This is a genomic window from Leyella stercorea (genome assembly GCF_019052365.1).
Taxonomy (GTDB): Bacteria; Bacteroidota; Bacteroidia; order Bacteroidales; family Bacteroidaceae; genus Prevotella.
Map to the genome: position 1 here is coordinate 1 of NZ_JAHQUY010000025.1, position 41,680 is coordinate 41,680.

Here is a 41,680-nt window from a genome sequence, read left to right on the forward strand (position 1 = left end):
TAACATATGAAATAAATATACGAATAATATTAATGTAGTAAATGTTGTCGGATTGATGTGATGAATGTTGGTAGAAGTATAAAAAAAAGAGTCAAACTTCAAAAGAAGTCTGACTCTTTGTTGGGTGGCAGGTGGGACTCGAACCCACGACATTCAGAACCACAATCTGACGCTCTAACCAACTGAACTACGGCCACCATGTTATGTGCTTTACTTAGCAGTATTGCTTAGTTCTTTAAAGCGAGTGCAAAGGTAGCGGTTTATTTCTAATCCTCCAAATGTTTTTCAAACTTTTTTCAATAAAAATCAACTTTTTCTTGATTTTTCCTTGTTTTTGCTGGTTTTTCTGCTGTCTTTGGGGTGTTTCGAACCGTTTTTATGGTTTTGAACCCTTGTTTTGCTTTATCGGTTGGTGTGTCTTAACAATAGTGGTTTTTCGTGAATTGTCTGCCAAGAATTCTCTTTATCATAAAAATGGCTGTTAAAACTCCATCGTTCCATAAAATTATTGAATCGAGATTTCAAGTTTTAGTTGCGCATACCTACAGTTATACATACTTATATACAAAAAAAAACGTCCAAAGCGTATTGCTCTGGACGTTTTATGCTTTAAAACGGGGCGTAATTTCCTTTACTCTTATTGGTGCAGTAGTCTCTCTTTGCAAATTACTTTGCCGGAGCCTGCTGTACTGGAGCCTGCTGAGCCGGAGCCTGCTGTGCGCCTGCTGCTGGTGCAGCCTGCTGCTGGCTTGCTCCGAAACCAGGAGTAGTGTTCGGGTTTGTTGTCTGTGTTTCAGTTGCAGTCTTCTCCATAACGCTTGTACCCTCTGAAGAAACAGGAGCAACGTGAGCGCATACGATGCTGAGGACAACCATTGTGATTGCGAGACCCCATGTAGCTTTCTCTACGAAGTCGGTGGTCTTGCGTACACCTAAGATAGCGTTAGATGACGAGAAGTTTGATGCCAAACCGCCCCCCTTTGACTCCTGAATAAGCACAATGCCAATCATGAGCAGGGATGCTATCACGATGAAAATTACGAATAATGTGTAAATCATTTTTCTATTTGTTATTTTTGTTATTTATTATAAGTTTCTTTAAAAATCTGATTTGGTCTGCAAAGTAAGCATTTTTTTTTGGATAATTCAAATTTAAACGCTGAATAATTTCAAGAGCCTTTGAATATCTGCCTTGTTTTATATAAATCTTGGCCAAAGTCTCTGTGAAATAGCCGTCTTCGCCTTCGTTTTCTTCTTTTTTCTCTTCTTCGAGTTCTGGCTTGTAGGTAGGTTTCTCCTGCAGCTGTATTTTGCCTCCGTCTTTGTTGATGAAGTCGTCGATAAGCTTCTGGCCTTTCAGTTGCGGACTCTGTTCCTGCGCATTCTCTTCTTCGCTTTCCGTCTTCAGCAAATATGCAACATAATCTACCGCAGCGTCTGCCGGTGTGGGCTTGTGCTTAGGTTCGTCAGGTTGGTCTTGCTGTGGGGCGGAATCGAGGAAGTTGTTGATAATGGAGATAGTGCGGTTGTCGTCGTCCGCACTTGTCTCCATATTGTCTGCAGCAACTTCGTTCGGGTTCTTGAATTCGTAGTGTGCACTCTCCACCAACTTGAATAGCATGCTTCTGTCTGTCACGTATAAAGCGGTTCGGCGAAGCTCGTCGTCGAACGCGCTATCGTGCAGCAGATACATGTTCCTCAACATCAATATTCGTGCCGTCTGATAGTATGGATATAGCGCGACTAAGTTACGGAGCTCGTACAGAGTCTCCTTGTTCATTAGTTCCGGATGATTTATGAGGCGTACTAAATCCACTTTTTTACGTTTTGTTTATTAATGTTTAATGTTACCAGTTGGCTACCGTTGCGTTGAATATCTGCTCGGTGATGTCCTTGATCATCTGCGTTACGAGTTCCTCCTGCACCGTTGCGAGGCTTTGTGTTGTCTCGTATGACTTGGATGACGAGAATTGACGCTCGAAGTCCTCGCTGTGATTCACGTTGTTAGTGAATCTCACGTTCACGGTTATCGAAAGCTCGGTCTGTGCTGACTGTCCGCTTGCAGATACCGACTTGTTGCGCTGCGAGTATTGTGTAATCTCGCCTTCAATCTTCAAGTCGCCGTTGTTTCTAACCTGACTCAGCTTGGTATGACTTGCGAACATGTCCTTCAGCTGATTGTTGAACATCGGTCCCATCGGTCCCCATACATAGCTTGAACGGATTGGGAAATCGGCTATCTGTATTGTCTTTGTCTTTGTATAGTCGATGCTCGCTCCGTTGAACTTGTAGCTTACCTTGCACGCCGAAATTGTTATAGATGCAATCAGTACAAGTGCTATATATATATAATGTGTACGGATTCGTTTCATGTCTTTTTTATTTGTCGAGTCCATATTGCTTTATGCGTCTGTAGAGCGTGCGGTCGGAGATGCCCAGCTCTTGCGCAGCCTTCTTGCGGTTGCCACCATTGCGTTCGAGCGCTTTCTCTACCACCTGACGACCGATGTCGCTAAGGTTCAGACTCTCGTTCTGTTCGTTTTGAGAGGTTGTTACGCCATCTCTTATCTCCTCGGCCTCCACGTCTTGATACGGACTGAATGTGGCTGGCTGCAGAGCGTGTACCTGCTGGGCAGCTGCGAAGTTGTCGAGTGTGCGGTTGTCGTCAATCTGTTTGCGCAGATTGGTCATCTCGCGGCGCAGATCGCTCACGTTGCCTCTCAACTCGTAGAGAATCTTATATAGAATCTCGCGTTCGCTCTCGTACGAGTGCGATCCGGTTGGCGTTGTGGTGGCAAGCTGTGTGCTTTCCTTGTCCTGCGGTATGAACTTGCTCAGCGTTTCGGCGTCTATCACGCGTGTTGTGCTGAGTACGGACATCTGCTCAGTGATGTTCTTCAGCTGGCGCACGTTGCCCGGCCACTTGTATTTCAGCATTATTGCCTTCGCTTCGTCGGTTAGCGTGATGCGGCTCATGCCATACTTCTCCGCAATCTGCATTGTGAACAGACTGAATAGTAGGAGAATGTCGTTGCCACGGTCGCGCAATGGCGGCATTTGGATAGGGATGGTGTTCAGACGATAGTAGAGATCTTCGCGGAAACGTCCCTCGCTTATTGCCTTGTGCATGTTGACGTTGGTTGCGGCAACGATGCGCACATTGGTTTTCATTATCTTCTGACCACCCACACGTATGTATTCGCCAGTTTCGAGCACACGCAGCAGGCGTGCTTGTGTTGCCATTGGCAACTCGCCGACCTCATCGAGGAAGATAGTGCCTTTGTTTGCCGTACCGAAATAGCCTTCGCTCTCGCCGATTGCACCCGTGAACGATCCCTTCTCATGTCCAAAGAGTTCGCTGTCTATAGTGCCTTCCGGTATAGAGCCGCAGTTGATGGCGAAGTATTTCTCGTGTTTGCGTGGAGAATTGTCGTGTATCAGTCGCGGTATTATCTCTTTTCCCACACCGCTCTCGCCCACAATGAGCACACTGAGGTCTGTCGACGCCACCTGCTTAGCGACGTCGAGAGCACGGTTCAACGCATCGCAGTTGCCTACGATGTTGTACCGTTGTTTTAATCTTTGCAGTTCAGATGTATCCATTTGGTAACAAAATTACATATTTCTATTAAAATAGATGCAGCTTTATGCTACTTTTTTAGCAGACAGAGGTTTTATCTGTTGCCTTGCTGGTTGTTGTCGCGCTTCTTCGGAATAGAGAATCTCACCTTCTCGCTTTCGTCACGCTTCTCATGATAGAGCTTCGGCAGCGGATTGGTAAGTGGCAATTCGTATTCTTCGCGGTTGCGCACGATGTCGATAGCTGCATAGATAGCGTGGCGCAATGCGTTCTCGTCGGCAACGCCATGTCCGGCATTCGTGAAGTCGGGAGTAAGTGCTGGCGCCGTGCATACGAGGGGGAGTGATGATATGTAATAGATGCCGTTGTTCTGCATTGTGGTGGTGAACGGAATGTTAGCCTGGTCGTCGTACATGGCGAGTGTGCAGTCGAATGCGTCGCACGCATTCTTGCCGAAGTAGTCCTCGGCAGCGTACGGTCCGTAAGCTGTTATGCCTTCCTCCTCAGCCTTTTTGATAGCAGGCAGCAGAATTTCCTTCTCCTCAACGCCGTCTGCTTTAGGGTTCAAAGCGAGCACGCCGATGCGTGGGTTCGACAGACGGAAGTCGCGTTTCAGACAGGTGTTCAGAGTACGAATCTTGTTGAGGATGTTCTCCTCTGTGATGTTTGCTGGAACGTCCTTTATCGCCAGACCGTTTGTGGCAAGAGCGATGCGGAGCGATTCGTTCACCATAATCTTCATGCCCTTAGCTCCGTCGCCTATGCAAGTCTCGGCATATTCCTTCAGTCCGTTGTATGTGTAGCCAACTTCGTTGGCAGTCATGTTGGAGAGTGAAACCGGACAAGCTACGAGCACATCGTAAAGTTGGCTGCGGAAGTCGGTCATAGCCTTGTCGAGAGCCTTAAGCGCCGATTCGCCCGACTCCTTTGTGGGCTGTCCGAGCTCAACCTTCACCTCTTCGTCGAAGCAAGCGAGCAGGTTGACGCGTCCGTCAACAGCGTCTTCTGCCTTGTTGATGATACTGAAGCTTGCCTGAATGTCGAGTGCTTTGCGGTGATATGCCGCAATCTTTGGCGATCCGTAGATGATCGGCGTGCATAGCTCGAGCATTTCAGGCTCTGCAAAGGTTTTAAAAATAAGCTCATATCCGATACCATTGGTATCGCCGTGGGTTATTGCCACGCGGATTTTTCTGTTTTCCATTTGTTGTTTTGTTTGGGTTGTATTGTGTATAGTGCTGCTTCGGTGTTGAGCAGCAAGTTACGTTTCTTGGTTCCGGGTGCGAAGACGAAAACTTCAGCCACTATCGTGCGTTGCTTGTCGCTGCGCTTTATTATGTGCTGCACGAACGGACCGCCCATTGCGTCGCCGTACATCTCCCATAGCCCGCGGCACACGGTTCGCACGCTTCCGTCTATGGTGAGTTCTGTTCTGGCGACACTGCCTTCTACGGTTGTCATGTACATGTCGTCGGTTTCGCCCTTTATGTTAGTCTGCATCACGCTGTCGCGGTTCTCCGATGTGTAGATGCAGATGTTTGTCGTCGCTGTAGGCGAGTCGTTGGATATCCAGATGAAGTTCTTGCCCTTGCGACTTGCCTGCATGTCTGCCGGAATGCGCATGTCTATGCCGAACATCTGCAGCACTTCCGCCTCCAGCTTTGTGTTGTGCTTGTGTTCAAGTCGCATTATGGCGTTCTTCATTTCGTTACGCTTTATCAGATTGCGCATATTGTCTGCCGCATCCTGAAACCGCATTGCCTGGCGCAGAACTTTCATCGAAGGTGTACTTATGCGCACTATCATCTGTGGTTCGGCATATACGTTGCGCTCGTATTTTACCTTTATTTGATTCAATTTCGCGTCAATTTCTACAACAACGATGTTGCGTGCGAGTCGCAGCGTGGCGTTCATCGCGGCGCCCATGCTTACGTCGAATGTCGGTTCTGGCTGTGGCAGAGAGCCGACGGGCGCTGACAATACCTTATACAATATGCTGTCGCTGTCGCCGATGACCACCACTTCGTATGGTCTGCCGCCGCTGTCGGGCAGCATTGTCTGCTTGCCGCGGTTGCATGCGGCGAGTGTGACGGCGGCGAACAGCAGTATCAGATAACGCATAGGCTTACTGTTGTTGTTCGCGGCGCTTGCGCTCCTCTTCTATCTTCTTCGCTGTGCTAAGCAGTCCGCATGCTGCAAAGATGTCCTGACCGCGGCTTGCACGAATCGTCGTGAACACGCCGTGGTTTGTGAGGTAGTCGCGGAAGTTCTCTATGTGGCGGTCGTCTGTGCCTTCCAGATTCACGTTGGGGATAGGGTGGAATCGTATGAGGTTGAAGCGGCAGTCGAGTCCTTCTACGAGCTTTACAATCTCGCGAGCATGAGTCGTAGTGTCGTTCACGCCCTTGAACATTATATACTCGAAAGAAAGTCGGCGCTGGTGGGTGAAGTCGTAGTTGCGCATGAGGTCTACCACCTCAACGATAGACATGCCGCGCTCTGCTGGCATTAGTTGTGCGCGCTGTTCGGGTATCGGCGAGTGCATACTGATAGCCACATGGCAATCGCTCTCGTCGAGGAAGCGCTGCAGCTTCTTGCGCAGACCGGCGCTGCTCACCGTGATGCGCTTAGGGCTCCATGCGTAGCCATAGTCGGCAGTCATTACCTGCGTCACCTTTAGCACGTTGTCGAGATTGTCCATCGGCTCGCCCTGACCCATGAACACGATGTTCGTGAGTTTCTCACGTTCGGGCAGCGAGTATATCTGGTTGAGGATGTCGGTCGCGGTGAGGCTTTCCTCGAAACCCTGCTTGCCGGTCTGGCAGAACAGACAGTTCATCTTGCATCCCACCTGCGACGATACGCACAGTGTGGCGCGGTCGTGATCGGGTATGTACACAGTCTCCACATGCTTGCCCGTAGCGGTGGGGAAGAGGTACTTTATGGTTCCGTCCTTCGATACCTGGCTGTCTATCGGGTCCATGCATCCGATGGTGTATTCGGCAGCCAAGCGCTCACGGTTAGTCTTCGAGATGTTTGTCATCTCGTCAATCGATTTTACGTGTTGTGTATATAGCCATTTCGCCATCTGTCCGCCGGTGAAGGCTGGCATACCGAGCGATTTTGCCACTTCCTTGAGCTCGTAGAGTGACATACCCATGAGCGGTTTCTTCATATCTGTCATATCTGTGTACACTATTTGTTTTGCTGTAGTTGCGTCTTAAGCTACAAAGTTACGCATTTTTTTTGAAAATAATAAGGTGTATAACGAAAAAAGCGTGTAAAACATATTGTTTTACACGCTTGGTTTGGTAGTGGATAGGGGAATCGAACCCCTATGCCAAGATTGAGAATCTTGTATCCTAACCATTAGATGAATCCACCAACAGTAAAATTTTGCTCAAGAGAACAGCGGAAGCTGGGGGATTCGAACCCCCGGTACGGTTACCCGTACGGCAGTTTAGCAAACTACTGGTTTCAGCCACTCACCCAAACTTCCATACTGGTTGAAGTTAACCGGAGCACTGTTTCTCAATTGCGAGTGCAAAGGTATACGTTTTTCTCGTAACCGCCAAATGTTTCTTTGACTTTTTGTCGAAAAATGTGCATTTTCTTGAATTTTTAGGGTTGAAAGCCCGTTTTGGGGCTTGTCTTCGCCGTTTTTCTACTCAGATATGCGCTTGTAGTAGCGCAGGGTGCTGTTCGGTGAGTAAAGAATGTGTGTCAGTTCTTTGAGCAAAAAATCGGGTCGGAACGAAATTTCTTCGAAATAAGTTGAAGTTTTTCCGTTGCATTCGTAGATGTTGCCATCCTTGAAAGCCTTTATGGTCTTGTATCCGCTGTATTCGGCTGTCAGTTCGTTGCGCGTTAGTGGTCGGTTTCCATAATAAATGAAGAGCCAAACGTCGGCGTCGGTTGATTTGCTGATAACCGTTTCGGGTGAAAGGTTTAGTGATCCGCTCTGATTATTGTCGGCGAAAACATATTTCCCGCCTGCATCCTTTATCAGTTTTGCCATCGAACTGTTGCCGCCGGGGCAGTACCATACACCATTTGTGACGCGTTCGGTGAGCACTTTCGGGTGTTTCTTTTGCTTATTGTTCTCGCTGACGATGGTTTTGTAGTTGTGTTCTATGGCTGCGAACAGCGAGTCGGCTGTGTTTTCTTTTCCGGTGAGCATGCCATAGAAGCGCATCCATTCGGCGCGTCCCAGGGCGGATGTCTCCATGTAGTCGGCGCATTCTATGATTGCGGCGCCGATATTCTCGAGCTGGGCGTAGCTGCCTCCTTCGTATGGCGACATGAATATGGCGTCGGGTGAGAGTGTGATGATGCGTTCGATTGTTGGCGACATGCTGTTGCCGCAGTCGGCTATGATGCCTTTTGCCGCACGTCGCTGTATGTCGGATTGTGTGATGTACTGCAAGTCGCACACTCCCTTTATTGTCTCGGCCGCGCCGAGGTCGAAAAGTAGTCGGCAGTGGGGTGATGTCGAGACAACGGCGCTATGTATCGGTGTGTATATAGCGGTGGCGTCTGTCGGTGGCGTCACTTTTCCTGAGTCCTTGCGGTTGATAAGGGCATAGCGGTGTAGGGTAGTGCCGGCTTTCCAAGGATTGCTCAGTTTTACGTCGATATATCCGTCGTGGCGTACGGCTGTTATGTGCTCGGCGTATTTGAACGCGATTGTGTCGCCGTCGCCGTTGTCGCTGTTGGTTGCCGTGTGATTGTTGCACGAGGCGAGAAGAAGTATTGCGCTATATATATAATAAGGTAAGATGTTATATATATAATAATGTATAGGCTTGTGCGTGCTTGTTAGCTTTGTCATTCTTTCAGGTGTTTTTAGAATGTTATACATGTTGATGTTTGTGTAAATGAAAAAAGTGAAATGTTCAAACGAACATTTCACTTTTCTTGAGGTACCTAGCAGAGTCGAACTGCTCTACACGGTTTTGCAGACCGTTACCTAACCGATCGGCCAAGGTACCAAATAGGCTTGTTGCTTAATTGCGAGTGCAAAGGTAGCCATTCTTTTCGTAACAGCCAAATGTTTTTGCAACTTTTTTCAAGAATATTTCACTTTTCAGTGTTTTTTCTTAAAATCTTCATGTTTACGAGTCGATTTTCCTAAAATTACTGCATTTCTCAGCGTGAACAGCCGCACTCGTGTGTTTGTTTTGCTTGCTGTTTTTTATCATCTGCTCCTTCAGAGCGCAGCCTTTACAGCCGTAGCATCCGCTTTTTGCTTCATGTATAGCCATGTATGTGCGGTAGGCGATGTAGCAGATGGAGATGATTATTATGAATATTACAGAGACAAGTTGTAGCATGGGGCGTAAATATTAGTTGTCCGCGGCGACCGCTAAGTACATCAGCGCCGTTCGTTGCGCAAGTACGTGCCGACCAAAGCAGATATGCGTATCGGTCGGCGCGGACAAGAATGTTTAAAAAAAATTAGTATGCAAAGAGGGGATAATCCTTCATCGTCTCGTTCACCTTAGCACGAACGCGAGCGATTACTTCCTCGTTCTCCGGGTCGTTGAGCACTTCTTCGATGAGTTCAGCAATGAGCACCATGAGGTCTTCCTTAGCGCCACGTGTTGTGATGGCAGGAGTACCGAGGCGGATGCCTGATGTCTGGAAAGCGCTGCGTGTGTCGTACGGCACCATGTTCTTGTTAACGGTGATGTCGGCAGCAACGAGAGCGTTCTCAGCCACCTTGCCGGTGAGATCAGGATACTTCGAACGGAGGTCGACGAGCATAGAGTGGTTGTCTGTGCCGCCGCTCACGATAGTGAAGCCGCGCTTGATGAGTTCGTCTGCAAGCACGCTTGCGTTCTTCTTCACCTGCTTTGCCCACTCCTTGAACTCAGGCTGCAGAGCCTCGCCGAAAGCTACAGCCTTGGCAGCGATGACATGCTCCAACGGACCACCCTGCTGTCCTGGGAACACTGCAGAGTTGAGCAGCTGGCTCATCATCTTTGTTACGCCCTTAGGAGTCTTCAAGCCCCACGGATTCTCGAAGTCCTTGCCCATAAGGATGATGCCGCCGCGCGGACCGCGCAGGGTCTTATGAGTAGTAGAAGTAACGATGTGAGCGTACTTCACCGGGTTGTCGAGCAAGCCGGCTGCGATGAGACCTGCAGGGTGAGCCATATCAATCATAAGCAGAGCGCCTACCTTGTCGGCAATCTCGCGCATGCGCTTGTAGTCCCACTCGCGGCTGTATGCCGAACCGCCACCGATGATAAGTTTCGGTTTGTGCTCAAGTGCGAGCTGCTCCATCTGGTCGTAGTTCACGCGACCTGTCTCCTTGTCGAGGTCGTAGCCTATGGCGTGGTAGAGAATACCCGATGTGTTCACAGCCGAACCGTGTGAGAGGTGTCCGCCGTGAGCGAGGTTAAGTCCGAGGAATGTATCGCCAGGCTTCAGTACGGCAAGCAGCACAGCGGCGTTAGCCTGCGCACCAGAGTGCGGCTGTACGTTTGCATACTCAGCACCGAAGAGTTTTTTCACGCGCTCGATAGCCAGTGTCTCCACTTCGTCCACTACCTGGCAGCCACCATAGTAGCGCTTGCCTGGATAGCCCTCGGCATACTTGTTTGTGAGGTAAGAGCCCATTGCCTCCATCACCTCGTCGCTGACGAAGTTCTCAGACGCAATAAGTTCTATACCCTTCAGCTGGCGCTGATGTTCTTTCTCAATCAGGTCGAAAATCACTTGATCTCTTTTCATAGTTAAAAGGATTTTAGTTATAGTTTATTAAACGAGTTCTACTTTCTCGATGAACTGTTCCTTGTCGCAGTAGTGGCATTTGAGGATGCCCTTCTCCTTGTTCACGACGTGGAAGACGGTGTGCATCGGCTCGTTGTTGGTGATGCACTTCGGGTTGTTGCACTTCACGATGCCGCGCAGCTCGTCGGGAGTCTTCACGGTCTTCTTTTCCACTACCTCGTAGTCGTGAATAATGTTGAGCACAACGTTCTGTGCTACGACCGAGAGGCGCGAAATCTCCTCGTCGGTGAAGAATTTGTCAGACACCTTGATGATGCCTTTGCGTCCTATCTTGTTCGACGGATAGTTGTAGCCGATGGTTACTGGTGTGTCGAGTGTTTCCAGTTGCAGCAGGTTTACAACCTGATATGTCTTCTCTGCCGGTATATGGTCGATGACAGTGCCGTTCTTGATGGCAGCCACTTGTCTTTCTGTCTTGTTGCTCATTGTATTATGTTTATTAATTGCTAAATAATTGTCTTGTCGTTGCGCACTTCGTCAAGAGAGATGCCGAGCACGTAGCAGAATATAGCCTCGCGGGCGAACAGACCGTTGCCAGCCTGCTGTATGTAGTAAGCGTGCGAACTCTCGTCTACGTCGTACGCAATCTCGTTAACACGTGGCAGCGGGTGCAGAATCTTCATGTTCTCCTTCGCCTTGCAGAGCATCTGGCGTTTCAAGATATACACGTTCTTCACGCGTTCGTACTCCATAAGGTCTGAGAAGCGCTCCTTCTGTACGCGTGTCATGTAGAGGATGTCGGCGTCGGCGATAACGTCTTCGTTGAAGTCGGTATGCTCTTCGAAGCGTATGCCGTGCTCGCGGCAGTATATTTTGTATTCCTCAGGCATTGCCAGCTCCTTCGGCGCTACGAAGTGGAATGTAGGATTGAAGTGGCGCATGGCGGTGATGAGCGAGTGTACGGTGCGTCCGTACTTCAAGTCACCCACAAGATAGATATTAAGGTTTTCGAGAGTGCCTTGTGTTTTGTAGATTGAATAAAGATCGAGGAGACACTGTGACGGGTGCATGTGTGCGCCGTCGCCAGCGTTCACGATAGGAACGGGAGCCACTTCGCTGGCGTATTGCGCAGCGCCTTCAACGTAGTGGCGCATTACTATTACGTCTGCATAGTTTGAAACCATAAGGATTGTGTCCTTGAGGGTTTCACCTTTAGTTACGCTTGACGCCTTGGCGTCAGAGAAACCGATGACGCGCGCACCGAGACGGTTTGCTGCGGTTTCAAAACTCAATCGCGTACGAGTCGAAGGCTCGAAGAAAAGCGTAGCCACCACTTTACCTTTCAGCAATTCGCGGTTTGGGTGGTTCTCGAACTCCTTTGCCATTTCGAGCAAATACATTAGCTTCTCCTTGGGCAGGTCGGCTATTGTTACAAAATCGTGTCTCATTATTATTTAGAATTAATGGTTGTCTACAATTTGTCTGCTAAGGTAGTTATAATTTTTCAGATATGGCGTAAATGAAAACTATTATTTATGCTTTTCTCACTTTTTTGCCTTACCTTTGCAAAATATAAGAGATATTACTAATATAATTCAGTCCTATTACTAATATAATAAGGAATACATTACTAAAAATATGAGAAAAGTATTCGTACGCTCACTATGGACGTTGCTTGCCATCGTCATTCTCGGTTCGGCTGTTGCGTTCACGGCTATATGGAACGGTTTTATCGGATATATGCCGCCAGTTGAGGACTTGCAGAACCCTATCAACCGCTTCGCAACACAGATCTATAGTGCCGACGGAAAGCTCATCGGCACGTGGAACTTCAATCGCGAGAACCGTGTCTGCGTTTCATACAACGACATCTCGCCATACCTGGTGCAGGCGCTTGTGGCTACAGAGGATGTGCGTTTCTACGACCATTCGGGCGTAGACTTCATCGCTTTGGGCAGAGCCATCGTCAAGCGCGGTCTGTTTGGCCAGGCTTCTGCCGGTGGCGGTTCTACCATCACGCAGCAGCTTGCCAAGCAGCTCTATTCCGAAACCGCCAAGAGCACCATGCAGCGTGCGCTGCAGAAACCGATAGAGTGGGTTATCGCCGTGAAGCTCGAGCGCAACTACACCAAAGAGGAGATTATAGCTCTGTATCTCAACTATTTCGACTTCCTGCATAACGCTGTAGGTATAAAGACTGCGGCCAACACCTATTTTAATAAGGAGCCTCGCGACCTTAATATTGAGGAGGCTGCTACGCTCATCGGCTTGTGCAAGAACCCGTCGCTGTTCAACCCCGTGCGCTATCCCGACCGTTGTCGCGAGCGTCGCAATGTGGTGCTCGACCAGATGCGCAAGGCGGGCTATATCACCGATGCCGAGTATGCGCAGCACATCGAGTCGCCGCTCACGCTCGACTTCCACCGCACCGACCACAAGGATGGCGTAGCGCCTTACTTGCGCGAGTTCCTGCGTGTGTACATGTCTGCCGAGCGTCCTGAGCGTTCCAACTATCCGGCGTGGAACAAGCGCCAGTATGTCATCGACTCTATAGCTTGGGTAAGCGATCCGCTTTACGGATGGTGCAACAAGAATCGCAAGAAGGACGGTTCGCCTTACAACCTCAACGCCGACGGCTTGAAGGTGTATACCACTATCGATTCGCGTATGCAGCGATATGCCGAGGAGGCTGTGTATGCTCACGTAGCACGCTTCCTGCAACCCGAGTTCTTCAAGGAGCAGAAGGGCAAACCGAACGCTCCGTTCACCTCTGCGCTCACGCAGAAGCAGGTTAACCAGATTATGGAACGTGCTGTGCTTCAGAGCGAACGCTATCGTGCGCTTAAGGCGGCAGGCGCAAGCCAGGAGGAGATACACCGCTCTTTCCATACGCCGACTGAGATGACGCTCTTCACCTATCACGGCGACATCGACACCATGATGATGCCTATCGACAGTATACGCTACGTGAAGTCGTTCCTGCGTGCCGGCTTCATGAGTATGGACCCGAAGACGGGTGCCGTGAAGGCGTATGTGGGCGGACTCGACTATTCTCATTTTATGTACGACATGGTTACGGGCGGCAGACGCCAGGTTGGCTCTACAATCAAGCCGTTCCTCTACTCGCTGGCTATGGAGAACGGATTCACGCCGTGCTCAATGGCTCCTAACGTGCAGCAGTCGTACAGAGTGGGCAACCAGACATGGACACCGCGCAATGCCAACCGCAAGCGCTACGGCGAGATGGTTTCGCTGAAGTGGGGCTTGGCGCAGTCGAACAACTGGATTTCGGCTTACCTTATGAGTAAGCTCAATCCACAGCAGTTTGTTTCGATGCTTCACGACTTTGGCATTAACAACCCCGAGATTGTGCCTTCGATGGCTCTCTGTCTCGGTCCGTGCGAGGTTTCGGTGGCTGAGATGGTGAGCGCTTACACCACATTCGCCAATAAGGGCATACGTTCGGCTCCGATGTTCGTGAGCCGCATCGAGGACAACGAGGGCAATGTCATAACCGATTTCCAGCCGCGTCTGAACGAGGTGATAAACGCAGAGAGCGCCAACCGCATGCTTGTGCTTCTGAAGGGCGTAGTAGACGGCGGTACCGGCGGACGTCTGCGCTTCAGATACCACTTTACGGGCGAGATTGGTGCCAAGACCGGTACCACAAACCGCAACGCCGACGCATGGTTCATGGGCTTCACTCCGCAGCTTGTGAGCGGTTGCTGGGTAGGCGGCGAGGACCGCGACATCCACTTCGACACCATGCGCATGGGACAGGGCGCGACGATGGCTCTGCCTATCTGGGCTTACTATATGAAAAAGGTGTATGCCGACCCGTCACTGCCTTATGACGAGAGCGTGAAGTTCGACCTGCTAGAGGGATACGATGGGTGTTCGAGCGGTGAAAGCTCGGCGGATGGCGCCGAAGATGCGCTCGACATTGAAGAAGTATATGAATAATAACATGCCTATGCAAGAACAGTGCCCCTTTTAAATATAGTTTTATGAAATATTTTGTAGCAGATTTCAAGATAGTGTGCGAGGCTGAGCAGTTGCAGGTAGCCCGCGAGTTGTTGTCGGCAGCCGCTTGTGAGGCTGGTTTCGAAGCGTTTGAGGATTCGGACGAAGGATTGCAGGGTTATGTGCAGCGCCCAATGTATGACAAGGAGGCGCTCGATGCATCCATCGCCGACTATATGCCAGACGGCGTGTCGGTGAGTTACGAAGTTGAGGAAGTGCCCGACCAGGACTGGAATCAGGGTTGGGAGAACGAGGGCTTCGAGCCGATTGGCGTGAACGAAAACCTCGTAATATACGACGCCAAGCACACCGACCGCGAGATGTTCGCTGGCGACGACGGCGTGATGCGCATCTTCATTGAGGCGCGTAACGCCTTCGGTACGGGCACGCACCAGACCACACGCATGATATTGCGACGCCTGCTTGGTATGGACGTGCATGGCAAGAGCGTGCTCGACTGCGGATGTGGAACGGGCATACTCGGCATAACCGCCTCACGCCTTGGTGCCGACCCCGTGCTTGGCTACGACATCGACGAGTGGAGCGCCAACAATGCCCAGCATAACGCGGCGCTGAACGGTGTTGAGAATATGGATGTGTTGCTTGGCGATGCGTCTGTTCTTGATAAAGTTGAAGACCGCTTCGATATCGTGATTGCTAATATCAACCGCAATATACTCATTGCTGACATGCCGGCGTTTTGTGCGCACATGAAGGAAGGTGCACAACTCATCCTCAGCGGATTCTACGAGGCTGACGTGCCGATGATAGAGGCAGCAGCTAAGGAGCAGGGTCTGGTGCTCTGCGATGTAGTGACGGATGAAGATTGGGCTTGCGCGTTGTTCAAGTAAGATTATTATTGCTGTCCGGTAAAACTTTTGCAAGCAAAATAAATTAGGGCTGACACTTCTCTCACGAGGTGTCAACCCTTTTGGCTAACTTTGTTCCAAACTTTAATAAATAATGAAAAGACTACAATCATATATACTATTTATATTGTTGCTGTTGGCAACTGTTCTTCCGGCACACGGGCATATTTCCAGAAATATGTTCATGATTTCCAATCTCAATACAGATAATGGACTGTCCAGTCCTCGTGTCTATTCTATTGTTGAGGCAGAGGATGGTGCTATGTGGATAAGTACTAAACGAGGGGTTGACCGATACAATGGGCAATTGGTTTCTAATTACACATTGGCTACAGAAATGCCGTATAGTGATGCCTGTGGCAGAAATATCAAATTGACCCAAGATCATCATCGGCAGATATATGCTTACGACAACAAGGGAAAAGTATATATATATAATAAGGTGAAAGATACGTTCGTCTTGAGATGTAATCTTCTGAATATTCTTGGAGGAAGCATTGTATTGAACGAATTGTTGGTAGATGAAAAGGGCAACTTCTGGTTGGCTATGGATAAAGGTCTTTACTGCTTGTCAGCTTCTGCTGATGGGAAGGAAATCGTTCGCAAGAAAGCTAAAGGTAGATTTATATTAAAAGATACCTATATTAATCATATCCAGTTTGTTGGTCAGAGACTCTTGATAGGAACTTCTAAAGATGTATATTGCTATTCGGTAGCTACACAGAAAATAGCAAAAAAAATAAGCGGTAGCTCTGTAGTTTCTTCTTATCATGATATAGAGGGGCATCATATTTGGTTGGGTACTTTTCATGAAGGAGTGAAGGTGGTGGATGATACTACTTGGAAGCCGATCAATTCTATAGCTTTCCATTCTTTACAGAACATTCCGCAGATTCCCGTACGTTCTATTATTTCATTTAATCATCAAACTGTTCTGATGGCTGTCGATGGAGCTGGTATCTATGCTTATGATAAGCAGAATAAACAAACCAAGCTCTTAATGAATACAGATGGACGTCCTGGTAACGTGTTGAAGGGTAATGGCTTATATACTTTGTGCCGCGATCGTTTTGGAGATTTATGGGCAGGCTCTTATTCGGGAGGAGTAGATTTAGCCATTCCGATGGAACATACTCTGGAATATATTACGCACGAGTATCTTAACAATCAATCGCTGATAGATAATTGTGTGAACGATGTGTTCCAAAGTCGCGATGGAAAAATATGGTATGCTACTGATAAAGGAGTAAGTATTTATGATTCGCAGACTCATTTTTGGTATCATGGGCTATATAATAAGGTGGCACTTACGATTTGTCAGACTGTTGATGGAAAGATTCTGGTAGGTACTTATGGCAATGGTGTATATCAGGTGAACGGCGATGGAACCAGTATGCCTGCATATTCAGTTCGTAATGGAAAGTTGAAGAGCGACTATGTGTTCAGTCTTTTTGTTGATAGCGAAGGCAATCTCTGGATAGGCTGTTTAGATGGTGATATGGCCTGTTTCCCTTCTGGAAAAAATATTTTCAGAGGAGTGGAGAAGGCAGCTTTCTATCTGCCTGTCAACGAGGTACAATGCATTACAGAATCAGAGGATAAGCGCAGTATCGCTGTAGGAACTTCGCATGGTTGCTATCTGATAGATAAACATAATCCTATGCACCCACGCCGTTTTTTTTATCCAGAACAATATCCCGATAAAGACATTAATTTGTTTGTCAACAGTATGGTTTATCAGAATTCCCGTCATGTCTGGATAGGTACGGATGGTGGTGGACTTTATGATTATAATCTGAAGACTAATAAATTAAGAAACTATACTACTCAGGAGTCTTTACCGTCTAATACGGTTTATGGACTTATCAAGGGAAAGAATGGCAAGTTGTGGTTGAGTACTGATAAGGGATTGGCTTTCATCTTTAAGGGGAAGGTGGTAAATCTCAACTTCTTCAAGGGACTTGAACGTGAGTATAATCGGATGTCTGTGGCGTGTACTTCAGATGGCAGGATGCTTTTTGGCAGTAATGATGGCGTAGTGGCTTTGGCTCCGATGTTTGCCAAAGGATTGAATTATGCAGCTCCGCTTCGTATCCATCGTGTTGAGGTGGAAGGCGTAGAGCGTACCGACCAATGGAATAAATCCCTCTTTGAGATGTTACAAGATGGCACCTTGCACCTTGACCATCATGAGAATACGCTGATTGTTTCTTTCGAGAGCATCAATTATCAATATCAGCATGACATCCAATATCAGTATTATTTAGAAGGATATGATCGTAACTGGAGTAAACCTTCCTCTTATCAGTTAGCACGATTTGTCAATTTGCCTCCTGGCAACTATGTCCTTTATGTCAAAGCTATTTGCAGAAGCAATGGTAGAGAATTGGGAGCAACATCCCTGAACATTTCTATCGCTCAACCTTGGTGGAACACCTGGTGGGCATGGATTGTCTATCTCTGTATTCTGACAGCCATCTTATATTTTGCATGGCAGTTTTATAAAGAACGATTGCAGCGCAAGTATTATGACGAGAAAATCAATTTCTTCGTCAATACTGCCCATAACATACGTACTCCTTTGAGTCTCGTTTTAGCTCCTCTTGTTGATCTGTCTAAAGATTCTCACTTGAGTGAAAAGAGTCGTGTTTTTTTGGATATGGCGCAGCGCAACGGCAATAAACTGTTGAAGATGGTAACAGAGTTGCTTGACTTCCAAAAAGTAGAACAGTCTGCCGAACAGGTTCGTCTGCAAGATATAGAATTGCCGATGCTTTTACGTTTGCAGATGGATAAGTTTGCATTGGCAGCTCAGGAGAAGCATATTCAGCTGTGTCTTGAAACGTGTCCGCAGCAACAGATTCGTTCTGATGTCAAAATGGTGGATCTGATATTGGAAAATCTTCTCTCGAATGCTATCAAATATACACCTCAAGGTGGAAAGGTTACGTTGTCGGCTTCTGTTGAAGGAAAGATGGCGCTGATTCATGTATGTGATACAGGTATTGGTATTCCCAAGGCAGAAATTAAGAGTATCTTCAAGAGCTTCTTCAGGGCTTCTAATGCGGTGAATTCTCAGGAAATGGGAAGTGGATTAGGACTGATGCTTACACAAAAGCTTGTAGAGAAATTAGGAGGAAAGCTTAGTTTCGTAAGTGAGGAAGGAAAGGGTACTACTTTCTGTGTGAAGTTGCCATTAGGTAATGTAACAGATTCTTCCGTTCGGCTTGTTGAGGAAAAGAAAAAAGTTGCAAATGAATCTTCTTTAGCTGAAGACAAGCATGATGAAACTTGCCAAACTGTGTCTTCTGCTGTCTTGCAGGATGCTGGTGTTTCAAAGGATACACTTCTTTTTGTCGATGACAATGAAGATCTTTGCAAATATATCAGAATGACTTTTGGTGATTCTTATCAAGTAGTTGATGTGGAAAGTGCAGAGGCTGCCTTGAAATATTTGAAAGAGGGCGGTGTGTGTGATATCGTTGTTTCAGATGTCATGATGCCGGGAATGCACGGAGATGAGCTCTGTCGCCGCATCAAGGAAAACAAGGAAACATCATGGCTGCCCGTTATCCTGCTGACTGCTAAGATTGGTCGTGACTTTATGATAGAAGGACTCGGACTTGGTGCTGATGACTATATCGCCAAGCCATTCGATACTGCTATTCTTGCGAGTAAGATTGCCAGTATTTTGAAGAATCGTCGCCGGTTGAGTCAGTACTATATGGACAGAAGTCTTGCTCTTGTTAGAGGAGGGATGGCTTCTGAGTCTGCTTCTCCCGAGCAGATAGTGTGCTCTGAATCTTACGAAAATGTGGAAGAAGCTGTTCTGAATCCACAAGACCAGGCTTTTGTAGATAAAGCTACCAGTTTGGTGTTGGCTCATCTGAGCGATACCGACTTTAATATCGACCGACTCTGTAGAGAGATGGCGATGAGCAGAACGCTTTTCTATGGTAGGCTGAAGACTCTTACGGGGCAAAATCCGCAGGATTTTATGCGATTGATACGTCTGGAGCAGGCTGCAATCTTTCTGAAACAGGGAGATAGTGTGATGGATGTCTCTGTGAAAGTCGGTTTTGTAAATGTGAAGTACTTTAGTACAGTATTTAAAAAGCACTTTGGAGTTTCTCCCAGTAAGTATCTGTAAGTCAGAACTTTAATTTCAAAGAAAAGGTTTCGGTTTGGACGATATGTCTGAATTGAAACCTTTTTTGTTTGTTATCTAACCCTCTTGAAGTTCCTTTTCTCTATCTTTGCAGCCAGAATCTGTTACGCACAGTTTTTAAAAACCGAAACAATAACAATTTACCCATAAAATGAAAAGGAATTTTTTGACATTTAGCCTCTTTTTAATAGGCATCTTCACATGTTTCTCATGCGAAGCAAACACGTTGCAGAATGACCCATCCAAAGGTTCTGATGGCGTATGCGAATCCATGCCTACTGCCCAGCAATGGAATAAAGATGTTGTGGGATGGAATCTTGGAAATGCGTTTGAGTGCTCAGCTCCTGGTCAGGATGGTGAGTCGATGCAGATTGGCAACCCTGATGGTTCCATCCATGCAGAGACAGCTTGGGGCAATCCCGTTGTTACCAAGAAGATGATACAAGCTGTGAAGAAGGCAGGTTTCAATGCCATCCGTATTCCAATCCGTTGGCAGTGCCACATTACCAATGCTCAGGCGATGAGCATCGACAAGGCTTGGATTGCTCGTATTAAGGAGGTAGTGGGTTGGTGTCTGGATAATGACCTCAAGGTTATCATCAATGCGCATCATGAAAAATGGCTCGAAAGTCGTCCTACCTATCAATATAAGGAAGAAAACTGCCAAAAGCTTGCGCTCCTCTGGATGAATATTGCCTCTGAGTTTGCCAATTATGACAGTCGCTTGGCTTTCGCCGGTACCAATGAGGTTCACGTCAGGGACAACTGGAGCAAGCCTACTGCCGAGAATCTCGAAGTGCAGAATGCTTACAATCAGACATTCGTGGATATGGTTCGTGCCACAGGCGGCAACAATGCCAAACGCCACCTGATCTTACAGACTTACGTTTGCAACCCTTGGTTTGGCATTGAGAATGGAGGATTCGTCATTCCGAAGGATACCGAAGGCAATGGCAACAACTATATGAGTGTGGAATTCCACTACTATCAACCATGGAGCTACGCCGGCGATTGCACCTACGATTACTGGGGTGATGCCTACAAGGATGCTGGCAAGACACCTGCTGACAACGAGAAGACGATGACGGATTTCTTCGATAAGGTGGTGAATACCTGGAGCAACAAAGGACTGGGTGTCGTAATAGGAGAATGGGGAGTTACCGACCACTATAAGTCAAACTCTGTGAAAGTGCATGAAAACATGACTTACTATTGTAAGTTCTTGACTACGGAGGCTCGCAAACGAGGCTTCTCTACTTTCGTTTGGGACAACAACTACTTTGGTAACGGCTCTGAGAAGTATGGCATCTTCGACCGTTTCAAGAGTATGAAGGTGAATGCTCCTTGGATTCTTGAGGGAATCTTTCAGAAGTAATGATATGATAATAAGATGATTATTTTAAACCTATAAAGAAAATAAGAACTATGAGAAAGAAAACAAAGTTTCTCGGCATGCTCGGTGCAGGTTTGATGTGGATGCCTACTTCGGCCATCCTCGCTGCCCAGATGAACAATGCTGCTATGAGCGTTCAGCAGAACCAAGGCATCAAGGGTACAGTGGTGGATGCCACTGGCGAAACCTTGATTGGTGCAAGCGTGAAGGTGGCTGGTACAACCAACGGTGTCGTTACCGATCTGGATGGTAACTTTACGCTGAATTGCAAGCCTGGAGCCACACTCGAAGTGAGCTACGTCGGTTACAAGACAATGACCGTGAAAGCTGCTGATGGTATGAAAATCAAGATGCAAGAGGATGGTAAAGCTTTGAATGAGGTAGTTGTCACCGCCCTCGGTATCAAACGAGACCGCAAGGCTCTCGGCTATGGCTTGGAGGAAGTGAAGGGTGAGGAACTCACCAAGGCGAAGGAAACCAACGTCATCAACTCTCTTTCAGGTAAGGTGGCTGGTCTCGTCGTGCAGAACACCGCTGGCGGTGCTTCTGGTTCTACACGTGTGCTTCTCCGTGGTAATACGGAAATGGCAGGCAACAACCAGCCTCTCTACGTGGTGGATGGTGTGCCTTTGGATAATACCAACTTTGGCAGCGCTGGCGAAGCTGGTGGCTATGACCTCGGTGATGGTATCTCTGCCATCAACCCTGACGACATCGAGACGATGAGCGTATTGAAAGGTCCTGCTGCCTCTGCCCTCTATGGTAGCCGTGCTTCTCATGGTGTTATCTTGATTACGACCAAGAAGGCGGCGAAGGATAAGATTGGTGTAGAGTACAATGGTTCTTTCACTGTCGATACACAGTTGGCTAAGTGGGACGACATCCAGGAGATATATGGCGCTGGCTACAATGGCGAGCTTCCTAATGCGAGCACCTCTGGCACCAATGCCAGTTGGGGACCTAAGGCCGATGACTTCATGTTCAAGTACTTTGATGGTGAGGAGCGTCCATTCAAGATGCATCCTAACAACGCCTCCGATTTCTTCCGCACAGGTTTCACCACCCAGAACTCTGCCATCCTCTCAGTTAATTCCGGTAAGACGGGTATGCGTTTCTCTGTTACCGATATGCGCAACAAGGACATCCTGCCTAACACCAATATGAGCCGTGACAACTTCAACCTCCGTGTGAATACCTCAGCTGGTCCTGTTGATTTCGATTTCACCGCCAACTATACTCGTGAGAAGGTGAAGAACCGCCCTGCATTGGGAGACTCTCAGAGCAACGTGGGTAAGAACCTCATGACCCTGGCGGGTACCTACGATCAGGCTTGGTTGAAGCACTATGAGGATGCCGACGGTAGCTACTCCAACTGGAATGGTAACGACCAGTATAATAGAAATCCATACTGGGATCTCTACAAGAACCGCAATACATCCGACAAGGACGTGTTCCGTTTTACGGGTAAGGCCATCTGGAACATCAACAAGCACCTCAAGTTGCAGGGTACCATCGGTACCGATATCAACAGCATGAACTTCGAGGACTTCATCGCCAAGACAACTCCTGGTACTCCTGCCGGAAAGCTTACCGACCAAATCTTCAAAAACCGCACACTCAACGCCGAGATACTCGCCCTCTACAACAACTCATGGGGCGACTTCGATGTCAACGCTACCGCAGGTGGTAACATCTTCAAGGTGAACAACAAGACCACTACCAACATCGGTCTTAACCAGCAGATGAATGGCATCAAGAACATCATGAACTATCAGGAGCAGAATACTCGCGAGAGTATGTACAAGAAGCAGATCAGTTCTCTCTATGCCAGTGCGAGCCTCGGCTACAAGCATACTTATTATCTGGAGGGAACTCTCCGTGGCGATAAGTCATCTACGCTCCCTGTCAATAACAATACATACGTATATCCTTCGGTATCTGGTAGCTTGGTATTCTCCGAGTTTATCAAGAACAAGAAGTTCATCAATTACGGTAAGATTCGCGCATCTTGGGCAAAGGTAGGTAGCGATACCGATCCATACTTGTTGGCACTCAACTATACCACGGGCAAGTACAGCTACTCGGGTTATACCATCGGTATGATAGCCAACTCAACACAGCCAAACAAGAATTTGAAGCCTACTATGACAGGTTCTTACGAGGTAGGTTTGGAGATGAAGTTCTTCAACGGACGCTTGGGCTTGGATGCCACCTATTACAACCAGAACTCCAAGAACCAGATTTTGAGCTTGGCTTCAACCACTACCTCTGGCTATGCTTACCGCCTCATCAATGCCGGTGAAATTCAGAACCAGGGTATCGAGATTGCCCTCAATGCCCGTGCCTTGCAGATCAAGGACTTCGCTTGGGACTTGGGTGTCAACTTCTCGAAGAATTCCAACAAGGTGAAGTCGCTCACCAATGGCATGGACTACTTCGAGTTGGCGAAGGCATACTGGTGCGGTGTTTCTGTAGGTGCCAAGGTGGGTGAGAACTATGGAGCTATCCGTGGACACGACTTCCTCTACAACGACAAGGGTCAGGTGGTTGTCGATGCAGCTACTGGTCTTCCAAAGGTTGACCAGGAAATCAAGACCATCGGCAACTCTTCTTGGGATTGGACTGGTGGTTTCTATACCACATTCTCTTACAAGAACTTCCGCCTCTCTGCTTCATTCGATGTGAAGGTAGGTGCCGACATCTACTCTATGTCCATGCGTTCTGCATACCAGACTGGTAAGGCAAAGGGAACATTGGCAGGTCGTGAGGAGTGGTACACTTCCGAGGAGGCTCGCAAGGCTTCGGGTATGGACCTTACAGCATGGCGTGCAGCAGGTAACTGCAAGGGATTTGTCGTAGATGGTGTCATCGACAATGGCGACGGTACTTATCGCAAGAACGACATCGCCGTGAACCCTGAAGATTACTGGAAGCATGTGGCAAATGGCGTGCAGAGTGCCTTCGTTTACGACAACTCTTACGTGAAGTGTCGTGAGATTACTTTCGGCTATACCTTCCCAGAGAGCATACTGGGCAAGTATGTCAAGGGCTTGACCGTATCCTTCGTGGCTCGTAACCCATTCATCGTTTGGAAGAACATTCCTAACATCGACCCAGACTCCAGCTACAACACCTCAGGTCTCGGTCTGGAATTTGGTTCCCTGCCATCTCGCAAGAGTTATGGTTTGAACGTGAACGTGAAGTTCTAATCTCGAAAAAATGAATCAATTTCTTTAGAAGAGTTCTAATATATAATAATGTAAGAAAATGAACAATATAATCAAGAAATATATAGGTAAGAGCAGCCTGATGATGGCTTTCGCCCTGATGGCAACCGGCACAGCGATGACTTCATGCTCTGATGATACCTTGAGCAACATCAATACCGACAAGACCAAGGTGAGCGAGCTCGACCCTAACGCACAGTTGACAACAGCTTTGTTGCAGACTTACGGTGACTTCAGTCTGATGGATACCTACCGTAACTATATAACTGGTTTCCCACAGTATTTCGCTGGTGGTTGGAATGTAACCAATTACGCTGGTTCTAATTTCAAAGAAGATGATATGTCCCGTCGAGTTTGGGACCGCTATTATGAAATCGGTATCAAGAACCTTGTGGATGCCATCAACAATTCTGCTGACAAGGCAAACTTGAATGCGGCACTTCGTATCCATCGTGTCTATCTCACGGCAGTTTTGGCAGATACCTACGGTGACGTGCCTTGTTCGGAGGCAGGTCTGGGTTATATCTCAGGTATCTCCACCCCTAAGTATGATACCGTAGAGGAACTCTACAGCTGGTTCTTTGACGAACTTGACGCTTGCGAGAAGCAGCTTGGCACAGGTACCGACCGCATTTCTGGTGATGTCACCAGCATGGGTGGTGATGTAGCTCAGTGGAAGAAGTATGCCAATGCACTCCGTATGCGCTACGCCATGCGCATTTCCGATGTTAATCCACAGAAGGCAAAGGAGGAGTTTGAGAAGGCTGTGGCTGCTGGTGCTATCGCCAGTGCTGCCGATGATGCTTATATCAAGTATGCTGATTCTCCATTTACCTATTATGATGGAGCCAACGACTACGATTTCCGTGCCAATGCATTGAGCGAGACTCTCTATGGTCAGGATGCCACATCGCCTACCATGGTATGCTCTACCTTGTTCTATCAGTTGCAGAATACCAACGACCCTCGTCTCTATCGCATCTGCCGTCACTACTACAATATCAAGCGTAGTCAGGTGAAGCCAGATAAAGAGCAGAACATCGACTTGACCGATGATTTCCTGGCTTACTTCCAGAGCAAGGAGCTCGGTGAGGAGCCTTGCAACCCTGGTGCAGCTTGGTACACAGACTGGATGAATCCAGCTACGGTGGATGACCTTCCTACTTTGAAGAAGTATGCAGAGATAGACGAGAACACTTATGCCAACTCTGATTATATAGCCCGAGCTGGTCGTCCTTGCCTGAACATCGACTTCGAGATGCCTTCTTGTCCTGGCGACTTGATTAGCTATGCTGAGGTGGAGTTCCTCAAGGCTGAGGCTGCAACCAAGGGTTGGAATGTAGGTGGTGGTGATGCTGAGAGCCACTACGAGGCTGGTGTTCGTGCCAGCATGGAGTTGCTCAACAACTACTATCTTACATCCAACAAGATTTCCAAGGAAGAGATAGATGCGTTCATTGCCAGCAATCCGTTGGGTGACAATCCTAAGGAGACCATCAATACCCAGGCTTGGATTCTCCACATGATGAACCCTTCTGAGGGTTGGGCTAACATGCGCCGCTCTGACTATCCTGCCATCTTGAATCGTGATCTCTTGACCAAGAATGGTTTCACTTATACTGATTCTAACTGGTCAATGCCTGTCCGCTTGCAGTATCCTGAGATGGAAGGTCAGTACAACAATGCCAACTACAAGGCTGCCATCGACCGCATGGGTGGTACAGACGATTGGCATAAGCGCCTCTGGTGGGACAAGGCTGATGTAAACCTTCAGCCAGACTTTAATCCTCCATTCGGAAAGGGATATAGCGAGTAGTGTTTAATGTTAAGTTTTATAGGACAATAGATAGAATAATTAATTATGAATAAGACAATGAAACAATATAAGGGAAAAGTCTTGAAGGCTATGATGATGCTCTTAGCCATGAGTTTCGCACTGGCTGGCACATCTACCTTGTCTTCTTGCTCTTCTGACGATGATCCATACTTCACTGTCAGCGAAAATGACGATCCACGTATCTTGAACACCGACTTGGCTGATTCCAAGATAGACCGCAAGACTAATTATAAGTTGGAAATCAGAGTGACTCCTGTTCACTATACCACTGTGACATGGTTGCTCGACGGCACGCAGATTTATGAAGGTACTACCATCGACCAGACTTTGCCTATAGGTAATCATGAACTGAAGATTGTGGCAACCACCACCAAGGGCAAGAGCACATCTCGCACCTTGAACGTTACCGTGACTCCTGCTGCCGATGACCCTGCCTTGGGTACCAATGCAAACGAGCTTTGGGTAGCTCCAGGAGAAACAACAACCATCCACAATTGCAAGAACCTGGGACTCGTTAAGAAAGTCCTCATCGCTGATAAGGAGGTTGCCTTCGAAGTTCTCGATGAGGGTACGACATTGAAAGTTACTACTCCTTCCGGCCTCGCCAATGGCGATTACGACATTACATTGGTAGATGGCAATGGCGTACAGTTCCCTGGCGGTACCATCAAGGTAACCACCGAGGCTCGCCCATCTATGGAGAACACCCTCTGGGAAGGTGAGTTTGCCGTGACATGTGGTACACCATTCGATGCCTTGAAGGACACCTTCCTCTCAAAGGTGAAGGCTGGCACCATCCTCCGTGTCTATGTAGATGGAAATGGCCAGGGTACTGCTGTCACTTCTTGGTGGAACAACATCCTTACCGGTAAGGGCGACCCAGAGCGTGGCGACATCATGGTGAATGGACCTGCTAAATGGGAGTTTGAACTGACCGACCTCTCTATCCAACTCTTGACAGAGCAGCAAGGTCTCCTCATCGTGGGTGATGGTTATACCGTAAAGAAAGTAACTATCGAATAAAATATTAGAAAGAATCTCGTTATTATCATATAACGTCAAATCTTAGAACTTATGAAGAAATTATTTTCATCTATTTTCATGTTGGCATTTGCTTATACAACCAGTGCCAAGGTTCCAGTTATCAAGAGCGACCCTAAGATCGAGGCTCAGGTAGAACAGACCCTGAAGAAACTCACCTTGGAGGAAAAGGTAGGTCAGATGATGGAATTGGTGACCGACCTCTTTGGTGCAAACGACAAGAACGGTGTGTTCTATATCGACGAGCACAAGACCGATTCTATCCTTTCTCGCTATAAGATTGGCTCTATCCTCAACGCTCCTAACACTTGTGCGCCAACCGCCAAGCAGTGGGAGAAGTATATCTCTCAGATTCAGAAGATTTCGATGAAGCGCATCGGCATCCCTTGTGTCTTCGGTCTTGATCAGAACCACGGTTCTACTTATACTCAAGACGGAACCCTCTTCCCGCAGAACATCAATGTAGCTGCCACCTTCAATCGTGAGATAGCTCGTCGTTCGGCTGAGGCTACTGCTTATGAGACTCGTGCCGTGAGCGTGCCTTGGACTTACAGTCCTACCGTTGACCTCGGTCGTGATGCCCGTTGGCCCCGCATCTGGGAGAACTTTGGCGAAGATTGCTACCTCAGTTCAGAGATGGGCAAGGCGATGGTCTATGGTTTCCAGGGCGAGGACCCAAACAACATCGACCAGTATCACATCGCCACTTCAATGAAACACTTTATGGGCTATGGCGTACCTTGGACTGGTAAAGACCGTACGCCAGCCTATATCTCTCCTGCCGATTTGCGCGAGAAGCACTTCGCTCCTTTCCTGGCGGGTCTGCAGGCTGGAGCCTTGACAGTGATGGTGAATTCCGCTTCCGTCAACGGTATGCCGATGCACGCCAACAAGGAAATCCTGACAGGATGGCTGAAGGAACAGACAGGATGGGATGGTGTGTTGGTTACCGACTGGGCAGACGTCAACAACCTCTATACTCGCGAGATGATAGCTAAGGATAAGAAGGATGCGCTCCGCATCGCCATCAATGCCGGTATCGACATGATTATGGAACCTTATTCTTGCGATGCTTGTGGCTACCTTATCGAATTGGTGAAAGAAGGCAAGATTCCGATGAGTCGCATCGATGATGCCTGCCGTCGTGTGCTTCGCATGAAGTACCGTCTCGACCTTTTCAAGAACCCAACCCAGAAACTGAAGAATTATCCTAAGTTTGGTGGCGAGGAGTTTGCCAAGCTCGCCTTAGAGGGAGCTACCGAGAGTATGGTGCTCTTAAAGAACGAGAAGTTGCAGGATGGCAATCCTGTCTTGCCTCTCGCCAAGGGCAAGAAGATTCTCCTCACTGGTCCTAATGCCAATCAGATGCGCTGCCTGGACGGTGGATGGAGCTATACTTGGCAGGGCCATCGTACCGATGAGTTTGCCGGCAAGTACAATACCATCTATGAGGCTTTCTGCAATCAGTATGGCAAGGAGAACGTTATCTTGAATCAGGGCGTTACCTATAATGAGAAGGGCAAGTACTGGGAGGAGAACGAACCTCAGATTCAGGGCGCAGTTGATGCAGCAAAAGATGCTGATGTTATTGTAGCTTGCATCGGTGAGAACTCTTATACCGAGACTCCGGGCAACCTGACCGACCTCTGGCTTTCTGAGAACCAGCGCAATTTGGTGAAGGAACTTTCTAAGACCGGCAAGCCTGTCATTCTGGTCTTGAATGAAGGTCGTCCTCGTCTCATCGCCGACATCGAACCATTGGCACAGGGCATCATCGACATCCTTATCCCTGGCAATATGGGCGGCGATGCCTTGGTAAACTTGGTATCGGGCAAGTCAAACTTCAGTGGCAAGATGCCTTACACCTATCCTAAGGAAATCAATTCGCTCGCTAACTACGATTTCAAGAAGAGTGAGGAGGTGGGTACGATGGAAGGTGCTTACGACTACAATGCGAAGATTACCCAGCAGTGGGGCTTCGGACATGGTTTGAGCTACACCTCTTACAAATATAGCAACCTGAAGGTTTCCCAGTCTGATTTCCGCCACGGCGACATCATCAAGGTGAGCGTGGATGTGAAGAATACGGGTAAGGTTGCGGGCAAAGAGAGCGTTCTTCTGTTCAGCAGCGACCTTATTGCCAGCATGGTTCCTGATGGTCGTCGCCTCCGTGCTTTCGATAAAATAGAGCTTCAGCCGGGCGAAACAAAGACTGTCACCTTCAATTTGAATGCCGATGATCTTGCTTTCGTAGGTTATGATGGCAAGTGGGTATTGGAGGAAGGCGATTTCAAACTGATGATTGCCGACCAGAGTGCAGATATACATTGTGATAAAACTTATCAATGGCAATCGGCTAACAGATAAGCCAATCATATTGGTAAATGGTAAAGTGAGTTTATAAAGGAGTGTACCCATTTTGTGGTACACTCTTTTTTTTTGACTTCGTCACTCAAAAAAACACTTTGACAAAGATGTATCCGCTTGCCTTTTGCATCCTGAGCGGGCAACGCGTGTGCACCCGTAATAATATGAGCAATCTTTCTTCTGGCATATACGTCGTGGCTGGTAAGAAGTTTGTTGTTAAGTAATGTATGAACGTCAAATATTGAAGGCGGATGCCTTGGCGGATGATTTCTGCCAAGGCATCCGCTTTCTATATGCGATAAAGTGTATAATCTGTTTCAAGTGCCGTTCGTTTATTGTAAAGTTCTTGCGCTTAATAATTTTTCTATTCTGCGGTAAACTGTTGTCCTTTATATTCTTCTTTAAACTCCGTAACCGTCTGTCCAGTTTGTTTTTTGAAGAAACGCATTAAATGTCCAGGCTCCGAGAAATTGAATTCGTATGCCAATTCACTGGTAGTTTTGTCAGTGAATAATATTTCATTCTTGATTTCTGCAAGTAGACGTTGTTTCAGCAGATGTACAGCCGTTTGCCCATATTGTGCCTGTACAGAAGCATTCAATGTGATGCGGCTGATGTTCAGCATGGCTGCATAGTCGGCCACTTGCTGGTATTGGCGAATATGTTTCTCTAAGAGTTGTTTGAACTCAAAGGCATGGTGGTTCTTGGGGGCATCAAAAGGCAGATGGTATTGAGCAGAATACCTACGATTAAGGGTCATGAGCAGATAATGAAGCAAGGATACGATGATGTGATAGCTGTCGGCAAGAGGATGGTTGAGTTCTTCTTTTATCCGCACAAGCAAACGCTCGTATTCTTGTTGTTCCATAGCAGTAGCCGACAGATAGGGTGGAAAATCTGTTTGATAGCAATAAAGCAAACGATAAGTAAAGAAAGGATCGGCAAGATAGGTTGAAAGAAAATCATCACGGAAAATAAGGAAACGATAATCCGTTTGGCTTTCATCAATATGCCACTCCTGATGGATGTGCGGCGAAAGTATCAGCACCGTATTGTCTTTCAACACGATATGTTGAAAGCCATAACGCAGCCACCCGGATGCTTTCCTGAAGAAAAACAACTCGAAGAAGTTGGTTTTGAAAGACGGATACTCCATCAATACGCCTCGCAAACGCTCGTGCGTATCGGTATTGATGTTGAAATCTACACCACATTCTGTTTTGCTGAAAGGAACTTGTGTAAGTTCTTGGGGATGACTCTCTAATTTCATGCAACAAAAGTACGAATAATTAATGGTTTATCAAAATGGTAGAGCACATATTATTAATGGTAGAATGTTTCTTTGATTTATGCACTACCTTTGCACTCGTAATCAAAACAAATAACATTATGAAAGAAATTAAAATTGCAGAAAAAGGTGAGAACTTCACCACGGTCAACGTAGGTAAGTTGAATGAAATTAAGGACTATGAGTTGGCTATGGGCAATTTCTCTATCCCGGGAAAGATGTTTGCTGGACATGCACTACAAGCAACAGGCGCAGAATTGTCTTTCCAAAGTCTTGCAGCTGGGCAGGATTATGGCACACGCCATACCCATAAAACCCACGAAGAGCTTTATTTCATTCTTAAAGGTGAAGGCATTTTCGATGTAGACGGCAAACGATTTCCCGTTTCAGAAGGAAGCATCGTGCGAATTGCGCCCAATGGCAAACGTGCTTTCAAAAACACAGGCAGCAGCGAAATGCTCGTGCTTTGCGTACAATATAAGGCAAATTCGTTCTCTGATGATGATGAACCTCTGAAGGATGCTATTATGTTGGAGGCCAATGTTAAACTTTAATAAACAATGAATATCCAGCAAGTAAGAAACGCAACGATAATCGTTGAATATGGGGGAAAGAAAATTCTGATTGACCCCATGTTGGGAAAGAAAGGCTGCATGCCTCCTTTCCCCTTTAGTAGAAATCAACACCTGCGCAACCCACTTCATGAACTACCTTTTCCTGTAGAAGAGATGTTAAAAGGTGTGGATGCTGTATTGCTTACCCATCTACACGATGACCATATCGATGAGGCGGCCTATGAAATGATACCTAAAGATATGCGATTTTTTGTGCAAGACGAAAACAATCGGCAGGCGGTGATGTCGCATGGATTTAATCATGTGGAAGTTGTCGGCGACAATACAAGGGTTGGGGAAGTGAACATACAAAAGGCCGAAAGCCAGCATGGTAATTTCATCATGAAGTATCCTGCTGGGCATACATCGGGTTATGTATTCACTCATCCACAAGAAAAGACGCTCTATCACGCCGGAGATACCATCTGGTATGCTGGTGTAAAGCGCAATTTGAAGCGTTTTCGCCCCGAGGTTATCACCCTTAATGCAGGTGGCAATGGCTTTCGCTTGGGTGGACGCGTTATTATGAACGATGAAGATGTGGTAAAAGTTGCTGCTGCTGCACCTAATGCAAAGATATTTGTGACGCATCTTGAAGGCGTAAACCATAATAGCGTGACGCATGAAATGGTGAGAAAGCGTGCGGAAGTGGCAGGAATTTTAGACCGCGTCTTTATTCCTGAAGACGGTGAAATGGTAGAGGATTTGTAAAGAATAAAGGAAGAAATATGGTAAAAACACTCATTGGAACGAAAGAGGTGCGTGGCATCATGATTTAAGGCCAACATTATGGGTTATATCAAATCATACTATCCCCATTTGTTCCCACTTTATGAAGAAATCTATTTGCATAAAGACCGAACATATTGGAAGCAATTGGAGCAAGAGGCTGCGAAAATGGCGCAGGAGGCTCAATGTAAGTATGTGGATAATTTATATATATGATTAAAGCATTGTTATTGATGGTCTGATACCAAACAGCAAAAATAATTATTATAAACGTAGCGGAGGCTGGAGACCTCCGCTACGTTTTCTAATCCTGGTTTCCGATTGTGAGTTTCTTCAGCGCATAGAACGAACCGTTGAAGATATTGAAGTCGACGTAGCCCTTTATGCCGGGCAGCTTTCCTGCGTCGGTGTGCTGCCAGAAGTGCCACGTGCCCTTGTATTCCACCTTATCTACATAGTAATGCGCTATCCAGTAGGGATAGTCGTCGAATACGGGTGCGTCCAGATAGTTCTCCTTAAATTTATAATATGTGTATATGATAGGCTTCACGTGGTATTTGTCCTCTACGATGTGCAGCCATGTAAGAATGTCGCGCTGGAAATCTTCCACATTGCGGTCCTGCGGCTTGTGCTCCACGTCGAGCACAGGCGGAAGGTCGCCGTTCTCCAGTCGCACTTGTTTCAGGAAGAAGTAAGCCTGGTCGCGAGCCGACGATTTGTTGCTCCAGAAGTGATAGGCACCACGAATCAGTCCGTGTTCGCGTGCCTGACGGAAGTTCTCCTTGAACTTGTTGTCGGTGCGCGACGAACCCTCGGTCGACTTTATCATGACGAAGCGCAGCGGATAGCCCTCGATATTGCTGTCGCGCAGCTTGTCCCAGTCGATAGTGCCTTGATAATGGGAAATGTCGATGCCGTGAATCTCGTAGCCGGCGGGATAGTTGGTGTCGCCGAAGAGCGCACGCCAGCGAAATCCGGTAGGACTGACGAAGTAGGAGTAGAAAGCCCACATATACACGCATACGCATATAGCAGAACTTGTCCACCATACGGCACGCGGGTTGCGAGAGAGTAGGGCGGAGAGGCTTGAGCGGCGCTTTTGCTTGGTCGTGGAGCGTCGTTTGCGTGGTTTGTATGTGCGTTTGTTTGCTTCCATATTTTTACATAAAAAAAGAAGAGCAGAATGACCATTGTCACTCTGCTCTTTCTGTATTAATTCTTTAGTTTTGAACAAGCAGAGGTTTACTTAGCCTGCTCAAGCTTCAGAGTCTTTGTAGTCTGGTCGCATACTTCTGCCGGACCCCAGTACTGAACCGGACCCGGGTAGACGTAGCAGTCGTTCTTAGCCCACTCCTCGCGGTGAGCAGCGAGGTACTTGTAAGGAGCGCCATCGAGCTCAACGAGAGCCTTGCGGATAACCGGCTTGTTAGCACCGTTACGACGCTCGATGTTCATCATCATTGTGATAGGCACACCACCTGCGATCCACTGCTCTGCAGGCGCTGTTGTGTTCTTGATGACAGACATGTAGCCAGTCTTGCCGTTGCTGATGAGGCGTGAAGCGTTGAAGCCGAGTGAGTAGCAGTAGTCAGCGTCGTAGTTAGACGGAGCTGCGCAACGTCCCTCGTAGCCGAAGAAGTGGTGCTGAGCAGAGAAGTGACCGTTGAACTTGCCCTCTTCCTTCCAAGCCTCGAGCTTAGTAGCTACCATGCGAGAGAGAAGCTTCTCAGTCTCGATGAGCGATACCTGAACGTTGCCGTGCGGGTCGCGGTCGAGGCAGAGCTGACGAGCTACGTCCTCAGGAAGCGACTCGAGAACAGCGAGGTTGTCCTTAGCGATATTGTTCTTAACGAAGTCGATCTGCTCCTCTTCGTTTGCAAACTCGCGTGACTCGCCAGTTGTCGGGTCGGTGAGCACCTCGTTGAGCTCAGCGATGAGCTTCTTGATAGCCGGGATGAACTCGATGAGACCCTCCGGGATGAGTACAGTACCGAAGTTGTTGCCGTCAGCAGCGCGGTCTGCAACAATCTTAGCGATGTATGTTACAACGTCGTCGAGCGACATCTCCTTAGTCTCGATCTCCTCAGAGATGAGGCATACGTTAGGCTGTGTCTGCAGTGCGCACTCAAGAGCGATGTGAGAAGCCGAACGGCCCATGAGCTTGATGAAGTGCCAGTACTTGCGTGCTGAGTTACAGTCGCGCTGGATGTTGCCGATAAGCTCTGAGTATGTCTTGCAAGCTGTGTCGAAACCGAAAGAAGTCTCGATCTGCTCGTTCTTCAAGTCGCCGTCGATGGTCTTCGGGCAGCCGATAACCTGAACGCCGTACTTCTTAGCTGCATAGTACTCAGCGAGTACACATGCGTTGGTGTTAGAGTCGTCGCCACCGATGATTACGAGAGCCTTGATGCCGAGCTCGCGAAGAATCTCGATGCCCTTCTCAAACTGCTCTTCCTTCTCGAGCTTTGTACGACCTGAACCGATGATGTCGAAACCGCCAGTGTTGCGGTACTGATCCATAAGCTCTGATGTGATCTCGATGTAGTTGTGGTCAACCAAGCCGCCAGGGCCGAGGATGAAACCATAGAGCTTGTTCTCTGGATTCAATGATTTAATACCGTCAAACAATCCTGAAATTACGTTGTGGCCACCAGGAGCCTGACCTCCTGAAAGGATAACGCCTACGTTGAATGCAGGAAACTCTGTCTTCTCGCCAGCCTCAAAAGTGATAACAGGCATTCCGTATGTGTTCGGGAACAACGCCTTGATCTCTTCCTGGTTACCTACTGACTGTGTTGCCTCACCCTCTACGGCCTTAACCGGACCCTGGAGAGCCTTAGGCAATTTGGGCTGATAAGCAGCTCTTGCAATCTGCAATGCACTAATTTCCATGTGAATTTAAATAATTAAAATATGTAATGTATAAATAGATACTTTTTTTGCACTGCAAAAATACACTTTTTCTGTGACATACAGAAAAAAACTAAAAGAAAACGAACAATTTGAAGTTTTTTATAAAGAATACTTGTTGCATATTATTTTTTTTCCTATCTTTGGCGTGTTAATTTAATCTTTTAATCAATAATCATTTTAATTTGTTATGGCAAACAAAAGAAACCTGAAACGCAATATCAACTATGTTTGTAGCGAACTTTTCTCAGAGGCAGTAGCTGCTTCAATGTACAGTTCAAAGACAACAGAGGAGGATGTGAACGCATTGCTCGCTTCTATCCTTGTTATACACAACGACTATGTGCGCCGCGTGTCGCACCAGGAGCCGGGCCTTGCGCCGAAGCTCTTCTACAAGGATCTTGTGAACAGCTTCAACAAGCAGGTGTCTGAGATTGTTGACCAGGTGGTTAACCTCGGCTAATCGAAATTTTAAATCAAATATAAACATAAACAAACACAATGAGTTTTTTGCAACGCATTTGCAAGACACTGTTGTATAAGCGCATGGGGTGGACCACTCATATAGAAGTGGACCACCCCGAAAAGTATATACTCTGTCTTGCTCCACATACCAGCAACTGGGACTTTATTATCGGTCTTCTCTACTCGCGTGCTGAGGGCATCAAGGCTAACTTCCTCATGAAGAAGGAGTGGTTCTTCTGGCCGCTTGGCGTATGGTTCCGCCATCTCGGTGGTATACCCGTTAACCGTTCGAAGCATACAAGCATGACCGACGCTATGGCAGAGGCTGCGCGTCGCGAGCCAAACTTCAAGCTTTGCGTTACGCCGGAAGGCACACGCTCGCTCAACCCTAACTGGAAGAAGGGCTTCTACTTCATCGCATTGAAAGCCGAACTGCCTATCTTGCTCTACGGTCTCGACTTCGAACGCAAACTGATAGAATGTACGCAGATGATTGTGCCTACGGGCGATGTGGATGCGGACATGAAGCGCATAAAGACTTATTTCAAAGACTTCAAGGGAAAGAACCCTGAATTGTTCACCGTCGGTGAACTTGACTAATATGAGAAACAGATTTTTGTCGGTTTTGGTGTTCGCAGCCGCTCTGATGGCGCTTCCTGCTACGGCAGGATCGCACAAGACGCTGTCGGCGGCTCAGCTGGATACTCGTCTTAAGAACTATGTGCTCGCCACACGAGCAAAGAATGTCGTCTACGCCGTACAGCCGTATATGGAGTCGTACAGCGTAGACGATGTTCGTCGTGTGCTCACGCTGAATGTGAGCATAGGCTTTGCCACGCAGAACTTTACGGAGAAAAGCGTGGGCTATTATTATAAACGTCTTGCCAAGGCTTTGCCAAAACCTTATAATCGCTATCAGCTGCGCATCAACACGGCTGGTATGCCTATAGAGCAACTCGTACCTGGCGCAAAGCTGCGTAGCGGTAGCGCACCCGGAGGATGGGGACGCATCAACTACGATGGCGCGCCGTGGGTGATGAACGAGTCGCAACCCAACTTCGTGTCGCACGGACTCTTCGACCGTCACATTTCTCTTTGGCAGTCGCACGGCATCTATTTCGACCAAAAGAAGAGACGCTGGAAGTGGCAGCGTCCAAACCTTTTCTGCACCAACGAAGACCTCTTTACACAGACTATCGTTGTGCCTTATCTCATTCCGATGCTCGAGAACGCCGGCGCTGTGGTCTACACACCGCGCGAGCGCGACTGGCAACGCAATGAGGTGATAGTAGACAACGACGGGTCGAGAGGATACGTAGAGGACGACGGTCGCGAGAAATGGCGCTCTACCGAAGAACGTGGCTTCGCTTTCCATCGCGGCATGTATCGCGACGGCGAGAATCCGTTCGAGCAGGGCACAGCACGCATGGTGCGAACAACGAAGAAAAGCAACGAGTCGTGGGCGGCGTATCAGCCAACCATACAGCAGTCGGGTCGCTACGCAGTATACGTGAGCTATCAGACTGTAGCCAAGAGCGTAAGCGATGCGCAATATATCGTCGTACACAAGGGCGAACGCACTTTGTTCCGCGTAAACCAGCAGATGGGCGGCGGAACGTGGGTTTATCTCGGCACGTTCGACTTCGATGCAGGCAATAGCACCGCCAACCGTGTAATCGTTACCAACTCGTCTACGGAGAAAGGCGTTGTAACGACAGATGCTGTGCGCTTTGGTGGCGGTATGGGCAACATACAGCGTGGCGGATCGACAAGCGGCATGCCGCGCTGCCTTGAAGGTGCGCGATATAGTGCGCAATGGGCGGGCGCTCCTTACTCGGTTTATAGTAGCAAGAACGGCACTGACGACTATGCCGACGACATCAATACACGCTCGAATATGCTCAACTGGCTTGCAGGCGGGTCGGTATATGTGCCGACTCGCGAGGGAAAGAACGTGCCTTTCGAGCTTAGCCTTGCGGTGCATAGCGACGCCGGAGCCACACATGTACATGATTCTATCGTCGGTTCGCTGGCTATCTGCACCACCAACTTCAACGACGGACGTCTTGCTGCCGGCGTGTCGCGGCAGATTTCGCACGACTTCGCCAATATGCTCCTTACCGGCGTGCAGCGCGACCTTACAGCTACCTACGGCAAGTGGACACGCCGCTATCTGTGGGACCGCAACTACAGCGAGACTCGCAAGCCGGAAGTGCCTTCGGCGATTATTGAAACGCTGTCGCATCAGAACTTCGCTGATATGCGCCGCGCACTCGACCCTAACTTCCGCTTCACTCTCGCACGTTCGCTCTACAAAACCATACTGCGTTATGTGAACGGCAATCACTCGCTTGCGTGCGTTGTGCAGCCTTTGCCTGTAAGCAACTTCCGTATACAGCGAACAGCCAACAATCAGTTGCAGCTCTCGTGGTTGCCAATGAACGATCCGTTGGAGGCAAGCGCCGTGCCTACTACATATAATATATATATAGCAGAGGGCAGGGGCGGTTTCGACAATGGACGCAGCGTGACTGGCACATCGTTCACGTTCACGCCTAAGCCGAACGTGGTTTATCAGTTCCGTGTTACGGCTGTGAACCGCGGAGGCGAGAGCTTTCCGACGAACACGCTTGCAGCCTGCATCAGTGCTCAGGCAGGAGCGCGCGATGTACTTGTTGTAGACGGCTTTACGCGTCTTGCAGGTCCGGCGGTTGTTGACGACGGCACACGCCAAGGCTTCGACCTCGATGCTGATATGGGTGTTTCGCTCGGCATGAACGCAGGTTGGGTAGGCAGACAAATCGACTTCGATCGCTCGCGTGCAGGTAGTGAAGGTCCTGGCGCTTTAGGCTATTGCGAGGACGAACTTGCAGGCAAATTCTTTATGGGAAGACAACAGAACGAGTCGGTTTGCCACGTTGCGGACATCGCGGCGTCGGGTGCATACAATGTCGTAGCGTCGTCGGTTGAGGCTGTAGAGAACGGCTTTGTGAAACTTTCCGATTATCGCATCGTCGACTTGATGTTCGGATTGCAGAAAGACGATGGCTACTCGCTTGTGCGCTACAAGACCTTCTCGCAGTCGCTGCGCAAGGCGCTTGAGACTTACGTACGTGGCAACGGACGCGTACTCGTAAGCGGTGCGTATGTGGCGAGTGATATGCAGCTCGATGCTGAGCGCAGCTTCCTCTCCAATGTGTTTAAAGTAGGATTAGGCGGACAGAACAAGAATATCTCTACGAATCTTGTGAACGGACTCGGCATCAACTTCGACATCATACGCCGACCTAACGACCGTCATTACGCAGCACAGTCGGTAGACATCATCAATCCGCTTGCGCCGGCGTTCTGCGCTATGCGCTATGCCGACGGCACCGATGCTGCTGTGGCTTACGACGGCGCCGACCACAAGGCGTTTATCATGGGTTTCCCGATGGAGTGCATCAATAATGTGCGTTCGCGACAGCAGGTGATGAAGGCTGTAATGACATTTCTTGCCAAGTAATTTGGCTATTTCAAGCAAACACTATAACTTTGCATAGTTATTGAAGGAAAAACTAAAAAACATATAATATAATGTATAGAACGAATACATGCGGAGAGCTTCGTCTCTCTGATTGTGGCAAGACCGTGACTCTTGCCGGATGGGTACAGCGCACTCGCAAGATGGGTGGTATGACATTCGTTGACCTCCGCGACCGCTATGGTATCACACAGCTCGTCTTCAACGACTCTGACGACAGCGACCTTTGCGCACGTGCAGGCAAGCTCGGACGTGAGTTCTGCGTGCAGGTGACTGGCGTAGTGAACGAGCGTGAGAGCAAGAATGCAAATCTGCCTACTGGCGATATCGAGATTATCGCTAAGGAACTGAATGTCCTCTCGGAGAGTGTTACACCTCCGTTCACTATCGAGGACAACACCGACGGCGGCGACGATATCCGTATGAAGTATCGCTACCTCGACTTGCGCCGTCCGACAGTTCGCAAGAATCTCGAACTGCGTCACCGCATGACTATCCTCATCCGCAACTTCCTTGATGCGCAGAACTTCATCGAGGTGGAGACACCTATCCTCATCGGTTCTACACCTGAGGGTGCACGCGACTTCGTTGTGCCTTCACGCATGAACCCCGGACAGTTCTACGCTCTCCCACAGAGCCCGCAGACTCTGAAGCAGTTGCTCATGATCAGTGGTTTCGACCGCTACTTCCAGATTGCAAAGTGTTTCCGCGACGAGGATTTGCGTGCAGACCGTCAGCCAGAGTTTACTCAGATAGACTGCGAGATGTCTTTCGTTGACCAGGACGACGTTATCAACCTCTTCGAGGATATGGCTCGCCATCTGTTCAAGGAAGTACGCGGCGTTGAGTTGCCGGCTAAGCTGCAGCAGATGACATGGCACGAGGCTATGCGCCGTTTCGGTAGCGACAAGCCCGACTTGCGTTTCGGTATGGAGTTCGTAGAGCTCATGGACGTACTGAAGGGCACAGGCACATTCTCTGTATTCAATGAGGCAGAGTATATTGGCGGTATCTGCGTACCTGGTTGCGCCGACTACACACGCAAGCAGCTCGATCAGCTTACCGATTTCGTAAAGCGTCCGCAGGTAGGCGCAAAGGGCTTGGTTTACATCAAGTTTAACGCTGACGGCACAGTGAAGTCGTCTGTAGACAAGTTCTACACACCTGAGGTGCTCGCAAAGGTTAAGGAGACAACCGGCGCCAAGGATGGCGACCTCGTTCTTATCCTTTCTGGCGACAACGCCAACAAGACACGCGTTCAGCTCTGCTCTTTGCGTCTTGAGATGGGCGACCGTCTCGGTCTGCGCGACAAGAACAAGTTCGAGTGCTTGTGGATTATCGACTTCCCTCTCTTCGAGTGGAGCGACGAGGAGCAGCGCCTTATGGCTACTCACCATCCGTTCACAATGCCAAACCCGGACGATATCCCATTGCTCGACGAGCATCCTGAGCAGGTACGCGCTAAGGCATACGACTTTGTTTGCAACGGTATAGAGGTAGGCGGCGGTAGCCTCCGTATCCACGATAGCAAGCTGCAGGAGAAGATGTTCGGCATCCTCGGTTTCACAGAGGAGCGCGCCATGGCACAGTTCGGCTTCCTCATCAATGCCTTTAAGTACGGAGCACCACCTCACGCTGGTCTCGCATTCGGTCTCGACCGTTTCGTGTCTATCATGGCAGGTCTCGACTCTATCCGCGACTGCATCGCATTCCCGAAGAACAACAGCGGACGCGACGTGATGCTCGACGCTCCTTCTGCTATCGATCAGAAGCAGCTTGACGAACTTCAGTTGAAGGTAGATTTGAAAGCTTAGTAATCATTTTGATCACAATATACGTTGATGTAAATCAATAAATGTGAAAAATATTAAGAAAAAGTCCGGATTTCCGGACTTTTTTCGTATTTAGACGTTGCTTTTGGAAAATATTTAACTAATTTTGTAAACAAAGGGAACCCAAGCGTGTTGAACGTAAGGGACTTTATTAATGTTTTTATTAGATTATGGCAGAAAAGAAAGCAACAGAAAAGAAGGTAGCTGTAAAGAAGACAGCTACAAAGACTACAGCAACTAAGACTACTACAAAGCGTTGTGCTACAAAGAAGGCTGATGTAGTTGTGAATGTGGACGCAGAAAGCGTTGGCTTCCGCGCTGGTGATGTTTATCAGACACTGGCTGCAGCTGGCAAGGCACTGAGCGTTCAGGAAATCGCAAAGGCTGCTAACATCAGCAGCGAAGAAGTTTACCTCGGTATTGGCTGGCTCTTCAAGGAGGGCAAGGTAAAGAACGAAGAGAACCTCATCACCTTGGCATAAGCAAGGTAAAATTGCATAAGAAAGGAGCTTTTACATATCTTTATGTAACAGCTCCTTTTCTATTTCCTGACTTCGTCACTCAAAAAACATACATTTTATAACCTGTTGATAAACAATATTTTGTATTTTTGTGTCACCTAATATTGGGTGACACGAAAGATATTTTAACTATGTTTGTCCGCAAAAAGAAATATCCATCCGGCAATATCGGAGTTATTCTTGTTGAGAAAATCGGTGGCAAGATGAAGGAACTTGCTACGATTGGTGTTGCATATAATGAAGATGAGGTCGAAAATCTTGTCAATGAAGCGAAAGAATGGATTTCCAAGGAAGAATCCCGACGCCATCCACAACTCGATCTGTATGGTGAGGAGCGTGAGGCGTGCGACCGTGAACGAGAAGAAGTCCGCCGTGTTCTGTCCAATGTCAGCAACATCCTTCTCAACGGATGCGACTTGATATTTGACCGCACGTTTGACCGGATTGGTTTCAATTGTATTGACGATGAAGTGTTCCGCAAGCTAGTGAAAGCCCGTTTGGCATATCCAACGAGCAAGGCTGCTACGGTGGAATATCTGAAAAACCACTTTGACG

General features: G+C 48.1%; 30 protein-coding genes, 4 tRNA genes and 1 pseudogene. 16 read left to right on the forward strand and 19 right to left on the reverse strand.

The window, feature by feature from the left end:
* Positions 1–122: 122 nt before the first annotated feature.
* The 16 genes from KTQ90_RS06180 to pyrB form a co-directional block, all read right to left on the reverse strand.
* A tRNA-His gene (locus tag KTQ90_RS06180) sits at positions 123–198 on the reverse strand.
* Positions 199–666: 468 nt separating this feature from the next.
* Positions 667–1,056: a preprotein translocase subunit SecG gene (secG, locus tag KTQ90_RS06185; RefSeq protein WP_217317648.1), complete on the reverse strand. Its 390-nt coding sequence runs from the start codon at positions 1,054–1,056 to the stop codon at positions 667–669.
* Positions 1,057–1,063: 7 nt separating this feature from the next.
* Complete coding sequence (locus KTQ90_RS06190; RefSeq protein ID WP_217317625.1) at positions 1,064–1,816, reverse strand: tetratricopeptide repeat protein; 753 nt, start codon at positions 1,814–1,816, stop codon at positions 1,064–1,066.
* 31 nt (positions 1,817–1,847) lie between these two features.
* Positions 1,848–2,372 carry an LPS assembly lipoprotein LptE gene (gene lptE, locus KTQ90_RS06195; protein WP_217317626.1) on the reverse strand — a complete coding sequence of 175 codons (525 nt, stop codon included), beginning with the start codon at positions 2,370–2,372 and terminating at the stop codon, positions 1,848–1,850.
* Between the two features lie 7 nt (positions 2,373–2,379).
* Entirely contained in the window at positions 2,380–3,603 is a 1,224-nt protein-coding gene (locus KTQ90_RS06200; RefSeq protein ID WP_022157720.1) for a sigma-54 interaction domain-containing protein, read from the reverse strand.
* A gap of 71 nt (positions 3,604–3,674) precedes the next feature.
* Positions 3,675–4,784, reverse strand: coding sequence for a PdxA family dehydrogenase (locus KTQ90_RS06205; protein WP_217317627.1), 1,110 nt, complete (start codon positions 4,782–4,784; stop codon positions 3,675–3,677).
* Positions 4,754–5,701: a DUF4837 family protein gene (locus KTQ90_RS06210; RefSeq protein WP_217317628.1), complete on the reverse strand. Its 948-nt coding sequence runs from the start codon at positions 5,699–5,701 to the stop codon at positions 4,754–4,756. The genes KTQ90_RS06205 and KTQ90_RS06210 overlap by 31 nt, the downstream gene beginning before the upstream one ends.
* A gap of 4 nt (positions 5,702–5,705) precedes the next feature.
* Complete coding sequence (gene rlmN, locus KTQ90_RS06215; RefSeq protein ID WP_217317629.1) at positions 5,706–6,764, reverse strand: dual-specificity RNA methyltransferase RlmN; 1,059 nt, start codon at positions 6,762–6,764, stop codon at positions 5,706–5,708.
* Between the two features lie 125 nt (positions 6,765–6,889).
* Positions 6,890–6,964 (reverse strand) — tRNA-Glu (locus tag KTQ90_RS06220).
* A 28-nt stretch (positions 6,965–6,992) separates the two neighbouring features.
* Positions 6,993–7,079, reverse strand: a tRNA-Ser gene (locus KTQ90_RS06225).
* Positions 7,080–7,244: 165 nt separating this feature from the next.
* Positions 7,245–8,411, reverse strand: coding sequence for an ABC transporter substrate-binding protein (locus tag KTQ90_RS06230; protein ID WP_217317630.1), 1,167 nt, complete (start codon positions 8,409–8,411; stop codon positions 7,245–7,247).
* Between the two features lie 89 nt (positions 8,412–8,500).
* Positions 8,501–8,571 (reverse strand) — tRNA-Cys (locus KTQ90_RS06235).
* A gap of 123 nt (positions 8,572–8,694) precedes the next feature.
* On the reverse strand, positions 8,695–8,913 hold the full coding sequence (locus KTQ90_RS06240; protein WP_217317631.1) for a hypothetical protein: 219 nt from the start codon (positions 8,911–8,913) through the stop codon (positions 8,695–8,697).
* A 124-nt stretch (positions 8,914–9,037) separates the two neighbouring features.
* On the reverse strand, positions 9,038–10,318 hold the full coding sequence (gene glyA, locus KTQ90_RS06245; RefSeq protein ID WP_217317632.1) for a serine hydroxymethyltransferase: 1,281 nt from the start codon (positions 10,316–10,318) through the stop codon (positions 9,038–9,040).
* Positions 10,319–10,345: 27 nt separating this feature from the next.
* Positions 10,346–10,804 carry an aspartate carbamoyltransferase regulatory subunit gene (gene pyrI / locus KTQ90_RS06250; protein ID WP_022158198.1) on the reverse strand — a complete coding sequence of 153 codons (459 nt, stop codon included), beginning with the start codon at positions 10,802–10,804 and terminating at the stop codon, positions 10,346–10,348.
* Positions 10,805–10,824: 20 nt separating this feature from the next.
* A complete protein-coding gene (gene pyrB / locus KTQ90_RS06255; protein WP_217317649.1) occupies positions 10,825–11,769 on the reverse strand; it encodes an aspartate carbamoyltransferase in 945 nt (314 codons plus the stop codon).
* Positions 11,770–11,956: 187 nt separating this feature from the next.
* Here pyrB and KTQ90_RS06260 point away from each other — a divergent pair, with 187 nt between their 5' ends.
* The 8 genes from KTQ90_RS06260 to KTQ90_RS06295 all read left to right on the forward strand — a co-directional run bounded on the left by KTQ90_RS06260 (position 11,957) and on the right by KTQ90_RS06295 (position 29,243).
* Positions 11,957–14,281, forward strand: a complete 2,325-nt coding sequence (locus KTQ90_RS06260; RefSeq protein ID WP_217317633.1) for a transglycosylase domain-containing protein — start codon at positions 11,957–11,959, stop codon at positions 14,279–14,281.
* A 44-nt stretch (positions 14,282–14,325) separates the two neighbouring features.
* Positions 14,326–15,192: a 50S ribosomal protein L11 methyltransferase gene (prmA, locus tag KTQ90_RS06265; protein WP_217317634.1), complete on the forward strand. Its 867-nt coding sequence runs from the start codon at positions 14,326–14,328 to the stop codon at positions 15,190–15,192.
* A 112-nt stretch (positions 15,193–15,304) separates the two neighbouring features.
* Complete coding sequence (locus KTQ90_RS06270; RefSeq protein ID WP_217317635.1) at positions 15,305–19,360, forward strand: hybrid sensor histidine kinase/response regulator transcription factor; 4,056 nt, start codon at positions 15,305–15,307, stop codon at positions 19,358–19,360.
* A gap of 169 nt (positions 19,361–19,529) precedes the next feature.
* Positions 19,530–20,753, forward strand: a complete 1,224-nt coding sequence (locus tag KTQ90_RS06275) for a glycoside hydrolase family 5 protein (RefSeq protein ID WP_217317636.1) — start codon at positions 19,530–19,532, stop codon at positions 20,751–20,753.
* 50 nt (positions 20,754–20,803) lie between these two features.
* A complete protein-coding gene (locus KTQ90_RS06280) occupies positions 20,804–23,980 on the forward strand; it encodes a SusC/RagA family TonB-linked outer membrane protein (RefSeq protein WP_022158205.1) in 3,177 nt (1,058 codons plus the stop codon).
* A gap of 58 nt (positions 23,981–24,038) precedes the next feature.
* Complete coding sequence (locus tag KTQ90_RS06285) at positions 24,039–25,814, forward strand: SusD/RagB family nutrient-binding outer membrane lipoprotein (protein WP_217317637.1); 1,776 nt, start codon at positions 24,039–24,041, stop codon at positions 25,812–25,814.
* A 57-nt stretch (positions 25,815–25,871) separates the two neighbouring features.
* Positions 25,872–26,858 carry a hypothetical protein gene (locus KTQ90_RS06290; RefSeq protein ID WP_254359382.1) on the forward strand — a complete coding sequence of 329 codons (987 nt, stop codon included), beginning with the start codon at positions 25,872–25,874 and terminating at the stop codon, positions 26,856–26,858.
* Between the two features lie 51 nt (positions 26,859–26,909).
* Positions 26,910–29,243, forward strand: a complete 2,334-nt coding sequence (locus KTQ90_RS06295; protein WP_217317639.1) for a glycoside hydrolase family 3 N-terminal domain-containing protein — start codon at positions 26,910–26,912, stop codon at positions 29,241–29,243.
* Between the two features lie 364 nt (positions 29,244–29,607).
* Here the strand turns inward: KTQ90_RS06295 and KTQ90_RS06300 are convergent, their stop codons facing one another.
* A complete protein-coding gene (locus KTQ90_RS06300; protein WP_022158210.1) occupies positions 29,608–30,513 on the reverse strand; it encodes a helix-turn-helix domain-containing protein in 906 nt (301 codons plus the stop codon).
* Positions 30,514–30,632: 119 nt separating this feature from the next.
* Here KTQ90_RS06300 and KTQ90_RS06305 point away from each other — a divergent pair, with 119 nt between their 5' ends.
* Both KTQ90_RS06305 and KTQ90_RS06310 read left to right on the forward strand, forming a co-directional pair.
* Positions 30,633–31,085, forward strand: coding sequence for a cupin domain-containing protein (locus tag KTQ90_RS06305; protein WP_118355066.1), 453 nt, complete (start codon positions 30,633–30,635; stop codon positions 31,083–31,085).
* Between the two features lie 6 nt (positions 31,086–31,091).
* The gene (locus tag KTQ90_RS06310; protein ID WP_217317640.1) at positions 31,092–31,856 is read left to right on the forward strand and encodes an MBL fold metallo-hydrolase; all 765 of its coding nucleotides are present in this window, start codon (positions 31,092–31,094) and stop codon (positions 31,854–31,856) included.
* 322 nt (positions 31,857–32,178) lie between these two features.
* Here KTQ90_RS06310 and KTQ90_RS06315 read toward each other — a convergent pair whose 3' ends face one another.
* Positions 32,179–33,030 carry a glycoside hydrolase family 25 protein gene (locus tag KTQ90_RS06315; RefSeq protein ID WP_022158213.1) on the reverse strand — a complete coding sequence of 284 codons (852 nt, stop codon included), beginning with the start codon at positions 33,028–33,030 and terminating at the stop codon, positions 32,179–32,181.
* 86 nt (positions 33,031–33,116) lie between these two features.
* Positions 33,117–34,766: a diphosphate--fructose-6-phosphate 1-phosphotransferase gene (locus tag KTQ90_RS06320; RefSeq protein WP_217317641.1), complete on the reverse strand. Its 1,650-nt coding sequence runs from the start codon at positions 34,764–34,766 to the stop codon at positions 33,117–33,119.
* Between the two features lie 208 nt (positions 34,767–34,974).
* Between KTQ90_RS06320 and KTQ90_RS06325 the strand changes: the two genes are divergently transcribed.
* From KTQ90_RS06325 to KTQ90_RS06350, 6 genes and pseudogenes are all read left to right on the forward strand, one after another.
* Positions 34,975–35,247 carry a hypothetical protein gene (locus KTQ90_RS06325; RefSeq protein ID WP_217317643.1) on the forward strand — a complete coding sequence of 91 codons (273 nt, stop codon included), beginning with the start codon at positions 34,975–34,977 and terminating at the stop codon, positions 35,245–35,247.
* 38 nt (positions 35,248–35,285) lie between these two features.
* Positions 35,286–35,849, forward strand: a complete 564-nt coding sequence (locus KTQ90_RS06330) for a 1-acyl-sn-glycerol-3-phosphate acyltransferase (RefSeq protein WP_217317644.1) — start codon at positions 35,286–35,288, stop codon at positions 35,847–35,849.
* Position 35,850: 1 nt separating this feature from the next.
* Positions 35,851–38,754 carry a golvesin C-terminal-like domain-containing protein gene (locus KTQ90_RS06335; RefSeq protein ID WP_217317645.1) on the forward strand — a complete coding sequence of 968 codons (2,904 nt, stop codon included), beginning with the start codon at positions 35,851–35,853 and terminating at the stop codon, positions 38,752–38,754.
* 71 nt (positions 38,755–38,825) lie between these two features.
* Complete coding sequence (gene aspS, locus KTQ90_RS06340) at positions 38,826–40,586, forward strand: aspartate--tRNA ligase (protein ID WP_217317646.1); 1,761 nt, start codon at positions 38,826–38,828, stop codon at positions 40,584–40,586.
* Positions 40,587–40,774: 188 nt separating this feature from the next.
* Positions 40,775–41,086, forward strand: a complete 312-nt coding sequence (locus KTQ90_RS06345) for a winged helix-turn-helix domain-containing protein (protein WP_217317647.1) — start codon at positions 40,775–40,777, stop codon at positions 41,084–41,086.
* Positions 41,087–41,256: 170 nt separating this feature from the next.
* A pseudogene (locus KTQ90_RS06350) lies at positions 41,257–41,680 on the forward strand (IS1634 family transposase); the annotation flags it as partial.

Excerpts from the sequence above, each read along its gene's own strand:
- lptE (WP_217317626.1), bottom strand. The coding sequence starts at position 2,372 with ATGAAACGAATCCGTACACATTATATATATATAGCACTTGTACTGATT.
- KTQ90_RS06200 (WP_022157720.1), bottom strand. The coding sequence starts at position 3,603 with ATGGATACATCTGAACTGCAAAGATTAAAACAACGGTACAACATCGTA.
- KTQ90_RS06205 (WP_217317627.1), bottom strand. The coding sequence starts at position 4,784 with ATGGAAAACAGAAAAATCCGCGTGGCAATAACCCACGGCGATACCAAT.
- KTQ90_RS06210 (WP_217317628.1), bottom strand. The coding sequence starts at position 5,701 with ATGCGTTATCTGATACTGCTGTTCGCCGCCGTCACACTCGCCGCATGC.
- rlmN (WP_217317629.1), bottom strand. The coding sequence starts at position 6,764 with ATGACAGATATGAAGAAACCGCTCATGGGTATGTCACTCTACGAGCTC.
- KTQ90_RS06230 (WP_217317630.1), bottom strand. The coding sequence starts at position 8,411 with ATGACAAAGCTAACAAGCACGCACAAGCCTATACATTATTATATATAT.
- KTQ90_RS06240 (WP_217317631.1), bottom strand. The coding sequence starts at position 8,913 with ATGCTACAACTTGTCTCTGTAATATTCATAATAATCATCTCCATCTGC.
- glyA (WP_217317632.1), bottom strand. The coding sequence starts at position 10,318 with ATGAAAAGAGATCAAGTGATTTTCGACCTGATTGAGAAAGAACATCAG.
- pyrI (WP_022158198.1), bottom strand. The coding sequence starts at position 10,804 with ATGAGCAACAAGACAGAAAGACAAGTGGCTGCCATCAAGAACGGCACT.
- KTQ90_RS06260 (WP_217317633.1), top strand. The coding sequence starts at position 11,957 with ATGAGAAAAGTATTCGTACGCTCACTATGGACGTTGCTTGCCATCGTC.
- prmA (WP_217317634.1), top strand. The coding sequence starts at position 14,326 with ATGAAATATTTTGTAGCAGATTTCAAGATAGTGTGCGAGGCTGAGCAG.
- KTQ90_RS06270 (WP_217317635.1), top strand. The coding sequence starts at position 15,305 with ATGAAAAGACTACAATCATATATACTATTTATATTGTTGCTGTTGGCA.
- KTQ90_RS06275 (WP_217317636.1), top strand. The coding sequence starts at position 19,530 with ATGAAAAGGAATTTTTTGACATTTAGCCTCTTTTTAATAGGCATCTTC.
- KTQ90_RS06280 (WP_022158205.1), top strand. The coding sequence starts at position 20,804 with ATGAGAAAGAAAACAAAGTTTCTCGGCATGCTCGGTGCAGGTTTGATG.
- KTQ90_RS06285 (WP_217317637.1), top strand. The coding sequence starts at position 24,039 with ATGAACAATATAATCAAGAAATATATAGGTAAGAGCAGCCTGATGATG.
- KTQ90_RS06290 (WP_254359382.1), top strand. The coding sequence starts at position 25,872 with ATGAAACAATATAAGGGAAAAGTCTTGAAGGCTATGATGATGCTCTTA.
- KTQ90_RS06295 (WP_217317639.1), top strand. The coding sequence starts at position 26,910 with ATGAAGAAATTATTTTCATCTATTTTCATGTTGGCATTTGCTTATACA.
- KTQ90_RS06300 (WP_022158210.1), bottom strand. The coding sequence starts at position 30,513 with ATGAAATTAGAGAGTCATCCCCAAGAACTTACACAAGTTCCTTTCAGC.
- KTQ90_RS06305 (WP_118355066.1), top strand. The coding sequence starts at position 30,633 with ATGAAAGAAATTAAAATTGCAGAAAAAGGTGAGAACTTCACCACGGTC.
- KTQ90_RS06310 (WP_217317640.1), top strand. The coding sequence starts at position 31,092 with ATGAATATCCAGCAAGTAAGAAACGCAACGATAATCGTTGAATATGGG.
- KTQ90_RS06315 (WP_022158213.1), bottom strand. The coding sequence starts at position 33,030 with ATGGAAGCAAACAAACGCACATACAAACCACGCAAACGACGCTCCACG.
- KTQ90_RS06320 (WP_217317641.1), bottom strand. The coding sequence starts at position 34,766 with ATGGAAATTAGTGCATTGCAGATTGCAAGAGCTGCTTATCAGCCCAAA.
- KTQ90_RS06325 (WP_217317643.1), top strand. The coding sequence starts at position 34,975 with ATGGCAAACAAAAGAAACCTGAAACGCAATATCAACTATGTTTGTAGC.
- KTQ90_RS06330 (WP_217317644.1), top strand. The coding sequence starts at position 35,286 with ATGAGTTTTTTGCAACGCATTTGCAAGACACTGTTGTATAAGCGCATG.
- KTQ90_RS06335 (WP_217317645.1), top strand. The coding sequence starts at position 35,851 with ATGAGAAACAGATTTTTGTCGGTTTTGGTGTTCGCAGCCGCTCTGATG.
- aspS (WP_217317646.1), top strand. The coding sequence starts at position 38,826 with ATGTATAGAACGAATACATGCGGAGAGCTTCGTCTCTCTGATTGTGGC.
- KTQ90_RS06345 (WP_217317647.1), top strand. The coding sequence starts at position 40,775 with ATGGCAGAAAAGAAAGCAACAGAAAAGAAGGTAGCTGTAAAGAAGACA.